The 56,848-nt window shown below is 72.4% G+C and carries 50 protein-coding genes and 3 tRNA genes (1 of these 53 cut by a window edge); 24 read left to right on the top strand and 29 right to left on the bottom strand.

Annotated features, from left to right (window positions below):
• Positions 1–40: 40 nt before the first annotated feature.
• From ACZ6C6_RS03285 to ACZ6C6_RS03260, 6 genes are all read left to right on the top strand, one after another.
• On the top strand, positions 41–859 hold the full coding sequence (locus tag ACZ6C6_RS03285; protein WP_469198560.1) for a Cof-type HAD-IIB family hydrolase: 819 nt from the start codon (positions 41–43) through the stop codon (positions 857–859).
• A gap of 132 nt (positions 860–991) precedes the next feature.
• A complete protein-coding gene (locus ACZ6C6_RS03280) occupies positions 992–1,792 on the top strand; it encodes a sirohydrochlorin chelatase (RefSeq protein WP_469198558.1) in 801 nt (266 codons plus the stop codon).
• A gap of 36 nt (positions 1,793–1,828) precedes the next feature.
• Entirely contained in the window at positions 1,829–3,151 is a 1,323-nt protein-coding gene (locus ACZ6C6_RS03275; RefSeq protein WP_469198556.1) for a deoxyguanosinetriphosphate triphosphohydrolase, read from the top strand.
• A gap of 89 nt (positions 3,152–3,240) precedes the next feature.
• The gene (locus ACZ6C6_RS03270) at positions 3,241–4,500 is read left to right on the top strand and encodes an NAD(P)/FAD-dependent oxidoreductase (protein ID WP_469198554.1); all 1,260 of its coding nucleotides are present in this window, start codon (positions 3,241–3,243) and stop codon (positions 4,498–4,500) included.
• 106 nt (positions 4,501–4,606) lie between these two features.
• Entirely contained in the window at positions 4,607–6,514 is a 1,908-nt protein-coding gene (gene dnaG / locus ACZ6C6_RS03265) for a DNA primase (protein ID WP_469198552.1), read from the top strand.
• Positions 6,515–6,667: 153 nt separating this feature from the next.
• On the top strand, positions 6,668–7,711 hold the full coding sequence (locus ACZ6C6_RS03260) for an RNA polymerase sigma factor (RefSeq protein ID WP_469198550.1): 1,044 nt from the start codon (positions 6,668–6,670) through the stop codon (positions 7,709–7,711).
• Positions 7,712–7,790: 79 nt separating this feature from the next.
• On the opposite strand, the gene ACZ6C6_RS03255 is transcribed toward ACZ6C6_RS03260, so the two are convergent.
• The 4 genes from ACZ6C6_RS03255 to ACZ6C6_RS03240 all read right to left on the bottom strand — a co-directional run bounded on the left by ACZ6C6_RS03255 (position 7,791) and on the right by ACZ6C6_RS03240 (position 13,404).
• Entirely contained in the window at positions 7,791–9,722 is a 1,932-nt protein-coding gene (locus ACZ6C6_RS03255) for an ABC transporter ATP-binding protein (protein ID WP_469198548.1), read from the bottom strand.
• The gene (locus ACZ6C6_RS03250; protein WP_469198546.1) at positions 9,722–11,455 is read right to left on the bottom strand and encodes an ABC transporter ATP-binding protein; all 1,734 of its coding nucleotides are present in this window, start codon (positions 11,453–11,455) and stop codon (positions 9,722–9,724) included. The genes ACZ6C6_RS03255 and ACZ6C6_RS03250 overlap by 1 nt, the downstream gene beginning before the upstream one ends.
• A gap of 135 nt (positions 11,456–11,590) precedes the next feature.
• A complete protein-coding gene (locus tag ACZ6C6_RS03245) occupies positions 11,591–13,036 on the bottom strand; it encodes an FGGY family carbohydrate kinase (protein WP_469198544.1) in 1,446 nt (481 codons plus the stop codon).
• Between the two features lie 68 nt (positions 13,037–13,104).
• Positions 13,105–13,404 (bottom strand): YtxH domain-containing protein, encoded by a 300-nt coding sequence (locus ACZ6C6_RS03240; protein WP_469199309.1) that lies wholly within the window; start codon positions 13,402–13,404, stop codon positions 13,105–13,107.
• A 180-nt stretch (positions 13,405–13,584) separates the two neighbouring features.
• On the opposite strand from ACZ6C6_RS03240, the gene ACZ6C6_RS03235 reads away from it, so the two are divergent.
• The 4 genes from ACZ6C6_RS03235 (at position 13,585) to ACZ6C6_RS03220 (ending at position 15,323) form a co-directional block, all read left to right on the top strand.
• A tRNA-Asn gene (locus ACZ6C6_RS03235) sits at positions 13,585–13,657 on the top strand.
• Positions 13,658–13,662: 5 nt separating this feature from the next.
• Positions 13,663–13,735, top strand: a tRNA-Asn gene (locus ACZ6C6_RS03230).
• Positions 13,736–13,902: 167 nt separating this feature from the next.
• Positions 13,903–13,976, top strand: a tRNA-Ile gene (locus tag ACZ6C6_RS03225).
• Positions 13,977–14,048: 72 nt separating this feature from the next.
• A complete protein-coding gene (locus tag ACZ6C6_RS03220) occupies positions 14,049–15,323 on the top strand; it encodes an MFS transporter (protein WP_469199307.1) in 1,275 nt (424 codons plus the stop codon).
• Between the two features lie 4 nt (positions 15,324–15,327).
• On the opposite strand, the gene ACZ6C6_RS03215 is transcribed toward ACZ6C6_RS03220, so the two are convergent.
• From ACZ6C6_RS03215 to ACZ6C6_RS03200, 4 genes are all read right to left on the bottom strand, one after another.
• A complete protein-coding gene (locus tag ACZ6C6_RS03215; protein ID WP_469198542.1) occupies positions 15,328–16,134 on the bottom strand; it encodes a VOC family protein in 807 nt (268 codons plus the stop codon).
• Positions 16,135–16,178: 44 nt separating this feature from the next.
• Entirely contained in the window at positions 16,179–17,534 is a 1,356-nt protein-coding gene (locus ACZ6C6_RS03210) for a carboxyl transferase domain-containing protein (protein WP_469198540.1), read from the bottom strand.
• The gene (locus tag ACZ6C6_RS03205; protein WP_469199305.1) at positions 17,527–18,987 is read right to left on the bottom strand and encodes an acyl-CoA synthetase; all 1,461 of its coding nucleotides are present in this window, start codon (positions 18,985–18,987) and stop codon (positions 17,527–17,529) included. The genes ACZ6C6_RS03210 and ACZ6C6_RS03205 overlap by 8 nt, the downstream gene beginning before the upstream one ends.
• A 117-nt stretch (positions 18,988–19,104) precedes the next feature.
• Positions 19,105–20,316, bottom strand: coding sequence for an MFS transporter (locus tag ACZ6C6_RS03200; protein ID WP_469198538.1), 1,212 nt, complete (start codon positions 20,314–20,316; stop codon positions 19,105–19,107).
• 105 nt (positions 20,317–20,421) lie between these two features.
• On the opposite strand from ACZ6C6_RS03200, the gene ACZ6C6_RS03195 reads away from it, so the two are divergent.
• Positions 20,422–20,853: an Lrp/AsnC family transcriptional regulator gene (locus ACZ6C6_RS03195; RefSeq protein WP_469198536.1), complete on the top strand. Its 432-nt coding sequence runs from the start codon at positions 20,422–20,424 to the stop codon at positions 20,851–20,853.
• A 12-nt stretch (positions 20,854–20,865) separates the two neighbouring features.
• Here the strand turns inward: ACZ6C6_RS03195 and ACZ6C6_RS03190 are convergent, their stop codons facing one another.
• The 4 genes from ACZ6C6_RS03190 to ACZ6C6_RS03175 all read right to left on the bottom strand — a co-directional run bounded on the left by ACZ6C6_RS03190 (position 20,866) and on the right by ACZ6C6_RS03175 (position 24,673).
• Positions 20,866–22,449: a sensor histidine kinase gene (locus ACZ6C6_RS03190; protein WP_469198534.1), complete on the bottom strand. Its 1,584-nt coding sequence runs from the start codon at positions 22,447–22,449 to the stop codon at positions 20,866–20,868.
• Between the two features lie 18 nt (positions 22,450–22,467).
• On the bottom strand, positions 22,468–23,505 hold the full coding sequence (locus tag ACZ6C6_RS03185) for a rod shape-determining protein (protein ID WP_469198532.1): 1,038 nt from the start codon (positions 23,503–23,505) through the stop codon (positions 22,468–22,470).
• Between the two features lie 170 nt (positions 23,506–23,675).
• Positions 23,676–24,182 carry a hypothetical protein gene (locus ACZ6C6_RS03180; protein ID WP_469199304.1) on the bottom strand — a complete coding sequence of 169 codons (507 nt, stop codon included), beginning with the start codon at positions 24,180–24,182 and terminating at the stop codon, positions 23,676–23,678.
• A 65-nt stretch (positions 24,183–24,247) separates the two neighbouring features.
• Positions 24,248–24,673 (bottom strand): MarR family winged helix-turn-helix transcriptional regulator, encoded by a 426-nt coding sequence (locus tag ACZ6C6_RS03175; protein WP_469198530.1) that lies wholly within the window; start codon positions 24,671–24,673, stop codon positions 24,248–24,250.
• Positions 24,674–24,793: 120 nt separating this feature from the next.
• Between ACZ6C6_RS03175 and ACZ6C6_RS03170 the strand changes: the two genes are divergently transcribed.
• The 3 genes from ACZ6C6_RS03170 to ACZ6C6_RS03160 all read left to right on the top strand — a co-directional run bounded on the left by ACZ6C6_RS03170 (position 24,794) and on the right by ACZ6C6_RS03160 (position 27,168).
• Positions 24,794–25,813, top strand: a complete 1,020-nt coding sequence (locus ACZ6C6_RS03170) for an NADP-dependent oxidoreductase (protein ID WP_469198528.1) — start codon at positions 24,794–24,796, stop codon at positions 25,811–25,813.
• An 89-nt stretch (positions 25,814–25,902) separates the two neighbouring features.
• Complete coding sequence (locus ACZ6C6_RS03165; protein WP_469198526.1) at positions 25,903–26,331, top strand: organic hydroperoxide resistance protein; 429 nt, start codon at positions 25,903–25,905, stop codon at positions 26,329–26,331.
• A 54-nt stretch (positions 26,332–26,385) separates the two neighbouring features.
• Positions 26,386–27,168 carry an EI24 domain-containing protein gene (locus ACZ6C6_RS03160; protein WP_469198524.1) on the top strand — a complete coding sequence of 261 codons (783 nt, stop codon included), beginning with the start codon at positions 26,386–26,388 and terminating at the stop codon, positions 27,166–27,168.
• 2 nt (positions 27,169–27,170) lie between these two features.
• Here ACZ6C6_RS03160 and ACZ6C6_RS03155 read toward each other — a convergent pair whose 3' ends face one another.
• Entirely contained in the window at positions 27,171–28,163 is a 993-nt protein-coding gene (locus ACZ6C6_RS03155) for an aldose epimerase family protein (RefSeq protein WP_469198522.1), read from the bottom strand.
• Between the two features lie 11 nt (positions 28,164–28,174).
• Entirely contained in the window at positions 28,175–29,089 is a 915-nt protein-coding gene (locus tag ACZ6C6_RS03150) for an SGNH/GDSL hydrolase family protein (RefSeq protein ID WP_469198520.1), read from the bottom strand.
• Between the two features lie 278 nt (positions 29,090–29,367).
• Between ACZ6C6_RS03150 and ACZ6C6_RS03145 the strand changes: the two genes are divergently transcribed.
• Entirely contained in the window at positions 29,368–29,862 is a 495-nt protein-coding gene (locus ACZ6C6_RS03145) for a DUF3145 domain-containing protein (protein WP_073965313.1), read from the top strand.
• A 133-nt stretch (positions 29,863–29,995) separates the two neighbouring features.
• On the opposite strand, the gene fabF is transcribed toward ACZ6C6_RS03145, so the two are convergent.
• From fabF to ACZ6C6_RS03120, 5 genes are all read right to left on the bottom strand, one after another.
• Entirely contained in the window at positions 29,996–31,258 is a 1,263-nt protein-coding gene (fabF, locus tag ACZ6C6_RS03140) for a beta-ketoacyl-ACP synthase II (protein ID WP_469198518.1), read from the bottom strand.
• Between the two features lie 77 nt (positions 31,259–31,335).
• Positions 31,336–31,584, bottom strand: coding sequence for an acyl carrier protein (locus ACZ6C6_RS03135; RefSeq protein ID WP_365679850.1), 249 nt, complete (start codon positions 31,582–31,584; stop codon positions 31,336–31,338).
• A gap of 62 nt (positions 31,585–31,646) precedes the next feature.
• Entirely contained in the window at positions 31,647–32,678 is a 1,032-nt protein-coding gene (locus ACZ6C6_RS03130) for a beta-ketoacyl-ACP synthase 3 (RefSeq protein ID WP_469198516.1), read from the bottom strand.
• 13 nt (positions 32,679–32,691) lie between these two features.
• On the bottom strand, positions 32,692–33,606 hold the full coding sequence (locus ACZ6C6_RS03125) for an ACP S-malonyltransferase (RefSeq protein WP_469198514.1): 915 nt from the start codon (positions 33,604–33,606) through the stop codon (positions 32,692–32,694).
• An 89-nt stretch (positions 33,607–33,695) separates the two neighbouring features.
• A complete protein-coding gene (locus ACZ6C6_RS03120) occupies positions 33,696–34,895 on the bottom strand; it encodes a PucR family transcriptional regulator (RefSeq protein ID WP_026171552.1) in 1,200 nt (399 codons plus the stop codon).
• Between the two features lie 90 nt (positions 34,896–34,985).
• Between ACZ6C6_RS03120 and ACZ6C6_RS03115 the strand changes: the two genes are divergently transcribed.
• Positions 34,986–35,642 carry a pirin family protein gene (locus ACZ6C6_RS03115; protein WP_469198512.1) on the top strand — a complete coding sequence of 219 codons (657 nt, stop codon included), beginning with the start codon at positions 34,986–34,988 and terminating at the stop codon, positions 35,640–35,642.
• A gap of 25 nt (positions 35,643–35,667) precedes the next feature.
• Here ACZ6C6_RS03115 and ACZ6C6_RS03110 read toward each other — a convergent pair whose 3' ends face one another.
• Complete coding sequence (locus ACZ6C6_RS03110; protein WP_469198510.1) at positions 35,668–35,844, bottom strand: hypothetical protein; 177 nt, start codon at positions 35,842–35,844, stop codon at positions 35,668–35,670.
• A 105-nt stretch (positions 35,845–35,949) separates the two neighbouring features.
• Positions 35,950–36,531, bottom strand: coding sequence for a GNAT family N-acetyltransferase (locus tag ACZ6C6_RS03105; RefSeq protein WP_469198508.1), 582 nt, complete (start codon positions 36,529–36,531; stop codon positions 35,950–35,952).
• 251 nt (positions 36,532–36,782) lie between these two features.
• Here ACZ6C6_RS03105 and ACZ6C6_RS03100 point away from each other — a divergent pair, with 251 nt between their 5' ends.
• Complete coding sequence (locus tag ACZ6C6_RS03100; protein ID WP_469198506.1) at positions 36,783–38,858, top strand: alkaline phosphatase family protein; 2,076 nt, start codon at positions 36,783–36,785, stop codon at positions 38,856–38,858.
• 39 nt (positions 38,859–38,897) lie between these two features.
• Here ACZ6C6_RS03100 and ACZ6C6_RS03095 read toward each other — a convergent pair whose 3' ends face one another.
• Positions 38,898–42,635 carry a S8 family peptidase gene (locus ACZ6C6_RS03095; protein WP_469198504.1) on the bottom strand — a complete coding sequence of 1,246 codons (3,738 nt, stop codon included), beginning with the start codon at positions 42,633–42,635 and terminating at the stop codon, positions 38,898–38,900.
• A 143-nt stretch (positions 42,636–42,778) separates the two neighbouring features.
• Positions 42,779–43,594: a serine hydrolase domain-containing protein gene (locus ACZ6C6_RS03090; protein WP_469198502.1), complete on the bottom strand. Its 816-nt coding sequence runs from the start codon at positions 43,592–43,594 to the stop codon at positions 42,779–42,781.
• A gap of 91 nt (positions 43,595–43,685) precedes the next feature.
• On the opposite strand from ACZ6C6_RS03090, the gene ACZ6C6_RS03085 reads away from it, so the two are divergent.
• Genes ACZ6C6_RS03085 through ACZ6C6_RS03075 form a run of 3 tightly spaced genes read left to right on the top strand, consistent with a single transcriptional unit; the run spans position 43,686 to position 45,656 of the window.
• Positions 43,686–44,147 (top strand): MerR family transcriptional regulator, encoded by a 462-nt coding sequence (locus ACZ6C6_RS03085; protein ID WP_164630260.1) that lies wholly within the window; start codon positions 43,686–43,688, stop codon positions 44,145–44,147.
• On the top strand, positions 44,147–45,163 hold the full coding sequence (locus tag ACZ6C6_RS03080; RefSeq protein ID WP_469198499.1) for an aldo/keto reductase: 1,017 nt from the start codon (positions 44,147–44,149) through the stop codon (positions 45,161–45,163). Before ACZ6C6_RS03085 ends, ACZ6C6_RS03080 begins: the two co-directional genes overlap by 1 nt.
• 46 nt (positions 45,164–45,209) lie before the next feature.
• A complete protein-coding gene (locus tag ACZ6C6_RS03075) occupies positions 45,210–45,656 on the top strand; it encodes a VOC family protein (RefSeq protein WP_469198497.1) in 447 nt (148 codons plus the stop codon).
• A gap of 16 nt (positions 45,657–45,672) precedes the next feature.
• On the opposite strand, the gene ACZ6C6_RS03070 is transcribed toward ACZ6C6_RS03075, so the two are convergent.
• From ACZ6C6_RS03070 to ACZ6C6_RS03050, 5 genes are all read right to left on the bottom strand, one after another.
• Complete coding sequence (locus tag ACZ6C6_RS03070; protein ID WP_469198495.1) at positions 45,673–46,725, bottom strand: alpha/beta hydrolase; 1,053 nt, start codon at positions 46,723–46,725, stop codon at positions 45,673–45,675.
• Between the two features lie 149 nt (positions 46,726–46,874).
• Positions 46,875–47,558, bottom strand: coding sequence for a response regulator (locus tag ACZ6C6_RS03065; protein ID WP_469198493.1), 684 nt, complete (start codon positions 47,556–47,558; stop codon positions 46,875–46,877).
• A gap of 13 nt (positions 47,559–47,571) precedes the next feature.
• A complete protein-coding gene (locus ACZ6C6_RS03060; protein WP_469198492.1) occupies positions 47,572–48,801 on the bottom strand; it encodes a sensor histidine kinase in 1,230 nt (409 codons plus the stop codon).
• Between the two features lie 22 nt (positions 48,802–48,823).
• Positions 48,824–49,762: a DUF4429 domain-containing protein gene (locus ACZ6C6_RS03055; protein WP_469198490.1), complete on the bottom strand. Its 939-nt coding sequence runs from the start codon at positions 49,760–49,762 to the stop codon at positions 48,824–48,826.
• An 87-nt stretch (positions 49,763–49,849) separates the two neighbouring features.
• Entirely contained in the window at positions 49,850–51,061 is a 1,212-nt protein-coding gene (locus ACZ6C6_RS03050) for an alpha/beta hydrolase (RefSeq protein ID WP_469198488.1), read from the bottom strand.
• 279 nt (positions 51,062–51,340) lie between these two features.
• Here ACZ6C6_RS03050 and ACZ6C6_RS03045 point away from each other — a divergent pair, with 279 nt between their 5' ends.
• Entirely contained in the window at positions 51,341–51,724 is a 384-nt protein-coding gene (locus tag ACZ6C6_RS03045) for a peptidase inhibitor family I36 protein (RefSeq protein WP_469198486.1), read from the top strand.
• Between the two features lie 80 nt (positions 51,725–51,804).
• On the opposite strand, the gene aceE is transcribed toward ACZ6C6_RS03045, so the two are convergent.
• Positions 51,805–54,537, bottom strand: a complete 2,733-nt coding sequence (gene aceE, locus ACZ6C6_RS03040; protein WP_469198484.1) for a pyruvate dehydrogenase (acetyl-transferring), homodimeric type — start codon at positions 54,535–54,537, stop codon at positions 51,805–51,807.
• Positions 54,538–55,077: 540 nt separating this feature from the next.
• On the opposite strand from aceE, the gene ACZ6C6_RS03035 reads away from it, so the two are divergent.
• The 3 genes from ACZ6C6_RS03035 to ACZ6C6_RS03025 all read left to right on the top strand — a co-directional run.
• On the top strand, positions 55,078–55,515 hold the full coding sequence (locus ACZ6C6_RS03035; RefSeq protein ID WP_469198482.1) for a DUF3052 domain-containing protein: 438 nt from the start codon (positions 55,078–55,080) through the stop codon (positions 55,513–55,515).
• Positions 55,516–55,716: 201 nt separating this feature from the next.
• Complete coding sequence (locus tag ACZ6C6_RS03030) at positions 55,717–56,175, top strand: peroxiredoxin (protein ID WP_469198480.1); 459 nt, start codon at positions 55,717–55,719, stop codon at positions 56,173–56,175.
• A gap of 149 nt (positions 56,176–56,324) precedes the next feature.
• On the top strand, positions 56,325–56,848 hold the 5' portion of the coding sequence (locus tag ACZ6C6_RS03025) for a TerD family protein (protein ID WP_026171553.1). Its footprint extends 52 nt past the window's final position; the window shows 524 of its 576 coding nt (coding positions 1–524); its start codon is at positions 56,325–56,327; the stop codon falls past the right edge of the window.

Here is a 56,848-nt window from a genome sequence, read left to right as displayed (position 1 = left end):
GTTCTCGGACCGCGCAGGACCGCCCGCGTACCATCGGGCGATGTCGCTTCCACGGTTGATCGCCTCCGATCTCGACGGCACCCTGCTGCGCGGTGACGGCTCGCTCTCCCCGCGCACCCTGCGCGCCCTGCGCACCGCCGAGGAGGCCGGGGCGGAGATCGTCATCGTCACCGCGCGGCCGCCCCGCTTCGTGGACCGGCTCGCCGAGGCCACCGGCCTCGTGGGCACGGCGGTGTGCAGCAACGGCGCGCTCGTCTACGACATGGCGAGCCGCAGCGTCGTCTCCTCGCAGATGCTGTCCCTGTCCGTCGCCCAGCAGGTCGCCACCGCGCTCTCCGACTCCGTCCCCGGCGTCGGCTTCGCCCTGGAGACCGGCAACCAGGTCTTCTACGAACCGGCCTACCGGCTGCGCCTGTCCGAGGACGAGGGCGCCGAACTCCCCGTCGCGTCCCTCGCCGAGCTGTGGCTCACCGAGGCCCCCGTCACCAAGCTCCTCGCCTGGACAGAACAGCTCGACGCGGACACCCTGCTCGCCGCCGCCCGCCAGGGGGCCGGCGACACCGTCCAGTTGACCCACTCCGGCGGGCACGGGCTGCTGGAGATCAGCGCACCCGGCGTCACCAAGGCCGGCGCGCTCTCGGTGCTCTGCGCCGAGCGGGGCATCGAGGCGGCGGACGTCATCGCGTTCGGCGACATGCCCAACGACCTCACCGTCCTCGCCTGGGCCGGTACGGGCTACGCCATGGCCAACGCCCACCCGGCGGTGCTCGCCGCCGTGCCGACGCACGCCCGGACCAACGAGGAGGACGGGGTGGCCCAGGTCATCGAGCACCTGTTCGCGGCGCGGGGGAGGGGCTGAGGGAGAGGGCGGGCCCGGCGGCCTGCGCGCCCCCGTGAGCCCGCCACCCCCGCGCTTCCCGCGTGAGCCCCCGGAAAACCTCCGTGACCGCCATGCAACGCCCCGGCAACGTGCGTCCGCCACCATCACCTCATGCACCGCATCCGGCACCTCCCCCCGCCCGGCCCCGCAACCCGTCCGGCGTCCGCCGCCCCCGCCCTGGTCGCCGTCGCCCACGGCAGCCGGGACCCCCGCACCCCGCGCGCCGTGGCCGCCCTCCTGGACCGGGTCCGCGAACTGCGCCCCGGGCTCGACGTCCGCCTCGGCCACATAGAGCTCAACGCGCCGCTCCTGCCGGACGCCCTGCACGCCCTCGGCGCCGGCGAGGCCGTCCTCGTACCGCTGCTGCTCGGGCGCGGGCACCACGTCAAGCACGACATCCCCGCGTCCGTCGCCGCCGCCACCGCCCTGCGGGCCAGGGTCGCCGCGCCGCTCGGGCCGCACCCGCTGCTGGTGGAGGCGCTGCACGACCGGCTCACCGAGGCCGGCTGGCACGCCTCGGAGCGGGGGAGCGCCGTCGTCCTCGCGGCCGCCGGGTCGCGCGACCCCGAATCGGCGGCCGACGCCCGGCACACCGCGCTGCTGCTCGGGGAACGGCTCGGCGGCGTGCCCGTCGTGCCCGCCTACGCCTCGGCCGCCTCGCCCACCGTGCCCGCCGCCGTGCGCGCGCTCGCCGCCCGGGGCCACCGCCGGATCGCGGTCGCCTCCTACTTCACCGCGCCCGGGCGCTTCGCCTCGGCCGCCGCCGCCCACGCGCCGTGGATCGCCGCCGCGCCGCTCGGCGCCCACCCCGCGCTGGCCCGGCTGCTCCTGCACCGCTACGACCAGGCGCGCGCGGCCGGAGCGGCCCCGGACGGCATACCCGTGCACACGCGCTTCCCGGCCTCCGCCTGACCCGTCCTGTCGGTGCGGCGGATTACTGTCGGACCCATGAACGGCACGGACGGCACACAGCACCCCGGTACGGCCCCCTACGGACCGGCCGACGCCGAGCGCTGGGACCCCGAGCCGGACAAACGGCCCGGCCGCACCGCCTTCCAGCGCGACCGCGCCCGCGTGCTGCACTCCGCGGCGCTGCGCAGGCTCGCCGGTAAGACCCAGGTCGTCACGCCCGGCACCCGCGGCCCCGCCTGGGACGCCAGCCCGCGCACCCGGCTCACCCACTCCCTGGAGTGCGCCCAGGTCGGCCGCGAGCTCGGCGCCGCCCTCGGCTGCGACCCCGACCTGGTGGAGGCGGCCTGCCTCTCCCACGACATGGGACACCCGCCTTTCGGCCACAACGGCGAGCAGGCGCTCAACGACTTCGCGTCCGACTGCGGCGGCTTCGAGGGCAACGCCCAGTCGCTCCGGCTGCTCACCCGCCTCGAACCCAAGCGCTTCATCCCCGACACCCGCACCGGCGACCTGGTCAGCGTCGGCCTCAACCTCACCCGCGCCGCCCTCGACGCCGCCACCAAGTACCCCTGGCCCCGGGGCGCCCACCCCACCGACCCCGGCTCGCCCAAATTCGGGGTCTACGAGGACGACCTGCCGGTCTTCCAGTGGTTCCGCGAGGGCGCGCCCCGCGACCGCAAGTGCTTCGAGGCCCAGGTCATGGACTGGTCCGACGACGTGGCGTACTCCGTGCACGACTTCGAGGACGGGCTGCACGCGGGGCACATCGACCCCGACTGCCTGGAGGCCGAGCCGGAGCGCCGCGACATCTGGGACGTCGCCATCGGCCGCTACGTCCCCGCCGGCACCGACCCGCAGGAGCTCGCCGACGCGCTCGACCGGCTCATCGCCCAGGAGTGGTGGCCGCACGGCTACGACGGGTCCGCCGTCGCCCAGGCCCGCCTGAAGGACGCCACCAGCCAGCTGATCGGCCGCTTCTGCCTCGCCGCCGAGACCGCCACCCGCCAGGGGCACGGCACCGGACGCCTCACCCGTTACGCCGCCGAACTGGTCGTCCCGCGCGCCACGCGCAACGAGTGCGCGGTGCTCAAGGCCATCGCCGACCGCTACGTGATGCAGCGCGCCGAGCAGGAGGAGATCCGCGCCGACCAGCGCATCGTCATCGCCGAGCTGGCCGCCGCGCTCACCGCCCGCGCCCCCGAAGGGCTCGAACCGCAGCTGCGCGCGCTGTACGAGTCGGCGCCCGACGACCGCGCCCGCAAGCGGGTCCTCGTGGACCAGATCGCCGCCCTCACCGACGCCTCAGCCCGCACCCTGCACGCCCACCTCGGCGGAGCACCCGGCCGCCACCGGGAGTGACCTGATCGGGCCACACCCCCTTCCCCCATTACGCTGCGTGCGGGACGCTCGCAGTTGGCGCCGCGCAGCAAGCACCGAGGAGGCATCACGTGGTCGACGCACATCGGACGTTCGTCATCGTCGGCGGAGGACTCGCCGGGGCGAAGGCAGCCCAGACGCTCCGGGCGGAGGGATTCAGCGGCCGGGTCATCCTGATCGGCGACGAGCGCGACCATCCGTACGAACGCCCACCGCTGTCCAAGGGGTACCTGACCGGTAAAGAGGACCGCGACAGCGTCTTCGTCCACGAGACCGCCTGGTACGCGGGCGCCGAGATCGAACTGCACCTCGGCCAGTCCGTCACCGCCCTGAACCGCGCGGCGCGCACCGTGGAGACGGGCGACGGCACCGTCATCCACTACGACAAGCTGCTGCTCGCCACCGGCTCCGAACCCCGCCGCCTCGACGTCCCCGGCACCGGCCTGGCCGGCGTCCACCACCTGCGCCGCCTCGCCCACGCCGAACGGCTGCGCAACGTCCTCGCCGCCCTCGGCCGCGACAACGGCCACCTGGTGATCGCCGGGGCCGGCTGGATCGGCCTGGAGGTCGCGGCGGCCGCCCGCGGCTACGGCGCCGAGGTCACCGTGGTCGAACCGGAGGCCACCCCGCTGCTCCGGGTCATCGGCCCGGAGCTCGGCCAGATCTTCACCGAGCTCCACAGCGACCACGGCGTCCGCTTCCACTTCGGCGGCCGGCTCACCGAGATCGTCGGCCAGGACGGCATGGTCCTCGCGGTGCGCACCGACGACGGGGAGGAGCACCCCGCCCACGACGTCCTCGCCGCGATCGGTGCCGCCCCCCGCACCGCGCTCGCCGAGGCGGCAGGGCTGGAGATCGCCCCGCGCGAGGAGGGCGGCGGCATCGCGGTCGACGCCTCGCTCCGCACCAGCGACCCGCACATCTACGCCGCCGGTGACGTGGCGAGCGCCGCCCATCCGCTGCTCGGGACCCGGCTGCGGGTCGAGCACTGGGCCAACGCGCTGAACGGCGGCCCGGCCGCGGCCCGGGCCATGCTCGGCCAGGACGTCGCCTACGACCGGGTCCCCTACTTCTTCTCCGACCAGTACGACCTGGGCCTGGAGTACTCCGGCTGGGCCCCGCCCGGCTCCTACGACCAGGTGGTCATCCGGGGCGACGCGGGCAAGCGCCGGTTCATCGCGTTCTGGCTGAAGGACCGCACCGTACTCGCCGGGATGAACGTCAACGTGTGGGACGTCACGGAGCACGTGCAGAAGCTGATCCGGGCCGGCAGCCCCGTCGACCCGGACGCCCTGGCCGACCCCTCGGTGCCCCTGGAATCCCTGGTCTGAGCGGACCCGGGCCGGTGCGCGGGCATCAGCTCCCGCACCCCGCGCCGGCCCGGTACCGACCCCGCCCGCGCCGTCCTTGTCCGAGCCCACCCGTAGACTTCAAGGCGTGGCAGGCAGGATCAATGACGACGATGTGAAGGCGGTACGGGACGCGGTCCCGATCGACGCCGTCGTTTCCGAGTACCTCCAGCTGCGCAACGCGGGCGGGGGCAACCTCAAGGGCCTCTGCCCCTTCCACGACGAGAAGTCCCCGTCCTTCCAGGTCAGTCCGAGCAAGGGTCTCTTCCACTGCTTCGGCTGCCAGGAGGGCGGCGACACGATCGCCTTCGTGCAGAAGATCGACCACCTGACCTTCGCGGAGGTGGTCGAACGGCTCGCCGCCAAGGCCGGCATCACCCTGCGCTACGAGGAGGGCGGCTACAACCCCTCCCACCAGCGCGGCGAGCGGATCAGGCTGGTCGAGGCGCACAAGGCGGCCGCCCAGTTCTACGTGGACCAGCTGAACGGCCCCGAGGCCGAGATCGGCCGCAAGTTCCTCGCGGACCGGGGCTTCGACCAGGCCGCCGCCGCCCACTTCGGCGTCGGCTACAGCCCGGCCGGCTGGGACCACCTCACCCGCTTCCTGCGCGGCAAGGGCTTCAGCGACAAGGAGCTGATCACCTCCGGCCTCTCCCAGGACGGCAGGCGCGGCCCCATCGACCGTTTCCGGGGCCGCCTGATGTGGCCCATCCGCGACACCGCCGGGGACGTCGTCGGCTTCGGCGCCCGCAAGCTCCGCGACGACGACAACGGGCCGAAGTACCTCAACACCCCCGAGACCCCGATCTACAAGAAGTCCCAGGTGCTGTACGGCATCGACCTGGCCAAGAAGGAGATCGCCAAGTCCAGCCGGGCCGTCGTGGTCGAGGGCTACACCGATGTGATGGCCTGCCACCTCGCCGGAGTCACCACCGCCATCGCCACCTGCGGCACCGCCTTCGGTGGCGACCACATCAAGATCCTCCGCCGCCTCCTCATGGACAACGGCAGCGCCCGCGTGATCTTCACCTTCGACGGCGACGCGGCCGGTCAGAAGGCCGCCCTGCGCGCCTTCGAGGACGACCAGAAGTTCGCCGCCGAGACGTACATCGCCATCGCCCCGGACAACATGGACCCGTGCGACCTGCGCCTGGTCAAGGGCGACGACGCCGTCCGCGACCTGGTCGAACCGCGCACCCCGCTCTTCGAGTTCGCGCTCCGCCAGATCGTCGGGCGGTACGACCTGGAGACCCCGGCCGGCCGCGCCGCCGCGCTGGACGAGGCCGCCCCCGTCGTCGCCAAGATCAAGACGGGCAGCGTCCAGCGCGAGGTCGCCGTCCAGCTGGCCGGCTTCATCGGCATCCTGGACCAGGAGTACGTCGTCCACCGGATCAACCAGCTCGCCCAGTGGGCGCGCGGCCGGGGCGGCGACCGGCGCGGACCCGCCCCCGCCGCCCGCGGCGGCGCCCGCCACCAGCAGGTCCAGGCCCCGCCCGCCCCCTCAGGGCCCGCGCTCAACCTCCGCAGCCCCGCCCACCGCACCGAGCGGGAACTGCTCAAGCTCGCCCTCCAGCGCCCCGAACTCGTCGCGCCCGCCTTCGACGCCTACGGAGCCGACGAGTTCACCGCACCGCCCTACGCCGCCGTGCGCCAGTGCGTCGAGGAGGCGGGCGGCGCCGAGCAGGGCCTCGCCGACAGCCGCGAATATCTCGTCCGGGTGCTCGACGCCACGCCCAACGAATCCGTCCGCAAGCTGATCACCGAGCTCGCCGTCGAGGTCTTCCACGGCAAGTCCATCGACGAGGCCTACGCCGGGGAGCACCTGGTCAAGGTCCGCCTGCGCGCCGTCGACCGCCGGATCAACGACGTCCAGAGCAGCCTGGCCCGCCTCGGCAGCAACGTGGCCCCCGACCACCTCGCCGCCGCGCAGAACGAGGTCTGGGTCCTCCAGCAGTACGCCCAGACCCTGCGCAACCACGGGGCCGACGCCCTGTGACGTAACCGGGCCGTCACGGAACGGACTCAGAAAGTCACCGCACGCCCCTCGTGGCGGCTGTGTGTCGTACCCCACACTGATGGCGGTGCCCTGAGTCATCGGAGCGCGGCCCCACCCCCGCGGTCCGGCAGCGATCACCTGGAGGTCGCCCCCGTGCAGACCCGGACCGTCACCGAAGCCGAACGCGCCCCGGCCGTCCCCTTACGGGCCATGGCCGCGCACCACCCCGAAGGGGTCATGGAGGAGCCGGACGAGCCCCCGGAGCCGCGCGGGAGACCGGAGGCCGGGCCCACCTCGGACCTGTTCCGCCAGTATCTGCGCGAGATCGGGCGCATCCCGCTGCTCACCGCGGCCGACGAGGTGGAGCTCGCCCAGCGCATCGAGGCCGGCCTGTTCGCCGAGGAACGCCTCGCCCGCACCCCGGACCCCGACACCCGCCTCGCCGTCGACCTGGACCGGCTCGTCGTCATGGGCCGCGTGGCCAAACGCCGGCTCATCGAGGCCAATCTGCGCCTCGTCGTCTCCGTCGCCAAGCGCTATGTGGGCCGCGGCCTGACCATGCTCGACCTCGTCCAGGAGGGGAACCTCGGGCTGATCCGCGCCGTCGAGAAGTTCGACTACGCGCGCGGCTACAAGTTCTCGACGTACGCGACCTGGTGGATCCGGCAGGCCATGTCCCGCGCCCTCGCCGACCAGGCCCGGACCATAAGAGTCCCGGTCCACGTCGTGGAGCTGATCAACCGCGTCGTCCGGGTCCAGCGCCGCATGCTCCAGGAACGCGGCTACGAGCCCACGCCCGAAGAGGTCGCCGCCCACCTCGACCTGACGCCCGAACGGGTCGGCGAGATCCTGCGCCTGGCCCAGGAACCCGTCTCGCTGCACGCCCCGGTCGGCGAGGAGGAGGACGTCTCGCTCGGCGACCTCATCGAGGACGGGGACGCCGCGTCCCCCGTGGAGTCCGCCGCCTTCCTGCTGCTGCGCCAGCATCTGGAGGCGGTGCTCTCCACCCTGGGCGAACGCGAACGCAAGGTGGTCCAGCTGCGCTACGGGCTGGTCGACGGACGGCCCCGCACCCTGGAGGAGATCGGCCGCATCTTCGGCGTGACGCGCGAACGCATCCGCCAGATCGAGTCCAGGACCCTCAACAGACTCCGCGACCACGCCTCCGCCGACCAGCTCCGCGGCTACCTCGACTGACACGCACGCGTGCACCCGAGGCAGCCGCGGAGCCGCCGTACCGTCAGAGCCCGTCCGGCGGATCAGGGTCGGACAGGCCCTAGTCGACCTCGGCGACCGCCTGGGCGAACTGCGCCGCGTACAGCCGGGCGTAGGCGCCCTTCGCGTCCAGCAGCTCGTCGTGCGTGCCCTGCTCCACGATCGAGCCGTTCTCCATGACCAGGATGACGTCGGCGTCCCGGATGGTGGAGAGCCGGTGCGCGATCACGAAGCTCGTACGGCCGTGTGCCAGGCCCGCCATCGCCTTCTGGATCAGCACCTCGGTCCGGGTGTCGACGGAGCTGGTCGCCTCGTCCAGCACGAGTATCACCGGGTCGGACAGGAACGCCCGGGCGATCGTGATCAGCTGCTTCTCGCCCGCGCTGACCCCGGAGCCCTCGTCGTCGATCACCGTGTCGTAACCGTCCGGCAGGGTCCGGATGAACCGGTCAGCGTGGGCCGCCCGCGCCGCCTCCTCGATGCGCTCCCGGCTGACGTCACCGGAGGCGCCGTAGGCGATGTTCTCCGCGATGGTCCCGCCGAACAGCCAGGTGTCCTGGAGGACCATGCCGATGCCGGAGCGCAGGTCCGCCCGGGACATCCTCGCGATGTCGACGCCGTCCAGCGTGATCCGGCCGCCCGTCACCTCGTAGAACCGCATCAGCAGGTTGACCAGCGTCGTCTTGCCGGCGCCCGTCGGGCCGACGATCGCGACCGTGTGGCCCGGTTCGACGTTCAGCGAGAGGTCCTCGATGAGCGGCTTCTCCGGGTCGTAGCGGAACGACACGTGCTCCAGCGCGACGCTGCCGCGCAGGACGCCGGGGTGCTCGCCCTCGCCCTTCGCCGGGTCGGCCTCCTGCTCCTCGGCGTCCAGCAGCTCGAAGATCCGCTCCGCCGACGCCACACCGGACTGCACCAGGTTGGCCATCGAGGCGACCTGGGTCAGCGGCATCGAGAACTGGCGCGAGTACTGGATGAACGCCTGCACATCACCGATCGACAGGGAGCCCGACGCGACCCGGAGCCCGCCGACCACGGCGATCAGCACGTAGTTCAGGTTCGACACGAACATCATCAGCGGCTGCATGATCCCGCTGTTGAACTGGGCCTTGAACCCGGCCTCGTACAGCGCCTCGTTCTGCTCGGCGAAGTCCTTCGCGGACTCCTCCTGCCGGCCGAAGACCTTCACCAGGGTGTGGCCGGTGTACATCTCCTCGATGTGGGCGTTGAGCTTGCCCGTCACCTTCCACTGCTGCACGAACTGCGGCTGCGAGCGCTTGCCGACCTTCGTGGCCACGACCACCGACAGCGGCACGGTCACCAGCGCGACCAGCGCCAGCAGCGGCGAGATCCAGAACATCATCACCAGCACGCCGATGATCGTCAGGAGCGAGTTGATGAGCTGGCCCATCGTCTGCTGCATCGTCTGCGAGATGTTGTCGATGTCGTTCGTCGCCCGGCTCAGCACCTCGCCGCGCTTGGCGCGGTCGAAGTACGAGAGCGGCAGCCGCGACAGCTTCGTCTGGATGTCCTCGCGCAGCTGGAACACGACCCGGTTGATGATCCGGATCGACAGCCGCGTCGACACCAGCATCAGCAGCCCCGCGCCGACGTACACCGCGAGCGCCATCAGCAGGACGTCGCCCACCGCGCCGAAGTCGATGCCCTGCCCCGGCGTGAAGTCCACCCCGGACAGCATGTCGGCCAGGCCGCTGTTGCTCCTGCGCAGGCCCTCGACGGCCTGCTCCTTGGTCGTCCCCGCGTCCATGGACCGGCCGATGACCCCGGCGAAGACCAGGTCGGTCGCCTTGCCGAGGATCTTCGGGCCGACCACGGAGAGCCCGACGCTGAACGCGACCGCGACCAGCATCAGGTACAGGGTGTTCTTCTCGACGGCGAAGCGCTTCAGCAGCCGCTTCGAGGACCCCTTGAAGTCCATGGACCGCTCGGTCGGCGCCCCGCCCGCCATCATGCGTCCGCCAGGCCCGGCCATTACGCGGCCTCCGCTTCCGTCAGCTGGGAGAGCACGATCTCCCGGTACGTGTCATTGCCGTCCATCAGCTCGTGATGGGTGCCGGTCCCGACGACCCGCCCCTCGTCCAGCACGACGATCCGGTCGGCCTCGCGGATGGTGGAGACCCGCTGGGCCACGATCACCACGGTCGCCTCGGCGGTCTCCCGGCCGAGCGCCGCCCGCAGCGCCGCGTCGGTCGCGTAGTCCAGCGCCGAGAACGAGTCGTCGAAGAGGTAGATCTCCGGTCGCTGCACCAGCGTCCGCGCGATCGAGAGCCGCTGGCGCTGACCGCCGGAGACGTTGGTGCCGCCCTGCGCGATCGGCGCGTCGAGCCCGTGCTCCAGGCCCTGGACGAACTCCTTCGCCTGGGCCACCTCCAGCGCGTGCCACAGCTCCTCGTCGGTCGCGTCCGGATTCCCGTACCGCAGGTTCGTCGCGACCGTCCCGGAGAACAGGTACGGCTTCTGCGGGACCAGGCTCACGGTCTTCGCCAGCAGCGCCGGCTCCAGCGTCCGCACATCGGTACCGTCGACCAGCACCTGGCCGTCCGTCACGTCGAACAGCCGGGGTACGAGCCCGAGCAGCGTCGACTTGCCGCTGCCCGTCGACCCGATGATCGCGGTCGTCTCGCCCGGCCGGGCCACCAGGTCGACCGCCCGCAGCACCGGCTCCTCGGCGCCCGGGTAGCGGAAGTCCGCGCCGCGCACCTCCAGGTGGCCGTGGGCGCGCAGCTCGCGCACCGGCTCGACGGGCGGGACGACGCTGGACTCGGTCTCCAGGACCTCCTGGATGCGCTCGGCGCACACCTCGGCGCGCGGCACCATCATGAACATGAAGGTCGCCATCATGACCGACATGACGATCTGCATCAGATAGGCGAGGAACGCGGTCAGCGCGCCGATCTCCATCCCGCCGCTGTCGATGCGGTGCGCGCCGAACCAGACCACCGCGATGGACGACACGTTCACGACGGTCATCACGGTCGGGAACATCAGGGCCATCAGCCGGCCCGTCGACAGCGCCACGTCCGTCAGCTCGGTGTTGGCGCCCCGGAAGCGCCCTTCCTCGTACGTGTCGCGCACGAACGCGCGGATGACGCGGTTGCCGGTGATCTGCTCACGCAGCACCCGGTTCACGGTGTCGAGCCGCTTCTGCATCTGGCGGAACAGGGGGCGCATCTTCCGCACGATCAGACTGACCGCGACCCCGAGGACCGGCACCACCGCGAGCAGCACCGCCGAGAGCGGCACGTCCTGGCCCAGCGCCATGATGATGCCGCCGACACACATGATCGGCGCCGACACCATCAGCGTGAACGTCATCAGGACCAGCATCTGTACCTGCTGGACGTCATTGGTCGTGCGGGTGATCAGCGAGGGGGCGCCGAACCGCCCGACCTCGCGCGCGGAGAAGGACTGCACCCGGTCGAAGACCGACGCCCGCACGTCCCGCCCGAGCGCGGACGCGGTGCGGGCGCCGATGTAGACGGCCCCGATGTTGCAGACCACCTGGGCGATGCTGACGACGATCATCACGCCGCCGTACTGGAGGATGTAGCCCGTGTCCCCCCGCACGACACCGTTGTCGATGATGTCGGCGTTGAGGGTCGGCAGGTAGAGCGTGGCGCAGGTCTGCAACAGCTGGAAGACGACCAGCACCGCGATGGGTTTCTTGTACGGACCGAGATAGGCCCGCAGGAGTTTTATGAGCACGCGTGTCTCTCGGAGTCGGCGTAGGTCGGGGGAGCCGACCCATCTTCCGGCACCGCTCGCCGGGACCGCGAACGTTTTTATTCAAGTCCAGGTCAAAAAACGGACCCGGTCCATAATTTCGCGGTCCCTCCGCACTCACCGTGCCGGGTCGAACGCTCCCGGGTGAATCTGGTCCCGCGTGGCGATGTACTGCTGGCGCACCGCCTGGCCCACGGCCAGCTCCTCGCCGGGCTCCAGCACCTGTGCCGCCGCGCCCTGCCAGCCCGGGGGAGTGCGCCCGTCGAGCGCCCCCTGCGAGACCCCGAGCGCCCAAGCCGCCTGCCGGGCCGCGCCCAGCGCCGCGTACTGGGCGGGCTGCGGCACGACCACCTGCGTCCCCAGCAGTGCGGGCGCCAGCTGACGCACCGCCGGCAGCTCGGCCGCCGCGCCCAGCAGGAAGACCCGCCGCACCTCCACGCCCCGGCCGCGCAGCACGTCGAGCGCGTCCGCCAGTGAGCAGAGCATCCCCTCGAAGGAGGCCCGCGCCAGGTGCTCCGGCTTCATCGACTCGCGCCGCAGCCCGCACAGGGTCCCGGCCGTGTGCGGCAGCTGCGGGGTGCGCTCGCCCTCCAGATACGGCAGGAGCACGAGCCCCGAGGAGCCCGGCGTCGACTTCAGCGCCAGCGCGGACAGGGCCTCAAGCCCTTCCACGTCCAGCATCTCGGCGGTCCCGCGCAGCGCGCGTACGGCGTTCGACGTGTGCACCACCGGCAGATGCATGCCCGTCGCGTCGGCGAACGACGTGATCATCCCGGTCGGATCGGCCAGCGCCTCGTGATGCACGGCCATGACGGAGCCCGAGGCCCCCAGCGACACGACCGCGTCCCCGACGCCGACGCCCAGCCCGAAGGCCGCCGCCATGGTCTCGCCGGTGCCCGCGGAGATCAGCAGCCCCTCCGGCGTCATCCCGGCGGCGTCGGACGGGCCGAGCACCTCCGGCAGCGCGGCCTGGTGCCCGAGCGCCAGCTCCACCAGGTCCGGCCGGTAGGACTCGGTCCCCGCCGACCAGTAGCCCGTGCCGGACGCGGCGCCCCGGTCGGTGGTCCGCCGGGCCGGCCGCCCGAGCAACTGCCACACGAGCCAGTCGTGCGGCTGGAGCACCGCCGCCACCCGCTGCGCCTGCTCCGGCTCGGACCGCGCGAGCCAGCGCAGCTTCGCCACCGGCTGGGCGGCCTGCGGCACCGCGCCGACCGCCTCGGCCCACGCCTGCCGCCCGCCCAGCCCGTCGATCAGATCGGCCGCGGCGGCCTGCGCCCGCTTGTCGTTGCCGAGCAGCGCGGGGCGTACGAGGTTGCCCTGGTGGTCCAGGGGGACGAGGCCGTGCTGCTGCGCGGAGACGCCGATGGCCTGCACCCCTTCGAGCAGCCCGCCGGTGGCGGCCTCACCCAGGGAGAGCAGCCACGCCTGCGGGTCGGCCTCGGTGGCCTTGGCCTCGACGGGGTGCGGGGCGTATCCCTCGCGCAGTACGGCGCCCGTGTCCGTATCGCAGACCACGATGTGTGTGAACGCGGAAGAACTGTCCAAGCCGGCGACTATGCCCATACACAGATTCTGCCGCACCTCCGGAGGTTTCCCGTACCGGTGGTGCGGCAGAGCGGCGGCGGGGCCGGCTAGGTGTTGGTGGTCCCCCAGTCGTCCTCCACGCCGTTCCCGCGTCCCCGGAAGGACCGGACCCGGTCGGTCACGGACGCCGGCACCTTGTCGCCGACCTTCTCGCCCACGGCGTGGTACGCCTTCCCCGCGAACTCCCGGCCGCTCTGGGCCGCGGTCTCGCAGGTGTTGCGCACGGCCGGGTTCTGGGCGAACTGGCGCGCGGACTTCTTCAGCTGCTCGTAACGCTCGCGCCCGGCCCGCGTGCCGAGCACGTATCCGAGGGCCATTCCGGCGATGAACGTGAGCCGGTACCGCATGGCTGCCACCCTTCCTTCGCTCCGTGCGACGTGTGCTGCCCGCCTACCCGCAGACGCCCGAGATCACCCCGGCCGATACCGATTGGCAAAGCACCCCCCTGCTTGCGCTAATGTATGTGTCGCAGCGAGCGCGCGCCGCCCGGCATCCGCCAGGCAGGTACGTTCGAGGCACCGCAGCAATCCCCTGTAGCTCAATTGGCAGAGCAGCCGGCTGTTAACCGGCAGGTTACTGGTTCGAGTCCAGTCGGGGGAGCGCGATCCCCTGTAGCTCAATTGGCAGAGCATTCGGCTGTTAACCGGAGGGTTACTGGTTCGAGTCCAGTCGGGGGAGCGATCGGAAGAGGACCCCCTTCGGGGTCCTTTTTCGTGTGTCCGGAACCGGTCGGCGGGCGGCGCCGTCTTCATGGTCATCAGGAGCCGGGCAGCCGCAGCGGGAGATCGTATGACCGGCTATGCTGCGGCAGACGGTGCGCACACTTGTACGCGCCACGCCGAGACGGGGCGGTAGCTCAGCCGGTTAGAGCAGCGGACTCATAATCCGTCGGCCGTGGGTTCGAGTCCCACCCGCCCCACCGAGCAGAATCGATCCGACCGGCGCATACGGCGCCGGTGGGTGGTCGATACCATTCCGCGTGACCGAATCCCTGACCGAATCCGCCGAGGGCGCCGACGAACCGGTGGCTCGGCGGCGGATATTCGCCGATCTGACCCCTTTGCGGATCTCGCCCGACTACCGGCGGCTCTGGTTCGGGAACACCGTCTCCTGGATCGGGCAGGGGATGACCGCGCTCGCGGTCTCGTTGCAGGTGTACGACCTGACCGGGTCCGCGTTCTCGGTGGGACTCATCGGGGCGTGTTCGCTGGTGCCGCTCGTGGTGTTCGGGCTGTACGGCGGTGCCGTCGCGGACACCGTGGACCGGCGGAAGCTGGGACTGGTCAGCGCCTTCGGCTCGTTCCTGCTGTCGGTGGCGCTCGTCGGGGTCACCCTCGCCGGGGTCGAGCGGGTGGGGGTGCTGTACGGGGTCGTCGCGCTCCAGGCCGTCTGCTTCGCGCTCAACTCGCCCGCCCGCAGCTCGATGATCGCCCGGCTGCTGCCGGCCGAGCAGCTGCCCGCCGCCAACGCGCTGAACTCCATGACCAGCACCACCGGCACGCTCGTCGGGCCCATGCTCGGCGGCCTCATCGTCGGCTGGTGGGGCTACCGCGCCGCGTACGGGGTCGACGCCGTCACCTTCACGGCCTCCCTCTACGCGATGTGGCGGCTGCCCTCCATGCTGCCCGAGCGGGACGACGCGGCGGACCGGAAGCGGGCCTCCGTGCTGGACGGGCTGCGGTTCCTCGGGACCCGGCCCAATCTGCGGATGACGTTCCTCAGCGACCTGTGCGCCATGGTCCTCGCCCAGCCCCGCGCGCTCTTCCCCGTCGTCGCCGTCCTCTGGTACGGGGGTGACGCGAAGACCACCGGACTGCTCGTCGCCGCACCGGCGCTGGGGGCGCTCCTCGGCGGGGTGTTCTCCGGGTGGCTCGGGAGCGTCCGCCGGCACGGTCTCGCGGTCCTGGTCGCCGTCGCCTGCTGGGGCGCCGCCGTCGCCGTCTTCGGGCTCACCCGCCAGCTCTGGCTCGGCATCCTGTTCCTCGCGCTCGCCGGGGCCGCCGACACCACGTCCATGGTCTTCCGCAACACCATGCTCCAGGCGGCCGTGCCGGACGAGCTGCGCGGCCGGCTCCAGGGCGTCTTCATCGTGGTGGTCGCCGGCGGGCCCCGGCTGGGGGACTTCATCGCCGGGTCGGCCGCCGACCTCACCTCGCCGGGCCTCGCCGTGACCGGGGGCGGGATCGCGTGTGCCGTCGCCGTGGGGCTGCTCGCGCTGCGGTGGCCCGCGTTCGCCCGGTACGACGCCCGCAACCCCGAGGCGTGAAGGGCTACACCTCCCGCTCCAGCTTCGGCATCTCACCGCCCGTCGTGCCGCTGTCGAACACCGAGAACGGCGCGCCCTGCGGGTCCGTGAGCGCGGCGAACCTGCCGAACGGGATGGTCATCGGGCCGAACCGCAGCGTCGCGCCCAGCGACTTCGCCTTCTCCACCGCCGCGTCGCAGTCGTCCACCCCGAAGTACACGTTCACGTACGGCGGCACCTCCGCCGGGAAGTCGTCCGTCATCTTCATACGGCCCAGGACCGGGTCGGCGCCCAGGTCGTAGAGCGTGAAGTCGGCCCCGTCGTCCGCCATGCGCTGCACGCCGTACCCGAAGACCGCCGGGAAGAAGGCGTCCGCCTTCTCCGGCGCGCGGGTGAAGACCTCGGCCCAGGCGAAGGCACCGGGAACCCGGACGGCCTCGAAGCCCTGGTGGCTGCCGGGCTGCCAGACGCCGAAGGTCACCCCGCCCGGGTCGGTGGCCAGCACCATCGTGCCGAACTCGCCGACCCGCATGGGCTCCACCAGGACGGTGCCGCCGTTGTCGCGGATCTTCGACGCGGTGGCGGCAGCGTCCGGCGAGGCCAGGTACAGGCACCAGCCGGTCGGCATCCCGCCCGGGCCCGGCGGCATCAGCGCGGCGACCGCCTTGCCGTCCACCTGGGCCTGGGTGTAGTTGCCGTACTCCGGCAGCGATTCGCCGAACGTCCAGCCCAGCAGCTCACCGTAGAAGCGTTTGGCGCCCTCCAGATCGGTGAACGTCGCGTCGGCCCAGCACGGTGTGCCCTCGGTCGTTTCTGCGGGCATCGTGGTCATCTCCTCGTACGGATGATTGCCCCCTTGTTCACGCTAGCCAGCCTTCACGCCCCCTGCCTGTCGGCTCGCGGGCCCGCCACCGAGCGGGCCACGCCCAGGTCCACCAGGTCCTGCGGGCGCAGTTGCAGTTGGCCGGCCGTTTCCCGGACCCGGTCCGGGGAGCGCTTCAGGATCGCGGCGGCGAGCTCCGGCGCGATGACCGAGAAATAGCTGTCCGGGGTGACGTGCGTGTTGTCCGGCGCGGCCAGCGCCAGTGCTCCGCCCGAGCCGCCCTCGCCGATCACCAGCGTGGTGACCGGCACCCCGGCCGCCGCCACCGCCGCGAAGGCGTCCGCGATGGCCGCCCCCGCGCCCGTCCGCTCCGCCTCCGCGTCGTTGGCGGCGCCCGGGGTGTCGACCAGCGTGAGGACCGGGACGCCGAGCCGGTCGGCGAGCCGGATCACCCGGGCCGCCGTGCGGTAGCCGGCCGGGCGCGTCGCCGTACCGCACTGCGCCACGTACGCCACCGCCCGCCCCTCGCGCATCCCGAAACCGCACAGCAGCCCCGGGTCCGTGCCGCCGCAGCGGTCGCCGCTCAGCGGCAGGCGCGCTTCGAAGTAGGCGTCCAGATAGGCCCCGGCGCGCGGCCGGTCCGCCGCCCGCGCCCGGAGCACCGCGTCCCAGCCCGTCTCCGGGGCGTCCGTCGCCGCGAGCGCCGCCGGGACCGGGGCGGGGGAGGGCGGGCCGTCCTGCCGGGAGAGCAGGCCGAGCCAGCCGCCGACCGCGGCCGGCAGCTCCCCGGGCGCCACGACCGCGTCGACCGAACCGGCCGCGAGCTGCCCCTCGGCGGTGTACGCGGCGGGGTCGGCGTCCGCCGGACGCACCCGCGACCCGGCGAACCCGATCTGCGCCCCGGGCACCGCCAGGATCACATCCGCGCCCGCGCCCAGCGTGGCCCAGCCGCCGCCGGTCGTCGGGTCGCGCAGGACCGCGACCTGCGCCGGGCCCGCCGCCCGCAGCCGGGCCGAGGCCCGCGCCACCCGCTGGAGCTGGGTCAGCGCGACCATGCCCTCCTGCATCCGGCTGCCGCCCGTCGCGATGAGCGAGACGAGCGGCAGCCGCCGGGTGACCGCCTCCTCGTACGCTGCTTCGAGGCGGTCCCCGGTGCGCTGCCCGAGCGACCCGCCCAGGAACCCGAATTCGAAGGAGATCAGCACGCAGGGATGTCCGCCGACCGTGGCGGTGCCGTGCACGACGGACTCCTGCTCGCCGGTGCGGGCGGTGGCCCGGGCGCGCGCGTCCGCGTAGCCGGTCCAGCCGAGCGGGCCGTCGCCGGTGGTGTCCCCGGCGGGGGCGGGCAGCTCCGTGAAGGCGTCGGCGAGGGCGGCGATCGCCTCGCGCGCCGTCAGCCGCTCAGCCATGGAGCGCCCGCTTCATGATCTTGCCGAGGTCGTTGCGCGGCAGCGCGTCCAGATAGCGGACGGTGCGCGGGCGCTTGTGCGGGGCCAGCTGGGCGGCGACATGGGCGGCCAGTTGTTCGGCGGTGGGCGGGGCGGCCGGGTCGGCGGGCACCACCCAGGCCACGATCCGCTCGCCCAGGTCCGCGTCGGGCTCGCCGGTGACCGCCGCCTCCCGCACCCCGGGGTGGTCGAGCAGGGCGTTCTCGATCTCCCCCGCGCCGATCTTGTAGCCGCCGCTCTTGATCAGGTCCGTCGCCTTGCGGCCGACGATGCGCACATAGCCGTCCGGGTCGAGCGTGGCCATGTCGCCCGTGCGGAACCAGCCGTCGGCGGTGAGCGCGGCGGCCGTGGCGTCGGGCCGGTTCAGATAGCCGGTGAACAGGTTCGGGCCGCGCACCTGGATCTCGCCGATCGCGTCCGCGCCGGTGAGCGGGGTGCCGTCCTCCTCGACCAGGCGCAGCTCCACCCCGCGCAGGGGCGGGCCGACCGTGCCGGGGCGCGGGGCCCCGTCGGCCCGTACGCCCGTGTTCATCAGGGTCTCCGTCATGCCGTACCGCTCGATGACCCGGCGGCCCGTCGCCGCCGCGATGCGCTCGTGGTCGTGGACCGGCAGCGCGGCCGACCCGGAGACCAGCAGCCGGGCGCCCGCCAGGGCCTTCGCGAGCCCGGCCGGGGCGTCCGGGTCCGCCAGCGCCTCGGCGAGCCGGTGGTACATGGTCGGTACGCCGAACAGCATCGTGCCGCCCGAGGACAGCTCCCGGGCCACGCCCTCCGGCGAGAACCGGCCCAGGTGGCGCACCGAGCCGCCCCGGCGCAGGGGCCCCAGGACGCCGAGGATCAGCCCGTGCACGTGGAACAGGGGGAGCGCGTGCACCAGGACGTCGTCGGCGGTCCACCGCCAGGCGTCCTCCAGCGCGTCCAACGAGGCGGCGAGCGCCCGGCGGGGGAGGACGGCGCCCTTCGGCGGGCCGGTCGTCCCGGAGGTGTACACGACGAGCGCGGGGGACTCCGGGTCCGGTTCCGGGAGGACGGCGGCGGGCGCGGGGCCCGTGGGCGCGGTGGTGACGTCGAGGCGTCCGAGACCGGCCAGGGCGGGCGGGAGCGCGTCGGCGGGCGAGGCGAGCACCAGCGAGGGTGCGCTGTCCGCGACGATGTGCGCCAGTTCCCGTTCCCCGGTCCTCGGGTTCAGCGGGACGGCCGGCACCCCGGCCCGGAGCGCGGCGACCACCGCGATGACGGTGTGCGCGGTCGGTGTGGCCCAGACGGCGACCCGGCCGGCGCCGGTGAGGCGGGCCGCCAGGGCGTCCGTGACCCGGGCCAGCCCGGAGTAGGTGAGGGTGACGTCGTCGAACCGGACGGCCTCGCGGGCGGCTGCCGGACCGGACACGTCCTGGAGTGCGGGCAGAAGTGGCATCACCCTGCGCACCCTAGATCGCGGCGCTGCCCCCGGCCCCGGAACCGGCGCGAATGAGGCCCGCTTCACGCCCCGGCACGGGCAGACCGCCCGCGCCCGGTGCGCGCGCCGCGCCCCTCACCCGTCCCGCCGCACGTTCCGCATGCGCCCGTACGCGTACACACAGCCCGCCAGCGCCAGGTCGGACAGGAGCATGAAGCCGATCGAGTACGAGTTCTTCGCGCTGTAGATCGCGCCCATCACCAGCGGCGGCACGAACCCGCCGAGTCCGCCCATCGCGCCGACGATGCCGGTCACGCTGCCCACCTTCGCCTGCGGGGTGACCTGCGAGACGAGGGCGAAGACACTGCCGCTCGCCGTGCCCAGCCCTGCCGCCATGACCAGCAGCGCGATGGTGCCGGTCGGGTCGAGGCGCGGGTCGAAGGCCTGGACGATCGCCATCAGGGCGGCCACCCCCAGTGCCACCGAGGTGACGAGCGCCGGGTGGATCCGGTCCGAGAGCCAGCCGCCGATCGGCCGGAAGATGACCGTGACCAGGGCGAACCCGGCCGCCTTCGTGCCCGCGTCGGTCGGCGTCAGCTCGTACCAGGTCTTGAGGTACGTCGGCAGGTACACGCCGAACGCGACGATGCCGCCGAAGCCGATCGCGTACAGCGCGGACAGCTCCCAGGTGACCCGCAGCCGGCCCGCCGAGCCCAGCCGGTGCGCCAGCGAATCGGTCGGCACCTTGCGGCCCGGGTGGTCGTTGATGAGCAGCCCGGAGAGCGCCGCGTACACCACGAGGGCGCCGGCGACCACGAGGAACGGCAGGTTGTCGCCGTGCTTGGCGATGCGCGGCGTGAAGTAGCCGGACAGCGCGACGCCGCCCATGCCCATGCCGAAGACGCCGAGCGCGAGACCGCGTTTGGCGGGCGGGAACCACGAGTTGACCAGCGGGATGCCGATCGCGAACGTCGTGCCGCCGACGCCCAGCAGGAACCCCACGGCGAGCATCGCCCCGTACGAGTTCTTCGCCGGGATCAGCAGCAGCACCGGCAGGATGGTGAGCGCCGAGGTCAGCGGGAACATCAGCCGCGCCCCGAACTTGTCGGTCAGCGCGCCCACCGGGATCCGGCCCAGCGAGCCGACCAGCACCGGCACCGCCACCAGCAGCGACTGCTGGAACGAGCTCAGGCCGAGGCGGTCCTTGTAGTCCCCCGACATCGGCGCGATCAGGTTCCACGCCCAGAAGGTGAGCGTGAAGCCGATCGTGGCCATGATCAGATTCCGGTACGCGGCGGGGCCCGGGGCGTCCACGGGTGGGGGTGACTGCTTCGCGGCTGTGTCCACACGGCCAGTCAAGGACGGTCACGGACCGCGGGCCCGTCGGCCTGCTCCGTACGGGGGACGCCTCCCGTTCTACGCATATGCGTCGAAACTGCGACAATGGGGACCATGGATCGTCTGGACAGGGAAATCCTCGGCGTCCTCCAGGAGGACGCCCGGATCTCGTACCGCGACTTGGGCGTACGGGTCGGGCTCAGTGCCAACGCGGCGGCCGACCGGGTCCGGCGGCTGCGCAAGGACGGCGTCATCCGCGGTTTCACGGTGATCGTGGACCCGGCCGCCGACACCCGCACCGGGCTCGTCGTCTTCATCGACGTGACCCTGCGGATGGACACCACCAACGAGACCTTCGAACGGGCGGTGCTGACCCTGCCCGGCATCACCGAGGTCGTGCACGTGACGGGCGGCCACGACTATCTCGTACGCGCCACCGCCGCCGACACCGCGGCCCTCGACACCCTCCTGCGCCGTCTCAAGCGCGAGGCGGGCGTCGCCCACTCGAACACCCGGGTCGCCCTGAGGGCCGCGCCCGGCGCGTGACGCCCGGCGCCCTCACAGCGGAGCCTCCCAGGTCACCGCCTCCGCCCGCGAACCGTCCGGCTCGCGTCCGTCGTCCGTCACCGTGAGGCGGACCGCGCCCCGCCCGTCCGGCAGGGTGGCCGTCGCGTCCACCTCCACCTCGATCGCCGACACCCCCGCCCGCCGGTGCGCCGCCGCCAGGGCGCCCCGCAGCACCGCGAGCAGCCGCCCGCCGACCGGCTCCGCCACCAGCGCGTCCACCGCCCCGGCGAACCGCACCGACGGCTGGAAGCCGAGCACCGCCGCCGCGCCCCCGGTCTCCCGCAGCACCCGGCCGCGGAAGGTGGCGGGGGCCTCGGCCGGCGGCTGCTGGAGCGCGAAGATGGCCGTCCGCACTTCCTGGATCGTGGAGTCCAGCTCGTCGACGGCCGTCCCGAGGAGCTCGCCCGTCTCCCCGGCACCGGCCCTGCGGCGCGTCGACTCCAGCATCATCTCGGTGGCGAACAGCCGCTGGACGACCAGATCGTGCAGGTCCCGCGCGATCCGGTCGCGGTCCTCGTACACCGCCAGCCGCTCCCGGTCATGCTGCGAGTCCGCCAGCACCAGCGCCAGCGCGGCCTGCGAGGCGAACTGGGCGGCCAGCAGCCGGTCCACGCCGGTGTAGGGGCGGCCTCCGCGCCGCCGGGGCAGGGCGAGCGTCCCGATGAGCCGGCCCCCGCTCTGCAACGGCAGCATCATGCTCGGCCCGAACCGCGACCGTACCGGCGTCGTCATCCGGGGATCGGTCGCCGAGTCCTCGATGAACACGGCCTCGCCGCCCAGCAGCTGCACCAGGACCGGCGAACCGGGCTCGATCGCCGTGCCCACCAGCTCCGCCGGGTCCTCCGGCCCCGAGGCGGCGACGATCTCCATCCCGCCCTCCTCGGTGGGCTGAAGGATCACCCCGGCGGCGGCGTCACTGAGCAGTCGCGCCCGCTCCGCCACCGTCATCAGCGCGTCGGACGGGTTCGCCCCGGTGAGCAGGGTGTTGGTGACGGCCGCCGCGCCCTCGACCCAGCGTTCCCGCTGGCGGGCGCTCTCGTACAGCCGGGCGTTGCCGATCGCGATGCCCGCCTGCGCGGACAGGACCTTCAGCAGCCCCGCGTCGGTCTCGGTGAAGTGGCCGGTGTGCTTCTCGGCGAGGTAGATGTTGCCGAAGACCTCGTGGTGGACCCGGATCGGGGCACCGAGGAACGAGCGCATCGGGGGATGCCCGGGCGGGATGCCGGTGGCGCGCGGATCGGCCGGGAGGTCGTCGGAGCGCAGCGGGCCCGGCGCGTCCACGAGCGCGCCGAGCAGGCCCGTGTGGCCGTCCGGGAAGTCACCGATCGCCGCCTGCTCGTCCTCGGTCATCCCGCATACGTACAGCTCGCGGATGGTGCCGCGGCCGGGGTCCAGTACGCCGAGCGCCCCGTACCGGGCGTCGGTCAGGGCGGTCGCGGTGTCGATGATCTGCTGGAGCGTGGCCCGGAGTTCGAGGTCCGAGCCGACGCTCAGCACGGCTTCGAGGAGCCGGGGCAGCAGCGGCGACCTGGGCAGGCCGCGGTCCGGGAGCGCCCCGGCCGGCCGGTCCGTCATCCGCCGCTCCCGCCGGGGTCAGCTCGCCAGCGGGTCGAGCACCAGGGGGCTGATCTCGCCCTCCATCATGGCGCCCAGGCCGAGGATCGAGCAGGTGTCGGGCCGCTCCGCGATGTGCACCGGCACGCCGGTCGCGTCGCGCAGCATCCGGTCGAGTCCGGGCAGCAGGGCGCTCCCGCCGACCATCGTGATCCCGCAGTCCGCGAGGTCGGCGACCAGGTCGGGCGGGCAGTCCCGCAGCACCTTGCCGACGCCGTCGAGGACCGCGGTGAGCGGGCGGTGGATCGCCTGCCGGATGGCGGCGGTGTCGACCTTGACGGACCGGGCGAGGCCGGTGGCGACGTCACGGCCGTGGATCTCGGTGACCGAGGGGCCCTGTGCGGTCAGCCCGTTGCCGCTCAGGGCGAGCTGGAGAGGGCGCACGGACTGGCTCGGCAGCATCAGTTCATGGTGCTGGCGCAGGTGCTGGATGACCGCGTGGTCGATGGCGTCGCCGCCGACCGGGAGGCGCACCGCCGTCACGATCGAGCCGAGCGAGAGCACCGCGATCTGCGTCGTCGCGGCCCCGCACACCATGATCATGGTCGCGGTCGGCTGCTCGACCGGAAGCCCGCAGCCGACGGCCGCCGCGATCAGGGTGTCGACCAGCTCCACCCGCCGGGCGCCGAGGCCGACCAGCGTCTCCACGGAGGCCCGCCGCGCGAGCGGGTCGCTGTCGTGCGGGGTGCAGGCGGCGGCGCGCAGCCAGGGCTTGCGGCGCAGCTGCCGCCGGAGCTTCTCGCCGAGCAGGTGGCGCAGCATGCGCTGGGCCATCTCGATGTCCACGACGGTCCCGCCGGAGACGGGCCGGGCCACCCGGATGTAGTCCGGTGTCCGGCCGGTCATCTGCTCGGCGAGGGCGCCCACGGCGATCAGTGAGCCGGTACGGGTGTTGACGGCGGCGACACTCGGCTCGTCCACGACGAGGCCGGGCCCCTTGACGTAGACCCGGGTGCGGGAGGCGCCCAGGTCGACGGCGACATGGCAACGGCGCAACTGCTCAAGGCTGACGGTCACGGCGGGTTCCTCCCGAGAGCGTTGAGGGCGACCGACGGGCAGCCGGCTCTCCTGAAAGCCTGCGCCGTTCGGGGCCTCCACGCCCGCTGGACTGGGCCGGAGGGGGGACAACCTGACGGCGTGTCGAGCGCGTCGCACGCGATCCGGCCCGTCAGGCGATCGAGGCGCCCTCAGCCTCCCGGCACGACCCGCTGCAGCAACCCCCACGTGAACTCCGCGATCCACGGCTCCGCCGCGCCCCCCATCCGCAGCGCGAACCGCGTCGGCGCGCTCCCCTCCATCGGGCGGGCCGGCGCGAAGGCCCGGGCGACCTCGTCCACGGTGCACGACCAGGGCACCAGGTCGTCCACGCCGAGCAGCACCGGCGCGGCGGCGCCCGGTGCCCGTACCAGCCACTCGTTCCACACCGCCCCGCCCGGCGCCACCATCACCTCGAACCGCAGCTCCGGCCAGAGCGGCACCGGCCACAGCAGCACGTCGAACTCCAGGTCGCCGAGGACCCGGCGCCCCGCCGACTCCGGCTCCCCGAGCACCGACCGGTAGCGCCGCAGCGCGCCCCGCCCGTGCGGGGCCCGGACCATGGCCTGCCAGCGCCGGTTCGCCTCCCGCATCTCCGCGGGCGTCGCGCTCAACTCGTGCCGGGCGTCCTCCACCAGACCCGGCTGGTGGTCCGCCATCCGGCGCAACAGGACGAGCTGGAACTCACGGGGCCCGAAGCCCGGCCCGGCGGGCGCGGCGCCGCTCACACGCCCAGCATCCGCCGCAGCAGGTCCCGCAGCACCGTCCGGTCCGCCGCGGACAGCCCCGCCAGCGGCTCCCGCGCGAAGTCCAGCGCGTCCCGCAGCTGCGCGGCCGTCGCCGCCCCCCGCTCGGTCGGCGCCGCCAGCTTCACCCGGCGGTCGGCCGGGTCCGGGCGCCGTTCCACCAGGCCACGTGCCTCCAGCCGGTCCACGATCCCGGTCACATTGGACGGCTCGCACTTCAGCTTCTGGGCGATCCGGCGCATGGGGAGCGGCTCGACGGACAGCAGTCCGAGGACCCGGGCCTGCGCGCCCGTGAGGCTGTGCTCCGCGGCGGCCCGGTCGTACTCCTCGTAGTAACGCGCGACGACGCTGCCGATGAGCTCGATGACTTCGAGGGTCAGGGGATCTGTGCGCGGGGAGGCCATGACACACAGGATACCCAGTTGCTTGACAAGGTGAAATATCCAGGAGCATGGTTGTTTCATGTGGTGAAGCTTTTCGCCACGGCGACATCCGCACCCCCACACCGAGGAGACCCCGAGCCCATGTCTGCAGCTCTTCCCGCGTCCGGCCGCGAATGGCACCTCACCGCCCGCCCGCACGGCTGGCCGAAGGCCGAGGACTTCGCGCTGCGTGACGCCCCGGTCGCCGCCCCGGCCGAGGGCCGGGTCCTCGTGCGCAACCTGCACTTCTCCGTGGACCCGTACATGCGCGGCCGGATGAACGACGTGAAGTCGTACACCCCGCCCTTCAAGCTCGACCACCCCATGGACGGCGGCGCCGTCGGCGAGGTCGTCGCGTCGAACGCCGAGGGCTTCCAGGTCGGCGACCACGTCCTGCACGGCCTCGGCTGGCGCGAGTACGCGAGCGTCCCCGCCCAGCACGCGGTGAAGGTCGACGGCTCGATCGCCCCCCTCTCCGCCTACCTCGGCGTGCTCGGCATGCCCGGGCTCACCGCCTACGCCGGCCTGTTCGACGTGGCCTCCTTCAAGGAGGGCGACGCGGTCTTCGTCTCCGGCGCCGCCGGTGCGGTCGGCAGCCTGGTCGGCCAGATGGCGAAGATCAAGGGCGCCTCCCGGGTCATCGGCTCGGCGGGTTCCGACGAGAAGATCAAGCTCCTCACCGAGGAGTACGGCTTCGACGCCGCGTTCAACTACAAGAACGGCCCCGTCGCCGAGCAGCTGCGCAAGGCCGCCCCCGACGGCATCGACGTCTACTTCGACAACGTCGGCGGTGAGCACCTGGAGGCCGCGATCTCCTCGTTCAACGTGCACGGCCGCGCCACCATCTGCGGCATGATCGCCCAGTACAACGCCACCGAGCCCACCCCCGCCCCGCGCAACCTCGCGCTGGTCATCGGCAAGCGGCTGCGCCTCCAGGGCATGCTGGTCGCCGACCACCAGGACCTCCAGCAGCAGTTCGTCCAGGACGTGGCCGGCTGGCTGGCCTCCGGCGAGCTGAAGTACCGCGAGACCGTCGTCGAGGGCATCGAGAACGGCGTCGACGCCTTCCTCGGCCTGCTGCGCGGCGAGAACACCGGGAAGATGATCGTCTCCCTCGGCTGAACCGCCCTTCCCCGCACCCGTTAGGCTCAACCCAGGCCGCCGCGATCGTGGGCGCGAGTCGCGGCGCACCAGCAGGAGGAATCCTCAGCATGACCATTCAGAACATAGCCGTCGCGTACACCGCCGTCGCCACCGCCGAGAACGGCCGGGACGGCCGCGTCGCCTCGGACGACGGCAAGCTCGACGTCGTCGTCAACCCGCCGAAGGAGATGGGCGGCAGCGGCGCAGGCACCAACCCGGAGCAGCTCTTCGCCGCCGGCTACAGCGCCTGCTTCCAGGGCGCGCTGGGCGTCGTCGCCCGCCAGGAGAAGGCCGACATCTCCGGCTCCACGGTGACGGCGGCGGTCTCCATCGGCAAGACCGAGGCCGGCGGCTTCGGCCTGGAGGTCGCCATCACCGCGACCATCCCGAACGTCGACACGGCGACCGCGCAGGCGCTCATCGAGAAGGCCCACCAGGTCTGCCCGTACTCGAACGCCACGCGCGGCAACATCAAGGTGGAGCTCGCGGTCGCCTGACCGCCCCCGCCCCACTGAACCGAGCCCCGTCCCAGGTCCCGCTAGGCTGACGCCATGCGTGATCTCGGGGCGGGGCTCGGTTTTCTGATCAAGGGTCAGCGCTGGGTGTTCGGCCACGGCAAGTGGTTCGGCATAGGGCTGCTGCCCGGTCTGATCACCCTCGTGCTGTACGCGGGCGCCCTCGTCGGCCTCGGCTACGGCGCCGACGACCTGGTGGCGTGGGCGACGCCGTTCGCCGACGACTGGTCCTCGCCCTGGCCGGCCCTGCTGCGCAACACCCTGACCGTGCTGGTCTTCGTCCTCGGCCTGTTCCTGGCCGTGATCACCTTCACCGCCGTGACCCTGCTGGTCGGGCAGCCCTTCTACGAGTCGCTGTCCGAGGAGGTCGAGCGCGCCGAGGGCGGCACGGTCCCCGAGTCGGGACTGCCGCTCTGGCGGGAGCTGTGGATCTCCGCCCGCGACAGCGTGCGCGTCCTGGTCCGGGTCGGCCTGTACGCGATCCTGCTCTTCGCCCTCGGATTCGTGCCCGTGGCCGGGCAGACCGTGGTCCCCGTCCTCGGCTTCTGCGTCACCGGGTACTTCCTCGCCGAGGAGCTGACCGCCGTCGCCCTCCAGCGCCGGGGCATGGTGCTGAAGGACCGCCTCGCCCTGCTGCGCGCCCACCGCGTGCGCACCCTCGGCTTCGGCGTACCGCTGGGGCTGGCCTTCATGCTGCCGTTCGTCGCCGTGTTCCTGATGCCCGGCGCCGTCGCGGGGGCGACCCTGCTGGCGCGGGGCCTGGTCGGCGACGACGCGGCGGACGACGCGGGCAAGGGCGAGACGGCCGCCGAGGGCTGAGCTCAGCGCACCGAGAACCCGTACACCGTCGTGGACGCGAACTCCTCGCCCGGCCGCAGCACCGTGCTCGGGAACTCCGGGCGGTTCGGCGAGTCCGGGAAGTGCTGGGTCTCCAGGGCGATCCCGGCGCACGGGCCGAACGGCCGCCCGTCCAAGTGGTCCGCCGTGTACAGCTGGATCCCGGGCTCCGTCGTCGTCACCGTCAGCACGCGCCCGGACCCCTCGTCGTACAGCTCCGCCGCCGGGGCCGTGCCGTCGAGCACGTAGTTGTGGTCGTAGCCCTTGGTCACCGGCCGGGGCTCGCGGAAGTCGAAGCGCGTGCCCTCCACCGGCAGGAACTCACCGGTCGGCAGCGACTCCGCGTCCACCGGGGTGACCGCCCCCGCCGCGATCCGCAGCCGCTGGCCGAGCGCGCTCCCGCTGTCCGCGCCCGCCAGGTTCCAGTAGGTGTGGTTCGTCAGGTTCAGCACGGTCGGGGCGTCCGTGACCGCCCGGTACGTGATGCGCAGTGCCCCGCCCTCGTCCAGCGTGTACGCCGCCGTCAGCTCGACGCGCCCCGGGAAGCCCTCCTCGCCGTCCGCCGAGACGAGGGACAGCTCCACCCCGTCCGGGACCGCGCGCGCGTCCCACACCCGCTTGTCGAAGCCACGCACCCCGCCGTGCAGCTGGTTGCGGCCCTCGTTGCGCGTGAGGTGGTGCGTACGGCCGTCCAGCTCGAAGGACGCCCCGCCGATCCGGTTCGCGTACCTGCCGACGAGCGCGCCGAAGTACGGCGCCGTGTACTCCTGGTACGAGGCCAGGTCGGGCAGCCCGAGGGCGATCCCCGTCCGTACGCCGTCCCGGTCCGGCACCTCGGCCGACTGCACGATGCCGCCGTACGTCAGGACACGCACCCGCGTGCCGTCCCGCTCCAGCGTCCAGCGGTGCACCGAGGTGCCGTCCGCGAGGGTGCCGAAGTGCTCCGTACCGATCACCGTGCCCGAACGCGTCTCCATGATCAGCAACTTTACGCGGGCGGCCGCACCGCCGTGACATTTCGGTAGGCGATCTCGGCGAGCCGCGCCTGTCCGTTGCGGCCGGGGTGGAACCAGTCCCACTGGCTGAGCTGCTTGCCGGTGAACCGGTAGTCGAACACCGCCCCGCCGTCGTACCGGCAGCGGCGGTCCTTCGCGCACACCTCGCGCAGCACCGCGTTGTACGCCACGACCCGCTCCTGGACCGCGGTGCGCCGGGCCACCGCCGCCGCGCCCATGTCGTCCGCGTCGGACAGCATCGACTTGCAGATGCCGAGCTTCCAGATCTGCTTGCCCAGCGGATTGGCGCGCCCCTGCGACCACAACCGCTTCAGGTCCGGCACGCTCGACACGTACACCTGCGCCTTCGGCGCCCCGGCGCGGAGCTCGCGCAGTGACGTCTCGAACGACCTCCGGAAGTCCGCCACCGGGGTCATCGACCGCACCGAGTCCCGGCAGGCGTCGTTGGCGCCGATCATCACGGTCACCAGGTCCGGGTCCTCGTCCGCCGCCAGCGCCATCTGCTCCGGCAGCTGCGCCATCCGGGCGCCCGTCACCGCGTGGTTCCAGCTGTGGTCCACCGCGCCGGACGCGCCCAGGAGCCGAACCGCCAGGCTGCGTACCGAGCTGTCCGTGCCGGTCGACCAGGAGACCTCCGGGCAGTCCGCCAGCACCGAGCAAGCGTCGAAACCGCGCGTGATGGAGTCCCCCACCGCCGCGATCGACTTCGGGCGCGGGTCCCAGACCGGGCCCGCCGCGGGGGACGGCCGGCGCTCGGCCGCCGAGCCCTTCGTCGTCCCGTCGGACCCCGAGCCGCAGCCGGCCAGCGCCGCCGAGCCCAGGCAGGCCAGAGCGGCCAGCCCGGCCAGTGCGGTGCGCGAGCGGTGCCGTACGGACCGATCCGGCATTGCCTGGTCTCCTCCTGTTCGTGCCCCGCCGCTCCGCCGGGTGAAGACTGAGCGAAGAAGGGCCCCGGGACCGACGGTACGTCACACCTCCGGTACCGGGGCGCGGTAGCTTTTCCCCGTCGAACCAGTGGCTTTCGCGGCTCCCGGCTCCACTCGGGTGGCATCCGAACATCACACCGCGTCACATACTGTCGCTTTTCCGGAGAATAACTCCCGATGCTGTTTACTGATGACAGGCCGCTGGGGAAGGCGAACCTCGTCCCACACTGGAGGTCCCGGTGACGACACGTGGAGTCCTGTACGTTCACTCCGCACCGCGCGCGCTCTGCCCACATGTCGAATGGGCGGTGGCGGGAGTCCTCGGCGGGCGGGTGCAGCTCGACTGGATCAGACAGCCGGCCGCGCCGGGCACCTGGCGCTCCGAATTCTCCTGGCAGGCGCGGCCCGGCACGGCGTCCAAGCTGGCGTCCGCGCTGCGCGGCTGGGACCTGCTGCGCTTCGAGGTGACGGCGGAGCCGTCGCCCACGGCGGAGGGCGAGCGCTACAGCTCGACGCCCGCGCTGGGCATCTTCCACGCCGTCACCGGCATGCACGGAGACATCCTGGTCCCCGAGGACCGCCTCCGCGCCGCGCTGGCCCGCTCCGCGGGCGGTGAGACGGACCTGGCGGCGGAGATCGCCAAGCTCCTGGGCAAGCCGTGGGACGACGAACTGGAATCGTTCCGCCACGCGGGCGAGGGCGCGCCCGTCCGCTGGCTGCACCAGGTCGTCTGACTCCCGGGCAACTCAAGCCTCTCCGGCGATTGAGGAGCGGGGGCCCGGGGGCGGAGGCCCCGAACAGCACGACGAAGCCCGCACCCTCACACGGAGGGCACGGGCTTCGAAGCTGCGCGGACGCGCAAGCGCGTCAGACGCTGCGGAACGCCAGCACCACGTTGTGGCCGCCGAAGCCGAACGAGTTGTTGATCGCCGCGATCGGCCCCTCCGGGAGCGCCCTGGGCGCGTCCCGGACGATGTCCGCCTCGATCTCCTCGTCCAGGTGGTCCACGTTGATCGTCGGCGGAGCCATCCGGTGGTGCAGCGCCAGGACCGTCGCCACGGTCTCGATGCCGCCCGCGCCGCCGAGCAGGTGGCCCGTCATCGACTTCGTCGCGGAGATCGCGACGTGGTCCAGGTCGTCGCCCAGCACCGAGCGCAGCGCCTTGACCTCCGCGAGGTCACCCTGCGGGGTGGACGTCGCGTGGGCGTTCAGGTGGGCGATCTCCGACGGCTTGAGGTCCGTCTGGTCGAGCAGGTTCTGCATCGCCGCGGCGATACCCCGCCCCGTCGGCTCGGGCTGCGCGATGTGGTGGGCGTCGGCCGAGAGGCCCTGGCCCAGCACCTCGCAGTAGACCCGGGCGCCGCGCTTCGCCGCGTGCTCCGCGGACTCCAGGACGACGACACCGGCACCCTCGCCGAGGACGAAGCCGTCGCGGCCCACGTCGTACGGGCGGGAAGCCTTCTCCGGCTCGTCGTTGCTCTTGGACATCGCCATCATGTTGGCGAACGCGGCGATCGGCAGCGGGTGGATCGCCGCCTCGGTGCCGCCGGCGAGGACCACGTCGGCGCGGCCGGTGCGGATCATCTCGACGGCGTACCCGATCGCCTCGGCACCCGAGGCGCAGGCGGAGACCGGGGTGTGGACGCCCGCCTGGGCGTTCACCTCGATGCCCACGTTCGCGGCCGGGCCGTTGGGCATGAGCATGGGCACGGTGTGCGGGGAGACGCGGCGTACGCCCTTCTCCTTCAGCACGTCGTACTGGTCGAGCAGGGTGATCACGCCGCCGATGCCGGAGGCGATCACCGAACCCAGCCGCTCGGGCTCGATCGTTTCGTCCTCACCGGCCTTGCCGGTGAAACCCGCGTCCGCCCACGCCTCACGGGCCGCGATCAGCGCGAACTGCGCCGAGCGGTCCAGCCGGCGGGCGAGCGGACGGGGCAGGACGTCAGAGGGATCGACGGCGGCCAGGGCCGCGATCCGGACAGGCAGTTCGGCGAAACGTTCGCCCTCAAGAGGCTTGACGCCGGAACGCCCGGCCATCAGACCTTCCCAGGTCGATGCGGAATCGCCACCCAGCGGAGTGGTTGCGCCGATACCGGTGACGACCACGGTGCGATTGGTCGAGTTCACTGGAAAATCTTCTCCACGTGTAGGGGGTCGTGAATCAGCGGCGCCACCGCCGGGTGGCGACACACGAACCGGCTGGATCAGTCCTGGTGCTTGAGGATGTAGTCCGCGGCGTCGCCGACGGTCTTGAGGTTCTTGACGTCCTCGTCGGGAATCTTCACGTCGAAGCGCTCCTCGGCGGCGACGACGACCTCGACCATGGACAGCGAGTCGACGTCCAGGTCGTCCGTGAAGGACTTGTCCAGCTGGACGTCCTCGACGGGGATACCGGCGATCTCGTTGACGATGTCCGCGAGACCTTCGACGATCTCTTCCTGCGTGGCGGCCATTTCGGCGCTCCTTCGATGTGTTTCTGCTGGGTTCGGGCGTCCGGGCGAAAAGCCCGGTGTGCCTAGGGGAGAGTAACGACCGTCGCGGCGTAGACGAGACCCGCCCCGAAGCCGATGACGAGCGCGGTGTCGCCGCTCTTGGCCTGACCGGTCGCCAGGAGCCGTTCCATGGCGAGCGGGATCGAGGCGGCGGAGGTGTTGCCGGTGGTCTCCACGTCACGGGCGACCGTGACGCTCTCCGGCAGCTTCAGCGTCTTCACCATCGAGTCGATGATCCGCATGTTGGCCTGGTGCGGGATGAAGACGTCCAGGTCTTCCGCGGAGATCCCGGCAGCGTCCAGCGCCTGCTGGGCCACCTTCGCCATCTCGAAGACGGCCCAGCGGAACACCGCCTGGCCCTCCTGCGTGATGGCGGGGAACTTGACCTCGCCGCGGTCGTTGAGGGGCAGCTTCGTGACGTCGCCGAGCTGGAAGTCGTTCCAGGCCACGGTCTGCTTGATCGTCTCGGACTTGTCGCCCTCGGAGCCCCAGACGGTCGGGCCTATGGCGGGCACCTGGGAGGGGCCGACGATGACCGCTCCGGCGCCGTCGCCGAACAGGAAGGCCGTGGCCCGGTCCGTCAGGTCGGTGAGGTCGCTCAGCCGCTCGACGCCGATGACCAGTACGTACTCCGCGGAGCCCTCGACGATCATGCCCTTGGCCAGGGTCAGCCCGTAGCCGAAGCCCGCGCAGCCGGCCGAGATGTCGAAGGCGGCGGGCTTGCCGGCGCCGACCTTGTGGGCGATCTCGGTCGCGATGGCCGGGGTCTGCTTGAAGTGCGAGACGGTGGAGACGATGACCGCGCCGATCTGCTCCGGGGCGATCCCGGCGTCGGCGATGGCCTTGCCGGACGCCTCGACGGACATCGCGGCCACGGTCTCCTCCTCGGAGGCCCAGTGGCGGGTCGCGATGCCGGAGCGGGAGCGGATCCACTCGTCGGAGGAGTCGATCGTCTCCAGGATGACCTCGTTGGGCACCACCCGGGTCGGGCGGTAGCCGCCGACACCCATGATCCGCGCGTACGGAGCGCCCTGGCTGGGCTTGATCTTCGACATGCTCTCGGGCTCCTTAGGCGCCTGCGTGCTCAGCGATGAGCGCGCGGGCCGCGTCGAGGTCGGCGGGGGTCTTGAGCGCGAGGGTCGGGACGCCGGGCAGCGCCCGCTTGGCCAGGCCGGTGAGCGTGCCGCCGGGGCAGACCTCGATGAGCGCGGTGACGCCCATCGCCTTGAAGGTCTCCATGCACAGGTCCCAGCGGACCGGGTTGGCGACCTGGCCGACGAGCCGGGTGATGACCTCGTGGCCGGTGCCGACGGTCTTGCCGTCGGCGTTCGAGACGTACGTCACCGAGGGGTCGGAGACGTCCAGGTCCCCGGCCGCCGCGCGCAGCCGCTCGACGGCGGGCGCCATGTGATGCGTGTGGAAGGCGCCGGCCACCTTCAGGGGCACCACGCGGCGCACACCCTCCGGCTTGTCCTCGGTGAGCGCGGCGATCTGCGCGGCGGTGCCCGCGGCGACGATCTGGCCGCCCCCGTTGACGTTCGCCGGGGTCAGCCCGAGCTTCTCCAGGTGGGGCACGGTGACCTCGGGGTCGCCGCCGAGCAGCGCCGCCATCCCGGTCTCGGTGACCGCGGCGGCCTCGGCCATGGCGAGCCCGCGCGTACGGACGAAGCGGAGCGCGGCCTCCGCGCCGATGACACCGGCGAACGAGGCGGCGGTGATCTCACCGACGCTGTGGCCGGCGACGACGTCCGGAGAGGCGTCGAGCGCGGCGGCCGACAGCAGACCGGCGGCGACCAGCAGCGGCTGGGCCACCGCGGTGTCGCGGATCTCCTCCGCGTCCGCCTCGGTGCCGTAGCGCAGGAGGTCGAGCCCGATGGCGTCGGACCAGGCCGCGATGCGGTCGGTGGCACCGGGGAGGTCGAGCCAGGGAGTCAGGAAGCCGGGCGTCTGAGCGCCTTGGCCGGGAGCGACGAGTACGAGCACCCTCACACTCTCTCTTGTGAACGGTCCGGAACGCCCGTGGGGACAGGGACGAAGAACCGTAGGGGGAATTGTTGATGTCCGACAAAAGTCTAGGACTGCGTATCCCGGTCGGCCAGACGCCCCAGGATCAGAGCGATTCGCAGAGTGAACGCCGAGCGCACATCGGAAGGCGACCAGCCGGTGACGTCTGTCACACGTCGAAGCCGGTAGCGCACGGTGTTGGGATGCACGAAGAGCATCCTGGCCGCGCCCTCCAGGCTGCTCGCCTGTTCCAGATACACACTCAGCGTCTCCAGGAGCGCGGAGCCCGCCTCTTCCAGCGGTCTGTAGATCTCCTCCACCAATTGCTCGCGCGCGGCGGGGTCGCCCGCCATCGCGCGCTCCGGCAGCAGATCGTCCGCGAGCACCGGCCTCGGCGCGTCCTGCCAGGCCCCGCACGCCTTCAGCCCGGCGGCCGCGGCCTGCGCCGACCGGGTCGCGGCCAGCAGGTCCGCCACCACGGGCCCGGCCACCACGGGGCCCGCCGCGTACGGTCCGATCAGGGCCTTCGCCACCTGGAGCGGGTTGTCGCTGCCGCCCGCGATGACCACCAGCCGGTTGCCGAGCACCCCCGTGAGGACCTGGAGCTTGGCGTGCCGGGCGGCGCGCCGGATCGCCTCCACGGTCAGCTCGCTGTCCCCGTCCGGGGCGGTGCCGAGCAGCACGCAGACGTGCTCGGGGGAGTTCCAGCCGAGGGCGGCGGCCCGGGAGACGGCGCCCTCGTCGGCCTCGCCGGACAGCACCGCGTTCACCACGAGCGATTCGAGGCGGGCGTCCCAGGCGCCCCGGGCCTCGGCCGCCTGCGCGTACACCTGGGCGGTCGCGAACGCGATCTCGCGGGCGTAGACGAGCAGCGCCTCCCGCAGCACCGACTCGTCGCCCGGCGCGGCGACCTCGTCGATCGCGGCCTCCATGACCTCGATCGTGGTCCGCACCATCTCGACGGTCTGCCGCAGCGTGATCGCCCGGGTCAGCTCGCGCGGGGCGGTCCCGAAGACATCGGTCGAGATCGCCTGCGGTGTCTCCGGATGCCGGAACCACTCGGTGAACGCGGCGATACCGGCCTGGGCGACCAGGCCGATCCAGGACCGGTTCTCCGGGGGCATCGCCCGGTACCACGGCAGCGACTCGTCCATGCGGGCGATCGCGTTCGCGGCCAGCCGGCCGGAGGACTGCTCAAGCCGCTTCAGGGTCGCGGCATGGAGATGGGCGTCGTTCGCAGCGGGCTGCTCAGGATCGGGTCGGGGCACGGAGACAAGACTGCCTTATCCGGACGCGCGCCCGGATGGCCGGGGCCGGGTGGCGGCCGGGTCCGGGGGCCGGCGGGCTACCGTGGACGGGTGATTTCCGTACACCGCGCGGGCGACCGGTTCGAGGGCGGGGACGCGGCGGCCGGCATCGCGTCCCGGCACGCGTTCTCCTTCGGCACCTTCTACGACCCCGACAACCTCCGCTTCGGCCCGGTCCTGGCCTGCAACGAGGAGCGCCTCGCGCCCGGCGCGGGCTTCGAGGAGCACCCGCACAGCCACACGGAGATCGTCACCTGGGTCGTCGAGGGCGAGCTGACGCACCGCGACTCGGCCGGTCACGCCACGGTGGTCCGGGCCGGTGACGTCCAGCACCTCAGCGCCGCCTCCGGCGTCCGCCACGTCGAACGCAACGACGGCGACCGGCCGCTGACCTTCCTTCAGATGTGGCTCGCGCCCCTGGAGCCCGGCGGCGAGCCCTCGTACACGACCGTCCCGGGCATCGCCGACTCCACCCCGTACGCCCTTCCCGAGGCGGGCGCCCTGCTGCACGTGCGCCGCCTCGCGGAGGGCGAGCGCGCGGCGGTCCCCGATGCCCCCCGGGTGTACGCGCACGTGGTGCGCGGCACGGTGCGCGTCGGCGCCGAGGAGCTGGGGGCGGGCGACGCGGCCCGGATCACCGGGGAGGCGGGGCTCGAACTGGTCGCGGCGGACCCGGCCGAGGTGCTGGTCTGGGAGCTGTCCGGCTGACCGGCACCCCGGCCACCGGCCCGCGTCAGCGGGCGGGGTGCCGGCCCGTCTGCTGACGCGGGATCTCGCTCAGCCGTGCCGCCTGGCGGTGCCGGACCCGGCCGGGGGAGGGGTTGCGCCGCGCGGGCACCTTGGGGGCCAGGGCCACGAAGGCGAGCGGGGCGATGACCGCGACGAGGATCAGCACGATGACGACGTTCATGTTCCTGCCTTCCGCCGGGTACTGATGGTCTGTCACTACTTGTCGTAACCGGAAACAGGCGCCGTAAACACGATGAGTGACGGAGATCGCGGCTTCGGGGGCGTACTACCGCCGCCACATCGACCACATCGGCGGCCCCGACCGGAACGTCATCTCCTCGCCGACCTCGAAGCCGTGGCGGCGGTAGAACGTGAGGTTGCGGCTGTTGCTCGACTCCAGGAAGACCGGGCGGCCGTCCGCGTCCGCCCGTTCCAGCAGGCCGCCGAGGACCACCGAGCCGCGCCCCGTACCGCGAGCGTCGGCGTGGGTGCCGATGTACTCCACGTACCAGTGCGCGGGGTGGGCCGGGTGCCGGTGCTCCAGCGACAGCAACCGTCCCGCGGTACGCGGGAGTTGCCCCCGGCTCGCGCGCAGCAGTGTGCCCGCGTTGCGCAGCAGGTAGCCCGCCGGGAGCTTCCACGCGCCGGGCTCCGCCCAGACGGCCGCCACCGTACGGTCCCGGTCCGTCCAGACCCGGCCGGCCGGGACCTGTTGGGCCAGGTGCGCGGTGAACAGCAGCCGCAGCCGCCGGTCCCGGTCCCGGGGCATCAGCCAGGACCAGACCGGGTCCTCGGCGTACGCGCTGGCCAGTACGCCCGCGAGCGCGGGGACATCGGACGCGGTGGCGCGGACTATGTCGTCGGTCATGGGCGGGGAGCGTAGCGGCCGTCCGTGACCGGCGGCCAGCGTCCCGGCAAGACCGGCCGACCGGCCATCGGGGCGCGATTTTCGGCTATCACCGTGCGGGATCTCGACTGCGTGTCGGGGCCATGTAAATCTGCCGGTGCCTCAGGAATACGTCCACGGTTCGCCCGCCGTTCGCACCGGCGGCCTAGTTTTCGCAGGCGCGCAGACTCCCTCCCCCTTGTGAACCACTCTTCCCCCTCAGAGGTGCCCCGATGACCCTTCAGACCAGCGAGATCCCGTGCGCGGACACCGAAGCCGATGACACCGGCGAGCTCACCAGCGAGATGCGCATCAGCCGCCGCCGCATGTTGCAGACGGCCGCCGTCTCGCTCGGTGCCCTCGCCGCCGGGCCGGTGGCCGACGCGGTCGGCGGTGCGCAGGCGGAGGCGGCCGAATACCGTCTGCCCCAAGGCTTCAAGGGCGATATCTCCGACCTGAAGCACGTGGTGATCCTCATGCAGGAGAACCGTTCCTTCGACCACTACCTCGGCCAGCTGAAGGGAGTGCGCGGCCACGACGACAAGCAGGTCCTGACCTTCCAGGACGGCACCAGCGTCTTCCAGCAGCGCGACGCCACCGGCGCCATCGTGACGCCCGCCGTCTCGACCGCCACCTGGAGCGACAAGCACAACTTCTACGGTGCCAACGGCGGTCGCTGGGACACCTGGGTGCAGGACAAGGGCGACCACTGCATGTGGTACTACACGCCCGACTACATGCCGTGGATGTACTCGCTCGCCTCCCAGTACACCGTCTGCGACATGAACTTCTGCTCGCTGCACGGCCCCACCATCCCCAACCGCTACTACCTGATGAGCGGTGCTGCGGGCGGCGAGACCACCAACGCGGGCCAGAACAACTACACCCGCCGCTGGACCACCGTCCCCGAGCAGCTCCAGCAGGCGGGCATCAACTGGCGGGTCTACTCCGACAACAGCGGCAACGGCGTCGGCAAGAGCCTCCAGAGCGGATACGTCGGCGAGTACGGCTGCAACGTCACCAACAGCTTCGCCGCCTTCGACCCCCGCACCGCCGACCCGGCCGAGCTCGAACCGGGCACCGGCAGGGTCTGGAAGGCCAACTCCTTCGTCTACGCGGGCGCCACCACGCCCAACGACGACTCCGAGGCCAATCTGGACGCCGTCCTGCGCGACCTGATCGCCGCCTGCGAGCCGGGCGCCGAGCATCCGCTGCCCGAGGTTTCCTGGGTGGTCATGCCCGCCGCGTGGAGCGAGCACCCGGGCTTCGACACGGTGCACGGCGAGCGGTACATGAACAAGGTGCTGAAGACCCTCCAGAGCAACGAGGACATCTGGAACCACACCCTGGTGATCATCACGTACGACGAGAACGACGGGAAGTTCGACCACGTCCTGCCGCCGCGCCCGGAGGCGGGCACGCCCGGCGAGTTCTCCGGCACCACCCCGTACGGCTTCGGGCCCCGCGTCCCGATGGTGCTGGTCTCCCCGTGGACGCGCGGCGGCTACGTCGCCTCGGAGGTCTTCGACCACACCTCGACCGTGAAGTTCCTGGAGACCTGGGCCGCGCACCTGGGCAAGCCGTTCACCTGCCCGAACATCACCCCGTGGCGCCGCTCCATCGCCGGGGACCTGACCAGCGCGATCGACTTCGCGCACCCGCGCCCCGGCCCGGTCGTCATCGCGGACCCGGTCACCGGCACCCCGCCGAGGCCGCCCCGCGACCGGATGGAGCCGCGCGGACTCTCCTTCCACCCGCACGCCGTGCTCACCGAGGACCGGGCCACCGGAACGGTGACGGCCGCCATGACGCTCACCGGCGGTCCGGAGGGCAAGGCGGTCAGCCTCCAGGTCTTCCCCGACCGGTACCTCCCGTTCGAGAACATCCCGCACACGGTGAGCGCGGCGGCCCCGCGCACGTACACCTGGGACACGACCGCGACCGACGGCAGATACGCCTTCTCGGTGTACGGCCCCGACGGGTTCCTGCGCTCCTTCGCCGGGCAGCTGCTCCCCGAGGACGCGGACACCCACCACATCGGCCTGCCGCGCGTCGAACCGCGGCTGGTCCGGGGATGGCGCCCGGTGGTCCGCCTGGCGCTGCACAACGACGGCCGCCGTCCGGTCCGCTACACCCTGGTGGCCAACGACTACGCGGGCGGCACCCGGAAGGTCACCGTCCCCGGTGGCCACTCCGCGGTCGTGGACTGGCCCACCGAGCACGGTTACTACGACGTGGTGCTCACCGCCGACACCGGCACCGGCTGGACCCAGCGGTACGCGGGCCGGGTCGCGACGGTGAACGACTGACGGACGGGGCGGGTCCGGCCCGGACCCGCCCCGCCGCGGCTACTTCAGGCCGAACGCCCGGATGACGTCCTGGCTGACCTTCAGCCCGTCCGGCCCCTGGGCGGTGGCCCGCAAAGACACCCAGCCGCCCCGCCCGAGCGGAGTGGCGAGGGCCGCCCGCCACGCCCCGTCGCCGGACCGCTTCAGCGTCACCGGCCGCCAGGTCCTTCCGTCGTCGTACGACACCTGGAGGGTGGCCCCGGTCGCCGCGACCCCGCTGGTGTAGCTGGACGAGCTGAGCCCCAGTTCCACCCGGCTGCCCGCGCGGACCCGGCCGAGGAGGTCGGTGTCGACGTCGTAGCCGAGGTCCAGGACCGGGATCTCCTTCTTGGGCGTGCCCTGCGGCGGGGCCGCCGAGCGGAACGTCCAGGTGGTGTCCGTGGCCGTCGACGCGGCCCAGGTGCCGTTGTCGCGGTCCGTCCTGAGCGAGAGCGTGTACTCCTGCTCGGCGCCCGGCAGCCCGGTGGAGTAGCCCGCGTAGGCGCCCTTGGCCACCACCTCGCCGCCCTGCCGGAGTTCGGAGGACGCGGTACCGCCCGGCGACCGCGCGATGTGCCCGTCCGAGCCACCGGACCAGGCGGGCACGTTCCACGAAATGCCGTTGCTGGTACGGCTGGGCCGCCACAGCCCCTCGCCGAACCGGGGCGCGTTGACCGGCTTGAACCACTCACCGGGGTAGCGCTCGCCCGCCGTGTACGTCCGCCCCGGAGCGACCTCCAGTACGGAGTCGGCGCCGAGGGAGCTCAGGGTGAACCGGTGATCCTCGTTCCACACGCCGAGGCCGTCGGGCACGGGCGTGATGTAGTCGGTGCGCGTGCCGGGGTAGCCCTCCTTCTGCGTACCGCCCACGCCCTGGCCCCAGGCGGGCGTCAGGAGCCGGTGGCCGATGCCCTCGCGGGTGCCCGCGTCCTTGCGGAGCGCGTAGAACGACGTGTCCACGCGGGCCAGTTGCCCGGTGCCGGGGCGGTAGACCAGGTCCCGGTCCGGGATCGAGCCCTTCTGGTACTGGAGCAGGTCGTACTGATACTCCGGGTAGCGGTGCTCGTCGAGGCTCAGGACGCCGAAGCCCGTCTTCGCCTCCCCGATCAGGCGCGCCCCGTCCGCGCTGCCCGTACTGGCCAGCGTCAGGCCGTGGCTGTCGCCGTACGTCTCGTACAGCCGCCCCCGCTGCCCGGCCACGGTGATCAGCACGGCGGCCCCCGCGTCGGCGGCGGCCCGCGCCCGCTCGGCGGGGCTCGACGTGCCGCGGTCCACGATGACCGCGCGGCCCTTCGCGTTCAGCCGGGCGTAGTCGGCGGGGGTGCCGGAGCCCGCGTAGACGGTCCGCAGCAGTCGGTGGCCGTCGTGGTGGGCGGTGCCGTCCTGCCCGGTCAGCTCGACGGAGTGGCCGGTGAGCGTGGTGGCGTCGAGGGCCTTCTGCCGCAGCTGCCAGTGGACCATCAGGTCCTGGACGCCGTCCTCGGTCTGCGAGGCGGGCGAGACGTACAGCTCCGTGTACGCCCTGTCCAGGACGAACGCCGAACCGATGGCGCCCCCGCCCGTGAGGCTGCGGCGGTACTGGACGACCGTCTGCGCGTTCTCCGTCTCGCGCGGTGCGACGGCGCTCACCCGGCGGGCCTTCGTGGCGTCGAGGCGCGCCGTCGCGTCACTGTGGCCGGGGCCGACGGCGACGTCCGGGGCGACGAGCACGGCCATGCCGAGGGCGTCCGGACCGTCACCGTTCACGTCCAGGAAGCCGAAGGCGCTGTAGGTGCGCGCGGGGAGGCGCAGCGTGGTCTTCCCGTAGACCTCCACGAAACCGGGTGCCTGGTTGCCGGGGAAGGTCAGCGCGACCGTACCGGTGGCGGGCTTCCCGTCCCGGCCCGTCAGCTCGATGGTGCAGTCGTACGCCTCCGGCTCCTTGAACAGGGCGTACGCCGTGTGCGCGGCGGTCTCGCCGGTCGCGTGGTCCACCGCGGTCACGAGCCCGGACAGCAGGGTCGTGGGCGTGGAGACGGGCAGCCCCGTCGGGTCGATCCGGAGCGTGACGGCAGCCGTTCCGCCCGCCGGGACGGTCACCGACGGCTCGGACAGCGACACCGTCGAGCCGGTCGTGTCCGTCTTCAGGTCCAGGGTGACGTCGGCGGTCCCCGTGTTGCGGTACGTGATCGTGCGGTCGACCGGTGCCGCGTCCGCGTTCGGCCACTTGAAGGCGGCGGCCGGCACGGAGCCGGGCGCCTCGATCGTGGACTCCACGGCCGCCGCGACGTCCATGCGCCCGGTGCCCTGCTGATAGGGCGTCAGGCCGGTGAGCTTCTTCGACGTGGACATCAGGACGTTCTTGATCCGGTCCGCGCCCCAGTCCGGGTGCGCCTGGTGCAGGATCGCGGCACCACCCGCCACGTGCGGCGTGGCCATCGAGGTGCCGCTCATCGACTGGTACATCGACGCGCCCTCCGCCGGGTGCGCCGCCGCCGCGCTGATGCCCACGCCCGGCGCGGAGATGTCCGGCTTGATGGCGTACGAGCGCGCGACCGGCCCCTGGCTGGAGAAGCCCGCCCGGGCATCGCGCCGGTCGACCGCGCCCACCGTGAGCGCCGAGGCCGCGGCACCGGGCGAACCGATCGAGCCGACCGAGATGTTGTTCCCGGCGGCGACCACGAACAGCGGGCCGCCGTCGGCGGAGAGCCGGTCGATGGCCTGCGAGAGCGGGTCCGTGCCGTCGGACGAACTGTTGGTGCCCAGACTCATCGACACCACGTCGACGCCCTGCTCCGCGGCCCACTCCATCCCGGCCAGGATGTCCGACTGGCTGCCTTCGCCGGTGTCGGACAGCACCTTGCCGACGTAGAGCTTCGCGCCCGGGGCGACTCCCTTCTCCTTGCCGTCGGAGGCCGCTCCCGACCCGGCGATCGTGGAGGCCACATGCGTACCGTGCCCGTGCCGGTCGTCGGCGGTCTCACCCGGTACGAAGCTCTTCTCGGCGGCGATCACGTTCTTGAGGTCCGGGTGGGTGGCGTCGATCCCCGTGTCCAGGACGGCCACCTTGCTGCCCGTCCCGTCGAACCCCTTGGCCCACGCCTCGGGGGCGCGCACCTGGGCGACCGAGTCGCTGAGCGCGGCCTCCACCTTGGCGTCGAGCCACAGCTTGCCGATGCCGCTGCCCGCGTCGAACCCGCGCGCCTTCGCGGGAGCGGCCGGGGCGATGTCCTTCCAGAACGCGCGCCCGTGCCCGGTGTCGGCCTTCATCGCCGTGGCGTCGACCGCGTCGAACCTGCGCACCTGCGAGGTCCCGTCCGGCGCGGCGGGCGGCTCGGCGGCGCGTCCCCCGGGCGCGGTGGCGATGACGGGGATGCCGCCGGAGCGGGCGTCGTCGTAGCCCATGGCCACCAGACCGGTGAGGTTGAACAGCTCGACGTCCAGCTTCCCGGTGGCGATGAGCCCCATCGCCTCGGTCGGGATCGCGTAGGTGTGGTGGCCGTAGCTCTGCACGCTCACCCCGCCGCGCGCGCCCGGCGCCCGGTCGACGGTGACGTCGTCCCGGTCACCGGGGAGGTCCGTGTAGTGGACCACGTCCCCGGTGACCAGGGTGATGTCGTGGACGGGTTGCCCGGCCGCGTCGGGGGCCTGCGCCGTGCCCGCCGTCGCCGTGCCGTCGGCCGACCAGGCGGGCGGTGAGACCAGCAGCGCACCGCTGAGCGCGAGCGCGGCGGCGGTCGCCGCCGGGAGATGCCGGAGACTGTGTCTTGGTCGCGTCATGGAAGGGGTCTGCGCGGCCGGACACCCCGGCAACCCCGGTCACCGTGGCGGGACTGCGTCATGTCGTGAGCTCGTCAAGCGGTGGGCGGGCGCGTGGGCCGTGCCGGTTCGGCCCGGCCGGGACACGCGGGGGCGCGGCCCCCTCAGCCCGCCAGCTCCGCCAGCACCGCGTCGGTGAACGACGGCCACACCTCGACCGCCCACGGGCCGAAGGCCCGGTCGGTGAGCGCGACGCAGGCCGCGCCCGCGGCCGGGTCGACCCAGAGGAAGGTGCCCGACTGCCCGAAGTGGCCGAAGGTCGCGGGGGAGGAGGCGGCACCCGTCCAGTGCGGCGACTTGGAGTCGCGGATCTCGAAGCCGAGGCCCCAGTCGTTGGGGTTCTGGTGGCCATAGCCGGGAAGGACGCCCTTCAGGCCCGGGTGGACCACGGTCTGCGCGGCGAGCACGGTGCGCGGGTCGAGGAGGCGGGGGGCCTGCACCTCGGCGGCGAAGCGCGCGAGGTCGTCCACCGTGGAGACGCCGTCCTTGGCGGGCGAGCCGTCCAGGGTCGTCGCGGTCATCCCGAGCGGTTCCAGGACCGCCTGTCGGACGTACTCCGGGAACGGGATCCCGGTGGCCTTCGCGATGTGGGCGCCCAGCACTTCGAAACCCGCGTTGGAGTAGAGGCGCCGGTTGCCGGGCGGGGCCATCACCCGGTGCTCGTCGAAGGCGAGGCCGCTGGTGTGGGCGAGGAGGTGGCGCACGGTCGAGCCCTCGGGACCCGCCGGTTCGTCCAGCTCCACGGCGCCCTCCTCGTACGCCACCAGCGCCGCGTAGGCCGCGAGCGGTTTGGTGACGGAGGCGAGTGGGAAGCGGTGCGCGGTCGGGCCGTGCGTACCGGCGACCGTGCCGTCCGCTCGTACGACGGCCGCCGCGGCGGTGGGGACGGGCCAGTTCTCGATCATCGCCAGGCTCTGCATGCGTACGAGAGTAGATTCCAGGTCCCACCTGTCGGAAACCGCACCCGGTGTTGCTTGCTTCGAGTGCACTCCAACGTCATAGCGTGGAGGCATGACGGTGATGGAGACCACTTCGACCCGGGCCGATATCTGCGCCTCCGCCCCCTCGGCGCATCCGCGCCCCGACGGGCAGGACCGCTACACGATCAGCGAGGTCGCCGCGTTCACCGGCCTGACCGCCCACACCCTGCGCTGGTACGAGCGGATCGGACTCATGCCGCACGTGGACCGGTCGCACACCGGCCAGCGCCGCTTCAGCAACCGGGACCTCGACTGGCTCGCCTTCGTCACCAAGCTGCGTCTGACCGGGATGCCGGTCGCCCACATGGTCCGGTACGCCGAGCTCATACGCGAGGGCGACCACACCTTCGAGGAACGGCAGGAACTGCTGGAGGCGACCCGCCGCGACGTGAGGACGCGGATCGCGGAGCTCCAGGACACCCTGGCCGTGCTGGACTACAAGATCGACTTCTATGCGGGCGCCCGTGGGGCGCCGGAAGGGCCCAGTGCCTGATGACTGACAACAAGATCGCCACCGTCGAACTCGGCCGGGGCGGCCCCCGCGTCGGGGTCCAGGGCCTCGGCTGCATGGGCATCAGCGAGTTCTACGGCGACACCGACGAGGCATCGGCCCGCGAGACGCTGGAGACGGCGCTGGCGGCGGGCGTCACCCTCTTCGACACCGCCGACATCTACGGCAGCGGCGCCAACGAGACCTTCCTCGCCCCGTTCGTCGGGGCGCACCGCGACGAGATCACCCTCGCCACCAAGTTCGGCATCGAGCGGCGCGCCGACGACCCCGACCACCGGGGCGTCAACAACAGCCCCGCGTACATCCGCAAGGCCGTCGAGGCGAGCCTGCGCCGCCTGGACACCGATGTCATCGACCTCTACTACATGCACCGCCACGACACCGCCGTCCCGTTCGCGGAATCCGTCGGCGCCATGGCCGAGCTGGTCCAGCAGGGCAAGGTCAAGCAGCTCGGGCTGAGCGAGGTCACCGGCGCCGAACTGCGCGAGGCGCACGCCGTGCACCCGATCGCCGCCCTCCAGTCCGAGTGGTCCCTCTTCAGCCGGGACGTGGAGCGCAGCGCGCTCGCCGCCGCCGCGGAGCTGGGCGTCACGGTCGTGCCGTACTCGCCGCTGGGCCGGGGCTTCCTCACCGGGGCCTTCGCGGACGCGGGCAAGGAGCTCGCCCCGGGCGACTTCCGGGCCTCGCAGCCCCGCATGACCGGCGAGAACGCGAAGGCCAACGCGGCGCTCCTGGAGCCCGTCCGCAAGATCGCCGCCGCCCACGGGGCGACCGCCGGGCAGGTCGCGCTCGCCTGGGTGCAGCAGCGCGCCCAGGTCCACGGCATCACCGTCGTCCCGATCCCGGGCACCCGCAGGAGCCACCGCCTCCTGGAGAACGTGGGCGCCACCCGCCTCACGCTCACCGACGACGAGCTCGCCCTCCTCGAACCGATCGCCGGTCGGGTCGCGGGCGACCGCTACCAGGACATGAGCCTGACGTCCCTCGCACGCGAGTAGCGCGGGGTAGCGTCCGTACGAGGCAACCGAGCGAGGAGACACCGGCATGGCGATCCAGCGCATGGACAACGTCGGCATCGTGGTCGAGGACCTGGACGCGGCCATCGCGTTCTTCCGGGAACTCGGCATGGAGCTGGAGGGCAAGGGCGAGGTCCAGGGCGGCTTCGCCGCCCAGTGCACCGGCCTCGACGGCACCCACTGCGAGATCGCCATGCTCCGGACCCCGGACGGGCACAGCCGCCTGGAACTCGCGAAGTACCTCACCCCCGCGCCGATCGACGCCCCGCGCGACCGGCCGCACAACGTGATCGGCACGCACCGCGTCATGTTCGCCGTCGACGACATCGAGGACACCGTCGCCCGGCTCCGTCCTCTCGGCGGCGAACTCGTCGGGTCCATCGCCCGGTTCGAGGACAGCTACCTGCTCTGCTACCTGCGCGGCCCGGACGGCGTCATCGTCGGGTTGGCGGAGGAGCTGGGCGGGAAGAGCTAGGGACCGTTCCCCCGGGTCAGCCCCGGGCGTCCGCGCCTTCGGCGATCGACGCGAACGCCCGCAGCGACTCGGTGCCCGGCGCGAAGTAGCCCGTGTGCCCCGCCGCGTCGTCCGCGGGCACCCGCCGGGCGCCGAACCCCGGCGACGCGGGGTCCGCGCCGTGGCCGAGCCCGGCGAACTCGACGTGCGGGACCTTGCCGATCCAGTCGCCGGGGTCCTTCGCCGCCCAGACCCGCGCCCCGGTGCGCAGACCGGCCACGCTGTCCGCGCGCATCCCGGGCGAGCCGAGGACCACCAGGTCGGCGACGCGCAGCCGGTGCGCGGCCAGGCCGCAGACGACCGAGCCGTAGCTGTGGCAGAACACCGTGGTGACGGGCGTCCCGGCGGCCTCCAGCCCGTCCGTGAACCGGGTCAGCCGCGCGGCACCGGCCTCCGCCAGCGTCCCCCGGGCGGCGTCGAGCCCGAGGCCCACCGGTGTGGTGTACCCGGCCCAGGCGATGACGGCGGTGCCCGGCCCGGTACGGGCGTGCAGCGACCTGGCCATCCCGGCCGGGGTGCCGTACACGTCGGTCGTACGGTCGAAGGTTCCGGCGTCGATGTCGGAGCCGGGCACCACCACGGACACCCGGCGGGCGGCCGCCAGATCGCCGAAGACCTCCGCGACCTGGCCCCGGCCGCGCGGATCGAACGCCAGGAAGCGGCGGGCCGGGTCCTCGGCGAGGTGGGCGTAACGGGGGTCGTGCGAGGCTTGCAGGGCAAGGGCGTTGGCCCGGTAGCGCAGTGCGACGGGGGCGCCGTCGAGGTTGCCGACGACGAGCGGGTGCCGGACAGCCAGGGCCTGCTGCCGCGCCTCGCTCAACCCCGCGAAGAACCGGGCCACTTCGGCGGGCGAGTCCCGCTCCGGATCGGGCAGCTCGCGGCCCAGGCTGCGGTCGGCCCGCCAGGACGCCGTGCCCGGCGGCGGACCCGTGACCGCCTGCTGGGCGTTGCCCGACACCCAGCCCGCCGTCCCCGACACCACGGTGACCGCCAGCGCGGCCGCGACCAGGGTCCTCGCGTAACGTCGCATCCGCCCCGCCCTCCCTCTCCGGCCCGGCCGGCCGGTCCCCGCACGCCGTTCGGCGCGACGGGAGGAAGGTAGGAAGGCGGTGGGTGCGCGGGCGTCACACCGGGGGGCCAACTGCCGTGTGATACCTGGGTAGGGGGCGTGGCGGGCCGTCAGGCGGAGCCGGGGACGACGAGCCCCGCCTCGTACGCGAAGATCACCGCCTGCGCCCGGTCCCGCAGGGACAGCTTGGCCAGGACGCGCCCGATGTGCGTCTTCACCGTCTGCTCGGCGAGCACCAGCTTCGCGGCGATCTCCTGGTTCGACAGGCCGCGCGCGATGAGCTCCAGGACCTCCGTCTCGCGTGGCGTCAACCCGTTGAGCCGCAGCGTCGCCCCGCCCCGGGCCGCCGCCGACGGCCCCTGCTTGGCGAAGTCGGCGATCAGACGGCGCGTCACGGAGGGCGCCAGCAGCGCGTCGCCCGCGGCCACCACCCGGACCGCCGCGATCAGGTCGGCCGGGGGCGCGTCCTTCAGCAGGAAGCCGGACGCCCCGGCCCGCAGCGCCTCGTACACGTAGTCGTCCACGTCGAACGTGGTCAGCATCAGCACCCTGGGCACATGGACCACGCCCGGTGGCGGGTCCAGCAGTTCGCGGGCCGCCGCGAGGCCGTCCATCTCGGGCATCCGGACGTCCATCAGGACCACGTCCGGGTGGACCCGGCGGCTGACGTCGACGCCCTGGCGCCCGTCCGGGGCCTCACCGACCACGTCGATGTCGGCCTGAGCCGCCAGCAGGGCCGCGAAGCCCGCCCGCACCATGGCCTGGTCGTCGACGATGATCACACGGATGGTCACGGTTCCTCCGGACTCAGGGGGCGTCTTCGGGCCCGGCCGGGGACAGCGGCAGCCGCGCGGCGACCCGGAACCCCCCGTCCGGCAGCGGCCCGGCGTCCAGTGAGCCGCCCGTCAACCGTACGCGCTCCCGCATCCCGACCAGACCGTGGCCCGTTCCGGCCGTCTCCAGAGGCGAAACCCGCTGCTCCGGCGGCTCGTTGACGATCAGCACCGTCAACTGCTCGCCGTCCGAGGCGACCGAGACCCGCGTCCGCGCTCCCGGCGCGTGCCGGACCACGTTGGCCAGCGCCTCTTGAACGATCCGGTACGCGGACAGGTCGACGGCCGACGGTACGTCACCCAGGTCGGCGGCCAGCGACAGTTCGGCCGGAAGCCCCGCCCGTACCGTCGCCTCCACCAGTTGCTGCAGGCGGTCGATGCCCGGCTGCGGGGTCCGCTCGCTCTCCGTACCGTCTCCCCGCAGCACCACGAGCAGCCGCCGCATCTCGGCCAGCGACTCCCGGGCGCTCGCCGCGATCGACCCGAACTCCTCGCAGGCCTCGTCCGACAGCTCCGGCAGCCGGTAGGGCGCCGAGTCCGCCTGGACGGTGATCACGGACATGTGGTGGGCGACCACGTCGTGCAGCTCCCGGGCGATCCTGGCCCGCTCCTCCAGCAGCGTCCGCCGGGCGCGTTCCGCCTCGCTGACGGTCTCCTGCTCGGCGAGGCGGCGCTGCGCGACGCGCCGTTCCCGTACCGCCGCGCCGATCACCAGCACCACGGCCGCGAGCAGGGGCAGCAGCAGCGCGGTGCCGTTGCTCCGGTCCGCGCGGACCAGATGGAGGATGAGGCTCGCCGCCCCGGTCGCCAGCCAGACGGCGACGAGCACCCGCCTGGACCGGCGCAGAGCCAGCGCGAGAAGGAGGAAGAGACAGGCGACGAGCGGCGCGGGCGGCCACGGCCACACGTCGTACTCGTGGGCAGGCTGCCCCAGGATCACCAGCGCGCCCGCGATGTCCGCCGGGAAGACGATGCACCAGGCCCACAGCGGCCGGCGCGCCATCAGCAGCAGAGGCCCGGCCTGGGTGACGGCGAGGGTGGTGGCGGCCGCGCCGCCGAGCCCGTACTGATCGAGGAGATTGGCCAGGGTGACGGGGAGGAAGAGCACCGTCAGCGCGATGGCGGCGGCCTGCGGCAGGAAGCTCGTCCAGCGCCGCGAAACGGCCGTGTGCGCAGGGGCGGGAGCGGGTATCGGCTCGGTCATCTCGCTGGCTGCCGACTGCCGGTTACAGCTCGGCCAGGAGCTGCGCCTTCTTGGCGCTGAACTCCTCGTCGGTCACCAGCCCCGCCCGGTGCAGTTCCCCGAGGTGGTGGATGCGCTCCGCGATGTCGGCCGGGTCGCGTCGCGCGGCGGCGGTGAGGGGAGCGGCGGCCGGGGGCGCGGACTGCTTCCTGCGTACGGATTCGAGGACGGCCGCCGCGAAGGGCAGCGACTCGTGGACCGGGCCGTAGCCGAGCCCGAAGATCACCGCCGCGGGGTCCTGATCGGCTCGGGCGGGCCGGGGTATGACCGGCTGGACGCCGGTGGCCGTCCCGGACGTCGCGGGGCCGGAGAGCCCTCCGGACGCGTGGGCCGCGGCGTCGGAGCCCTTGGGCAGCAGCCGCAGATAGCCCTCCAGGCCCTCCGGCGAGCGCCACTCGACCCCGCACAGATCCGTCACCGGGAACGTCTGGTCGCCGGCCTTCCACTTCTCCGACGAGGCACCCGTCCAGAACCAGCGGAACGAGATCCGCTCACCGTCGAAGCCGGCCCGCCCGTCGTACGCCTTGAACTGCATCGGGGCCTCGGGGGCCGCGACCAGGAAACGGTCGGCGGGCTCGCCCGCGTCCGCGCCGAGGCAGGCCCGCAGCTCGTCCGCGTAGTACTCGGCCAGGGTCTCGCGGGCGGCGGGGAGCACCAGCCGGTACGGGTCGCAGCCGTCCTTGAGCTGCCCGGCGGCGGCTTCGACGAGCGGGTCGGCGCCGGGGCGCGGGACGGCACGGAGCACCACCGTGCCCCGCCTGCCCGGGGTCAGCGTCACCGATGACAGAGCCGCGTGCGGGACGCGGCGCTCGCGGAGGCTCTGGAGGAGTCTCGGCGTGCGGATACCCCGTTCGTAGCGGATGAGCACGGAGTCGGCGTCGAACTCCCAGGTGGCATGAATTCCGGCCAGCACATCACCCATGCGCCTCATCGTATGCGGCACTTGCCCGCCCCGTCCCCTCTCGGAGTCGACCGCTTCCGGAGCACGGACGCGGTGTCTCTACGCGCGTCAGGCTGTCGAGTTGGCGTACACCCCGTCGTTGCAGGCAGCGTCGGCCGGTGCGCAGGTCACCGATGGGTACGCGCCAACACCGATCGCGGCGAAGTTGTCCAGGCTCTCGGTGCCCGGCTCGAAGTATCCGCTGTGACCGACCGCGCCGTCCGCCGAGACGACCCGGGCGCCGAAGTCGTGGTCCACCGGATCCGCGCCGTGGCCGAGGCCCCCGAACTCCAGGTTCGGCACGTCCTCGATCCAGTCGCCGCTGTCCCGCATCGCCCACACGTGCGCCCGGGTGTGCAGCTGGCCGGCGTTGTCCGCCCGCATCCCGGGGCTGCCGGCCACCGCGATGTCCTCGACCCGGCCGGGCAGCCTGCTCGCGGCGACCCCGCACAGGACGGAGCCGTAGCTGTGGCAGAACAGCGAGACGGGCGCCGGTCCCGGAAGGGCCCGGACGAGCGCGTCGAGCCGGACCGCCCCGCGCTCGGCGAGGTTGCCGAGGGCGGCGTCCATGCCGATGCCGACGGGCGTGGTGTAGTCGGCCCAGGCGATGACGGCGGTGCGCACCTCGGGGCTCGCGGCGCGCTCGGCGGCGTACAGCGACTTGGCCATGCCGACGGGCGCGGCGTTGGTCTTGGGCCCGGTGCGTTCCAGGGTCAGCAGATTCGTGTCGACGCCGGGCACGACGAGCGAGATGCGCCGGGCCCGGTCCAGGTCGCCGAACACCTCGGCGGCGAGCCCGCGCCCCGACGGGTCGAACGCCAGGAAGTGGCGGTCCCGGCCGAGCATCGAGCGGAACCGGTCCAGGCGGTGCTGGGCCTCGGCGCGGCCGGACGCGGAGAGTCTGGTGTCGTGGACGCGTTTGCGTTCGACCGCGCTCGCCCGCACGATCGCCAGCCGGTTCGCGCGGTAACGGGTGGTGACCGGGGCGCCGTTGAGGTTCCCCACGACGAGTGGGTACCGGTCGGCGAGGTGTGCGCGCTGCGCCGGTGTCAGCGTGGCGAAGAAGTGCGCCAGCTTGTACGGCGGGGTGTCGGCGTCCGGCAGCGGCTGTCCCGCTATCGACCCCTTGGCCCAGGCGGCCAGCGCGAGTGCGCGGGAGTCGCCGGAGCGCTGGTGGTGCACGGCGGTCCAGCCGGTCGTCGCGAGCATCACGAAGACGACCGCGACGGCGAGCAGTGCGCGCCAGGCGGTGAGCGTGGGGGAGGAGTCGAAGGAAGTCACTCCGGACCACCCTAGGAGACGGGTGGAGCCGGTTCGGGGACAGGGTGACGTACATCACCCGACTGTGCGGAAGGACACGGTGATTGCCTCACCCTCTGTGCGGCCCTGCGGCACGCTCCGCGCCCTTCGCGTCAACTCTGTGCGGGCCGTCACCTTTCGGAGTGGACCTGACCTCCAACCCTTCCGATTACTCTGCGTAACGAAGCAGGGTGGGTGCCGGGAGATCCACCTCGGTGGACACCCGCATCAGCACTTTCATCACACGGGGGTTCAACTCGCATGCGTACGACCGTTGCCGCGGCCTTCCTGGCCGTCACCACCCTGTTCGTGCTCGCGCCCGCCGGGACCACCGCGCCCGCGAAGGCCGCCGCGCCCGTCTCCCTGGGGGACTGCGCGAGCGGGCAGCTCTGCCTCTGGGCGAAGCCCGACTTCACCGGCGCCCGGCAGACCCATGAGCTGTCCACCATCGACATCGAGAGCTGCGTCCCGCTGAAACCCGGCACCGCCGCCCAGGCCCTGGCCAACCGCACCGGCCGGCCCGTCACCACCTACCAGTCCGCCGAGTGCGCGGAGACCGGCGAGTTCGAGACGTACCCGGGCGGTGGCACCTGGCTGCCCCGCTCGCCCTACCAGGTGCGCGCCTTCAAGGTGTGGGAAAGCTGACCGGGCCCGGACGCGCCGCGGGGCGGCGGCACCCCTCCCGGGTCCCACCGCCCCGCACCGGGCCGGTCTCCGCGCCTGCGTTACGCGTCGCCGCCCGCGGCCCCGGGATCGGCCGAAGCCACGTCCAGCAGCTCGTAGCGGTCGACCGCCGTCTTCAGTGCCGACCGGTCGATCTTCCCCTCCTTCGCCAGCTCCGTGAGCACCCCGAGCACGATCGACTGCGCGTCGATGTGGAAGTACCGCCGCGCCGCGCCCCGCGTGTCCGCGAACCCGAACCCGTCCGCGCCCAGCGACTGGTACGGACCGGGCACCCAGCGGGAGATCTGGTCCGGCACGGACCGCATCCAGTCCGACACCGCCACGAACGGCCCCTGCGCCCCGGACAGCTTGCGTGTCACGTACGGCACACGCTGCTCCTCCTCCGGGTGCAGCAGGTTGTACCGCTCCACGTCCACGGCCTCGCGCCGCAGCTCGTTCCAGGAGGTCGCCGACCAGACGTCCGCCCGCACGTTCCACTCGTCGGCGAGGATGCGCTGCGCCTCGACCGCCCACGGCACCGCCACACCGGACGCCAGGATCTGGGCCGGGATCTCGCCCTTCTCCCCGCCGCTGTAGCGGTAGACGCCCTTCAGGATGCCCTCGACGTCGACGTCGGCGGGCTCCGCCGGGTGCTGGATCGGCTCGTTGTAGACGGTGAGGTAGTAGAAGACATCCTCACTGTTCTCCCCGTACATCCGGCGCAGACCGTCCTGCACGATGTGCGCGATCTCGTACCCGAACGCCGGGTCGTAGGCCACGCAGGCCGGGTTGGTCGACGCCAGCAACTGCGAGTGCCCGTCGGCGTGCTGGAGCCCCTCGCCCGTCAGCGTCGTCCGGCCGGCCGTGGCGCCCAGCACGAAGCCGCGCGCCAGCTGGTCCGCCATCTGCCAGAACTGGTCACCGGTGCGCTGGAAGCCGAACATCGAGTAGAAGACGTACACCGGGATCAGCGGCTCGCCGTGCGTCGCGTAGGCGGAGCCCGCGGCGATCAGCGAGGCCGTGCAGCCCGCCTCCGAGATGCCGTCGTGCAGCATCTGCCCGGTCGGCGACTCCTTGTACGCGAGCAGCAGATCCCGGTCCACCGACTCATACTGCTGCCCGAGGGGGTTGTAGATCTTCGCGCTCGGGAAGAAGGCGTCCATGCCGAACGTGCGGTACTCGTCGGGCGCGATCAGCACGAAGCGCTTGCCGATCTCCTTGTCCCGCATGAGGTCCTTCAGAATGCGGACGAACGCCATGGTGGTGGCGATCGACTGCTGGCCCGAACCCTTTTTCGCGGCCGCGTACGTCTTGTCCTCGGGCAGCGGCAGCGGCTTCGCACGCACCACCCGGGTCGGGACGTAACCGCCCAGGCCCTTGCGGCGGTCGTGCATGTACTGGATCTCCTCCGAGTCGCGGCCCGGGTGGTAGTACGGCGGGTTGCCGTCCTCCAGCTCCTTGTCCGCGATCGGGATGTGCAGCCGGTCCCGGAACCGCTTCAGGTCCTCGGCGGTCAGCTTCTTCATCTGGTGGGTCGCGTTGCGGCCCTCGAAGTTCGGCCCGAGGGTCCAGCCCTTGACCGTCTGCGCCAGGATCACCGTCGGCTGGCCCTTGTGCGCCTTGGCCGCCGCATAGGCCGCGTACACCTTGCGGTGGTCGTGACCGCCGCGCCCCAGGTGCAGGATCTGCTGGTCGGTCATGTCCTTGACCATCTCGCGCAGCCTCGGGTCGTCCCCGAAGAAGTGCTCCCGGATGTACGCGCCGGTCTCCGTGGCGTACGTCTGGAACTGCCCGTCCGGCGTCGTGTTCAGCTTGTTGACCAGGATGCCCGTGCGGTCCTGCGCCAGCAGCGGGTCCCAGGACCGGTCCCAGACCAGCTTGATCACGTTCCACCCGGCGCCCCGGAACTGGGACTCCAGCTCCTGGATGACCTTGCCGTTGCCGCGCACCGGGCCGTCGAGGCGCTGAAGGTTGCAGTTGACGACGAAGGTCAGGTTGTCCAGGCCCTCGCGGGCGGCGATGGACAGCTGCCCGAGCGACTCCGGCTCGTCCATCTCGCCGTCGCCGAGATACGCCCACACATGGGAGTTCGCGGTGTCGGCGAGGCCGCGCGCCTCCATGTAGCGGTTCATCCGCGCCTGGTAGATCGCGCCGAGCGGGCCGAGGCCCATCGACACCGTCGGGAACTCCCAGAAGTCCGGCATCAGCCGCGGGTGCGGATAGCTGGACAGCCCGTTCGGCGCCTTCGACTTCTCCTGGCGGAACGCGTCCAGCTGCGCCTCGCTCAGCCGGTCCAGCAGGAAGGCGCGGGCATAGATCCCGGGCGAGGCGTGCCCCTGGAAGAAGATCTGGTCGCCGCCCAGACCGTCGTCCTTGCCGCGGAAGAAGTGGTTGAACCCGACGTCGTACAACGAGGCCGAGGAGGCGAACGTGGCGATGTGGCCGCCCACGCCGATCCCCGGTCGCTGGGCGCGCGAGACCATCACGGCCGCGTTCCAGCGGGTCGCGTTGAGGATCTTGCGCTCGATCTCCTCGTCGCCGGGGAAGAACGGCTCGTCCTTCGTGGCGATCGTGTTGACGTAGTCCGTGCTGCGCATCTCCGGCACGGCCACGCGCTTCTCGCGCGCTCGCTCGATGAGCCGGAGCATGAGATAGCGGGCCCGCTCACGGCCTCGCTCGTCGACGGCGGCGTCGAGGGAGTCGAGCCATTCCTGGGTCTCTTCGGGATCAAAATCCGGGACCTGACTCGGAAGGCCGCCAATGATGATCGGGTTGCGATCGGATCCGGAAGCCACGCTGTTCCTTCGCTGTTCGGTGCTGCGCTTCGGGGCCTGTTACGGGAGTCCTGCCCCCGGACATGAGGATGAGTACGCCATCCCCATCGTGTACCGCTGAAACGCGTACGTCATCTCTACCGAAAGGTAACCGCGAACGCGTCCCCGGGCGGGTTCCGCCGGGACGGATGGACGGCCGTCGAGTGGGTATCGGTGCAGGCAGAAGGTGCCGGACAGGACGGGGCAGGCGGGATGAGAGGGGACGGAACGCAACCATACGCCCAAGACGTGCAAGTGTTCCCAAAAGCTGCTCGGCTCCGAATGCCGGACCGAAACGGCATAAGCTGTCCAAGGACGTAGGACACGACAGGAGTGGAGGAGGGCGCGGGGCCTCGCAGGGAGGCTGCCTGAAGGACGGCGACGTGACCGGAATCGTCACCGTTTAGGCGGTCTCGCACGCTGGGTACTTGCGCGATCCGCCGCTCCCGTGTGGACTACGGCCAGCGCCCCGCGCACGCGCGTGGCTGAAGCATTTTCCGAAACATGATCAGGAGGCAACCCGTGAGCGCGACCGCGGACCACGCGGAGGAGCGGACCAACCCGGCGACACGCCTGGGGTTCGAGCCCGGACAGGTGGTCCAGGAGATCGGCTACGACGACGACGTCGAGCTGGAGCTCCGTGAGGGCATTGAGGCCATTACCGGCCAGGATCTCGTCGACGAGGACTACGACGACATCGCTGACGTCGTCCTGCTGTGGTTCCGCGACGAGGACGGCGACCTTACGGACGCGCTGGTGGATGCCATTGGTCTGCTCGAGGACGGCGGCGTGGTCTGGCTGATGACGCCGAAGACCGGCCGCGACGGATACGTCGAGCCGAGCGACATCAACGAGGCCGCCCAGACCGCAGGGCTCGCCCAGACCAAGAGCGTCAACGCGGGCAAGGACTGGTCGGGAAGCCGTCTCGTCACGCCCAAAGCGGCCAAGGCCAAGCGCTGACCCCACCAACCCCTGAGGGCCCCCGACAGGCATCGCGCCGGCCGGGGGCCTTCGTACATCCGTGTCCCCGTTACTCACTGGCTTGATCCGCCCGCGGGCGGGAAGCTTTCCCGGGTGCCGCACGGGCGCCCGGGGGGTCTGCGTAGGGTGGGGGTCACCCGGACAGCCCAGCCCGGTGACGTAGCGAAGGGACGCGTTTTCATGGCGATCGAGGTCGGCACCCAGGCCCCGGATTTCGAGCTGAAGGACAACCACGGCCGCGCCGTGAAGCTCTCCGACTTCCGGGGCGAGAAGAACGTGGTGCTGCTGTTCTACCCGTTCGCCTTCACCGGCGTGTGCACGGGTGAGCTGTGCGCGCTCCGCGACGAGCTGCCCACGTTCGAGAACGACGACACGCAGCTGCTGGCCGTGTCCAACGACTCGATCCACACCCTGCGCGTCTTCGCCGAGCAGGAGGGGCTGGAGTACCCGCTGCTCTCCGACTTCTGGCCGCACGGCGAGACCTCGCGTGCCTACGGCGTCTTCGACGAGGAGAAGGGCTGCGCGGTGCGCGGCACCTTCATCATCGACAAGGAGGGCGTGGTGCGCTGGACGGTCGTCAACGCCCTGCCCGACGCGCGCGACCTCAACGACTACATCAAGGCGCTCGGCGCCCTCTGATCCGGCTCCGGGCGGATCGCGGGCCGAACCGGGGCGGAAAGCCTGTTTCGGCCGGGAACCGGTCACTAGGATCCACTCGTTGATCGGATGTCAACACGACGTGGAGGCGCCGGCACCGGCCGGCCCCCAAGAAACCAATGGGAGGACTCGTGGGAGTCAGCCTCAGCAAGGGCGGCAACGTCTCGCTGACCAAGGCCGCGCCCAACCTGACCGCGGTCATCGTGGGTCTCGGCTGGGACGCCCGTACCACCACCGGCGGGGACTTCGACCTCGACGCCAGTGCTCTGCTGACGAACGCCGAGGGCAAGGTCGCCAACGACGGCAACTTCGTCTTCTTCAACAACCTCAAGAGCCCCGACGGCTCCGTCGAGCACACCGGTGACAACCTCACCGGTGAGGGCGAGGGCGACGACGAGGTCATCAACGTCAACCTGGCCACGGTCCCGGCCGACGTCGACAAGATCGTCTTCCCGGTCTCGATCTACGAGGCCGAGACCCGCCAGCAGAGCTTCGGCCAGGTCCGCAACGCGTACATCCGCGTCGTCAACCAGGCCGACAACAGCGAGCTCGCGCGCTACGACCTGTCCGAGGACGCCTCGACCGAGACCGCCATGGTCTTCGGCGAGCTGTACCGCAACGGCGCGGAGTGGAAGTTCCGCGCCATCGGCCAGGG

Source organism: Streptomyces sp. NPDC041814 (assembly GCF_055590565.1).
The sequence above is the reverse complement of the archived record's forward strand: the minus strand, read 5'-3'. Positions and strand labels throughout refer to the sequence as shown.

What these genes read in the sequence shown, in the direction of transcription:
- ACZ6C6_RS03285 (WP_469198560.1), top strand. Translation starts at nt 41, where the DNA reads ATGTCGCTTCCACGGTTGATCGCCTCCGATCTCGACGGCACCCTGCTG.
- ACZ6C6_RS03280 (WP_469198558.1), top strand. Translation starts at nt 992, where the DNA reads ATGCACCGCATCCGGCACCTCCCCCCGCCCGGCCCCGCAACCCGTCCG.
- ACZ6C6_RS03275 (WP_469198556.1), top strand. Translation starts at nt 1,829, where the DNA reads ATGAACGGCACGGACGGCACACAGCACCCCGGTACGGCCCCCTACGGA.
- ACZ6C6_RS03255 (WP_469198548.1), bottom strand. Translation starts at nt 9,722, where the DNA reads ATGGCCGGGCCTGGCGGACGCATGATGGCGGGCGGGGCGCCGACCGAG.
- ACZ6C6_RS03245 (WP_469198544.1), bottom strand. Translation starts at nt 13,036, where the DNA reads ATGGGCATAGTCGCCGGCTTGGACAGTTCTTCCGCGTTCACACACATC.
- ACZ6C6_RS03240 (WP_469199309.1), bottom strand. Translation starts at nt 13,404, where the DNA reads ATGCGGTACCGGCTCACGTTCATCGCCGGAATGGCCCTCGGATACGTG.
- ACZ6C6_RS03215 (WP_469198542.1), bottom strand. Translation starts at nt 16,134, where the DNA reads ATGACCACGATGCCCGCAGAAACGACCGAGGGCACACCGTGCTGGGCC.
- ACZ6C6_RS03210 (WP_469198540.1), bottom strand. Translation starts at nt 17,534, where the DNA reads ATGGCTGAGCGGCTGACGGCGCGCGAGGCGATCGCCGCCCTCGCCGAC.
- ACZ6C6_RS03205 (WP_469199305.1), bottom strand. Translation starts at nt 18,987, where the DNA reads ATGCCACTTCTGCCCGCACTCCAGGACGTGTCCGGTCCGGCAGCCGCC.
- ACZ6C6_RS03195 (WP_469198536.1), top strand. Translation starts at nt 20,422, where the DNA reads ATGGATCGTCTGGACAGGGAAATCCTCGGCGTCCTCCAGGAGGACGCC.
- ACZ6C6_RS03190 (WP_469198534.1), bottom strand. Translation starts at nt 22,449, where the DNA reads ATGACGGACCGGCCGGCCGGGGCGCTCCCGGACCGCGGCCTGCCCAGG.
- ACZ6C6_RS03180 (WP_469199304.1), bottom strand. Translation starts at nt 24,182, where the DNA reads ATGGCGGACCACCAGCCGGGTCTGGTGGAGGACGCCCGGCACGAGTTG.
- ACZ6C6_RS03175 (WP_469198530.1), bottom strand. Translation starts at nt 24,673, where the DNA reads ATGGCCTCCCCGCGCACAGATCCCCTGACCCTCGAAGTCATCGAGCTC.
- ACZ6C6_RS03170 (WP_469198528.1), top strand. Translation starts at nt 24,794, where the DNA reads ATGTCTGCAGCTCTTCCCGCGTCCGGCCGCGAATGGCACCTCACCGCC.
- ACZ6C6_RS03165 (WP_469198526.1), top strand. Translation starts at nt 25,903, where the DNA reads ATGACCATTCAGAACATAGCCGTCGCGTACACCGCCGTCGCCACCGCC.
- ACZ6C6_RS03160 (WP_469198524.1), top strand. Translation starts at nt 26,386, where the DNA reads ATGCGTGATCTCGGGGCGGGGCTCGGTTTTCTGATCAAGGGTCAGCGC.
- ACZ6C6_RS03155 (WP_469198522.1), bottom strand. Translation starts at nt 28,163, where the DNA reads ATGGAGACGCGTTCGGGCACGGTGATCGGTACGGAGCACTTCGGCACC.
- ACZ6C6_RS03150 (WP_469198520.1), bottom strand. Translation starts at nt 29,089, where the DNA reads ATGCCGGATCGGTCCGTACGGCACCGCTCGCGCACCGCACTGGCCGGG.
- ACZ6C6_RS03135 (WP_365679850.1), bottom strand. Translation starts at nt 31,584, where the DNA reads ATGGCCGCCACGCAGGAAGAGATCGTCGAAGGTCTCGCGGACATCGTC.
- ACZ6C6_RS03130 (WP_469198516.1), bottom strand. Translation starts at nt 32,678, where the DNA reads ATGTCGAAGATCAAGCCCAGCCAGGGCGCTCCGTACGCGCGGATCATG.
- ACZ6C6_RS03110 (WP_469198510.1), bottom strand. Translation starts at nt 35,844, where the DNA reads ATGAACGTCGTCATCGTGCTGATCCTCGTCGCGGTCATCGCCCCGCTC.
- ACZ6C6_RS03105 (WP_469198508.1), bottom strand. Translation starts at nt 36,531, where the DNA reads ATGACCGACGACATAGTCCGCGCCACCGCGTCCGATGTCCCCGCGCTC.
- ACZ6C6_RS03100 (WP_469198506.1), top strand. Translation starts at nt 36,783, where the DNA reads ATGACCCTTCAGACCAGCGAGATCCCGTGCGCGGACACCGAAGCCGAT.
- ACZ6C6_RS03095 (WP_469198504.1), bottom strand. Translation starts at nt 42,635, where the DNA reads ATGACGCGACCAAGACACAGTCTCCGGCATCTCCCGGCGGCGACCGCC.
- ACZ6C6_RS03090 (WP_469198502.1), bottom strand. Translation starts at nt 43,594, where the DNA reads ATGCAGAGCCTGGCGATGATCGAGAACTGGCCCGTCCCCACCGCCGCG.
- ACZ6C6_RS03085 (WP_164630260.1), top strand. Translation starts at nt 43,686, where the DNA reads ATGACGGTGATGGAGACCACTTCGACCCGGGCCGATATCTGCGCCTCC.
- ACZ6C6_RS03080 (WP_469198499.1), top strand. Translation starts at nt 44,147, where the DNA reads ATGACTGACAACAAGATCGCCACCGTCGAACTCGGCCGGGGCGGCCCC.
- ACZ6C6_RS03075 (WP_469198497.1), top strand. Translation starts at nt 45,210, where the DNA reads ATGGCGATCCAGCGCATGGACAACGTCGGCATCGTGGTCGAGGACCTG.
- ACZ6C6_RS03070 (WP_469198495.1), bottom strand. Translation starts at nt 46,725, where the DNA reads ATGCGACGTTACGCGAGGACCCTGGTCGCGGCCGCGCTGGCGGTCACC.
- ACZ6C6_RS03060 (WP_469198492.1), bottom strand. Translation starts at nt 48,801, where the DNA reads ATGACCGAGCCGATACCCGCTCCCGCCCCTGCGCACACGGCCGTTTCG.
- ACZ6C6_RS03055 (WP_469198490.1), bottom strand. Translation starts at nt 49,762, where the DNA reads ATGGGTGATGTGCTGGCCGGAATTCATGCCACCTGGGAGTTCGACGCC.
- ACZ6C6_RS03045 (WP_469198486.1), top strand. Translation starts at nt 51,341, where the DNA reads ATGCGTACGACCGTTGCCGCGGCCTTCCTGGCCGTCACCACCCTGTTC.
- ACZ6C6_RS03030 (WP_469198480.1), top strand. Translation starts at nt 55,717, where the DNA reads ATGGCGATCGAGGTCGGCACCCAGGCCCCGGATTTCGAGCTGAAGGAC.